Here is a 43312-nt window from a genome sequence, read left to right as displayed (position 1 = left end):
GGCAAATCAAGATAGCGGATTGTACGCTCAGCAGGAAGGTTACTATAATGAGGAGTTCCTTGCTATTGTTCTGGATGAAGTATTTCAGAATTTAAGTCTATCCTATTTTCTCGCCTCTAGATACTTAGAAAAATCGAAAACTGATACAGATCTTGACTATATTCGTAGCCTTAAGCGTTATAGTAACTTAAGGCAGAACTTGTCAGAACCTAAATTCTGGACTCTTTACGGATATCATCATGCAGATAACCTTGAACGGGCTGATGAACTTCCTGGCCTAGCAGAATTGTCACTTACACTAGATGGTGGTTTTTATTCAGCAATAGGAATAGTTAATATAGCACGCGGTAGTAGTTCAATAAATAATGGATGGGAATTCGGTATTCATGAACTAATTAGTAGAAATCAAGTATCACTGACTAAGGTTGATTTTAGTGATCTTCCAGCGCTTGGTTACAGGATAAATTACGATTATATTAATGATCCAACAAGTGAATTAAGACAGCCATACGTGATAGCAGATCAGGATAACTTCACCATCAAAGGTTCATTATATTTTGATGATCATTGGAAGATAAATAGCACCCCTACTGTCTATAGTTATGATCTGGAATATCCCCTAAAGCAATCAGACGGTACATTGAAGTTTCCATTATATGAAGATTGGAAAACTACTAACAAAACACAGTTTTTTAATACAATTAAAAAGATTTACGATTCTAATTATAAGAGAAAAAAAAGATTAATTAATGAAAAATTAAACAAATAAGGAACAAAGATGCCAGCATATGATGAATACTGTGATATCAATATTATACAACCACTAATTGATCATTATTTTGATGATTGACTTTTTCTTAAGCAAGAACAAATCTTTGATATAAATTTGCCTAGTAGTAAAATGCGTAAGTTAAAACATCTGGAGGAATACCCTATAGATACTGAGGCATATGATCAACTGGGTAGTAAATTATCAATTGAAAAGCAATTCAAAAAAGAAGAAATGTATCTAGGCAAAGTAGATAAATCAGAAAAGACTGCTATATGCCTTCACTTCACTGCTGGTAATTATGGTGGAGCTGATTCAACCACATGTAAGACAAGTCCCAATAGAGCCATAGATGATCATAATGCCGTTAACTATTGGGTTTATAGAGATGGAACAATTGTTGAATACATGGAACCTGAATACTGGGCACATCATTCGAGTGCAGGTAGACATAATCCTAATATAATTGCTATTGAAATTGTTAATTATGGCAGGCTAGAATTAAAAAATAATAATCTATATGACTATCAAGGCGAAATATACTGTTCTTACGACGATGCACTTAAAGGACCAGACAAAGCTTTTATTGATCTAGCTGATAATGATTATGATAAACTAGGTAGATATCCTAACAGTGATTATAGGGGCTACCGTTATTATGCCGCATTTACAACAAAGCAAACTCAAAGTGTCGCAAAATTACTAAAGGCATCATGTAAAGAATATGATATCCCATATCGTTTTCTTCCTTACCCTATGCGATTTGATAGATATGAATTAGGAAAAATGGACGAAGTTACAAAATCGTAACTAGTTACTGATTGGAGTAGCTTTATGAATGATGGCATAAATAAAGCAGGGATATTTGCCCCTTTTTATGTCCGAAAAAGCGGAACTTTTTCGCCGCTGGATGTAGGAACTTTAACAGCGTTGGTCACAATAATGAAGTAAGTAGAGCTCATGGGATAGGAGCTCACTTGCATTTACAGTTATTTCTAAGCGACGATGAAAAATATTATTTTTTGAAATTAATTAAAAGAAAAGATGGACGACTAGAAAGAAAAGGAGTTGGAATAGTAAATCCGTTTGATTATAAAAATTTATACTTTGAGGAAATAAAATAATGAAAACAATATTCCTAATTATTACTATTACATTGACTATCAACTTAATATACTCAGAAGATGTAAATTATATCATTACAAAGAATTGTGTTGTACGCGATGGCTCTGTTGAAAAATATCAAGTAAATAAAGGAAATAAAGTTATATATAGTCATGGAAATTATTTCTATAATGATGACAACGACTATTTTGGAATATATGTTTCACTCGTTAATAAAGAATCTAAAAACGAAAAGAAATTGTTTGTAGATTCAAATTATATTGAAATACAAACATTAAATAATGTGATTCCCCTTTAATCAAAAAAGGTTATTGGATAGTGGATTACAATATTGATTTGTTAGCAATAGGAAATAAAAGAGATCAAGAGAAACTGATATTTCAAGAAGCTTCATTATGGAAAACTTGGATAAAAGATCAAGAAAATGAAACAGGTGAAACACCACAACCTTGGTTTAATTATTATACACCACTTGCATTGAATATAGAGAAAAATTATATTCTTTTTGATAATTTTGGACCAACTGTTGAGTTAAGTACATTAATTAAAAAAACAACTTTGGATAAACACTATCTATATTTAAAGATAACAGAAGTCTCTGACTTAAATAAATACTATAGGCAACCTGGCTATGAAGCTCTCTACAACCACCCTACCCCCTACAACCTAATATTCGTACAAGACGGAGACTATCTAGACATGTACATAGACTCCGTCTCTGAGGAAAACCACATATTCACCTATGTCAGAGGAACCAAAAAAATGGCTCAAGAAATAGAGCACTTCGTAAGAAGAGAATCCTACGATCCAAGCAAAATCTTATGGCCTCGTCATGCTGATGGTTCCAGTGATTACGATGATCAAATAGAATTAATACATACCACAGATAATTCTTACCTAGCCCTCACAAAAATGTCCGGTTACGACAAGAAGCTAAAGTCGATTCGGACATCATAACAACTATCGATAAAGACTCTGTCCTAACGATCCTAGAACAAGGCAAAGAAGAAGTCCTAGAGGGGATTCATGCAAATTGGTTAAAAGTGAAAACCGATAATGGTCAAACCGGATGGGTCTATGGAGGATATATATCCCTTAACGATGCTGTATCTAAAGAGGAACAGGAACAATACAACAAAGAACATGCCGAACTTGTACAACTGGCAGAATAAATGGAACAAGAGCAAAAAGCAAAACAATATGCTGAAGTACATCAAGACGATAAAGGAATACCAGATGATGAATATTTTTCATCCAAAAATGTTGATTACACCATACCCTTTTTGATTGTTGTAGGTTTATTAATCCTTTCTATTTTTAGCTTAGTGATATTCTTAAAGAAACGTAAGAAAAGGCTATAACTTTTATACCTCTACTTAATTCAGAGTTGTTCACATTTTATAACTCATCACAATCATATTCAAACAAGTATCTTCCCACTTAGTCCCAGCATAAACATCTGTAATACTAAGCCTCAAAGTATGCCCTTCATGACCCTTTAGATCATAATATTGAGGATTTGGAGTATCGATAAGATTAATTGTCCACATCTCATCCGTATCAAGATCCTCCACACGAAACTGCTTCACCCGAGCATTGTATTTATACAAATGGGGTTTATCAAAAGATACAAAGCCATTAAAGAGATACATCCCATTAGCAGCAGCCCGAGGGTTATCGTTCCTATCCATTACCGCTTCAAAAGTAATGGACTCCCCTATTCCTTTACCGGGAGCTCCTTCAATCCATGGTTGCCTTAAAACACTATTCTTAAGAAATTTCTCATCATAGATAATGCTACCTTCTGTCAGATAGCTAGAAACTTTGATAGAACCAGTAGGAAAAGACAATTGAATCTTACCACTCTTACTTTCTTCAATTCCAGCAAAGATTTCCCATTTAACATCATGAGCCACAGCATCAGCAGAATAGACATAGACTATTTCCCTATTCTTGAGGATAAGAAGAGGATTACTTTCGTTGTATTTAACAAAGGGAATACCATAGATATTAACCAACTGATAATCCCATAAATCTATATCTCTAAACACATAACGTCGGGATCCCAGACCAGCATTATTCTCATAGTTAATATGATTCTTATCCATAAGAAAACTACGTTTCCCAGGAAGAATATCCTCATAGTTATCAGCACTTATTCCAGAATTTATAAGAAGAGAGAGTAATAAGATTGTCCACAATTTCATAGTTCTTTTAACCTAACATCCTACATTCTATACTATTAATAATCATTAACATCACCAGCTCATAATAGACCAAATTATCTATCATTCACTCGTCTTTGTTCGTTTTCTAATAAACAAAATAACACATCTTAAGCACTTTTTCTTAATTTAACACGGATAAATAGCTAGGTTTCGATGAATAATAAAGGCTGACTAGTAAGTAAAAATCTAATCAGTCTTTAATCCACAATGGGGTTCTCTTAAGTAGCAAACTATTATTTTGATTTATTCAATATATCAACGCTAAGAGGTTCTCCATCCACAAGATAAGTTAGGGTAATTGTGCCATCTTTATTCATGTCATATTTTGCTATGACAGACTCACCACCAAAAAAAGTTTGCAAGTCCCCTGTAAAATCAAAGTATACAGAATAAGAAAGTGCCGTACTTGAATCACCCTTCAAAAAGGGTCTCACTCTCTCAGAATTATAGGGATCAAACAGTGGATCTATAATTTCTGAATTCGTTACAATCAATTTTTCAGTAATAACAGGATATTCCCAAGAACCTTGAAGCCATCTTGGTGGACTTATTAATGAATCTGAAGAGGATGTTCCTCCACAGCCTGTAAACAAAACTGTTACAAAGAGAAGTAAGTAAATAATTTCTTTTTTCATTTTAATCACCAATTATAAATACTGTTTCATTTGAATAACATTAATTTCGCAAAAAAAGGCTAACCCCGTTGGTTAGCCTTTCTTATATGTTGAGGGGATATATTTATTACTAATTACCAAGCATCTACCATATCATCTTCATCACGATTTTGCTCTGCAAACAAATCGGTAACAACCCGAAGGTCATCTAAATAAAGATAATAGGTACCATAGGCATCATCGATATCACAGTCCACTCTGAACCCCGTTATCTTAATACCCATTTGGTTATTATAGTGATAATCACGTTGTTTGATATTAGGAGGAACAGCAACAGTTAACTTCTTCCAACCACTAAAGTTAAGCTTACCTAATGGTAGGGAGGCCTTGTTACCAAAATGATCTTCAAACTCCACATACAAAACATGATTAATATTACGTCCCACAACCCATAAGGATATGGTCTTTGTGATACCAGGAACAGGAATCGGTCGAAGAGGTCTTAGTTCATAACTGAACTTACTTCTGCGTACAAACACTGTCTTAGCACCTAAAACATACTTATCTTCTTCCTGAATACCAACACTTTGCTCAGAAGCCAGGGGTTCTTTATCGATAGCCCCCCCCTCAAAACGTCTTAAAGAGACTCGTCCTGCCTCTAAGTCCATAGTCGCATACCAGAAGGCGGCGTCTTCAAACTTATGAACAGATATCTCTTGAAGGTTCTGTTGCGCTGTATCTACACCAATATTATCAGCTTGAGGTTCTCCAGCCTGAGCAAAAGCACCCCAGGATATAAAGGATATTGCTATAATAAAAGCTATCTTTCTCATTACTGGTTACCTCCTTGTCCCCAGATTTCTTCAATCTTAGCCTGATTGGTTAGATCACGACCATCATAGGGTGATTCAAAGGTATCTGTCATGACTTTCAATTGATCTAAATAGATATAAAAGTTTTTAACAACTTCCGTTGGATGAGTTCTGATAACCAACTTGGTCAAACGTAATCCTTGAAACTTTGGTAGATGTTGTTGTGACTGTCGAATAGACGACGGAATATTCACAGACAAGTTCTTCCAACCTTCGAAGCTCAAGTTGCCTAATTTAAGCACATGAGGTATTTCCTGATAATCTAAAAAGTGAACTTCCAAATCGAAGTTGTAATTAGATCCCCATACCCAAACATCTAGTCTTTTTGCACGTCCGGGAATACTGATAGTTCTTGGTACAGTATTGCCCTCTGCATCTTGTTCTACAGGAACTATCTCAATATAGTTGTATCCTTGTCTTAAAAAACTTCCATTGATACCTAATACTCTGAGAGTCTTACCCTCTGCTTCTGTTAAGTCATACAGGGCACTAGGATAAGCTTCAGGAAAAGCTTTCTTTGGAAAGCCTTCAGCTGAAAACTTGCTCCCATATAATCCCCATTGACTGTTATCAGGATCATCCCAGGTTTCAAGTATTCGTGACTCAAGCTGTTGAGTATCAGTATCAGCAAAGGCAGTGAATGGTATTAGACTCACTAGCAAAAGACAGATCGTAAGCAGTCCGCCTCGTTTCATTATTCTACTCCTTCCCACTAAAAGTAGCTCGTTAGGCCAAGGCAATTTGAATTATATTTCCTCGGTTTTTCTTTGTCAAATCATTTTAATAATGACCGGTTTTTCCTAGGATCGCCCAGTTTGGCCATAAAATTCACTTTTTTTATTCAGAAACTTGAATTTTTGACCGAACCTTATGACTAGAGTATTCTTTTGACTCCAAAGCTTCTAATCCAGTACGTATCATCTGACCCAAATCATCTTCTATAGACCATAATACTTTTCCCCCACCTATGCCAGATTTTTTCCTATTTTCTGTAAAAATATAAGAAGCCTGAGAATCCACCAAATCCCATAGATATCCATCGAGTTGACCGGCAAACAATACATACGCTTCAATACCCAGATTTTGCTCTTTTAGGATATTTTCTTTTATCTTATTTCGATTGTTCAAATAAGTATAGGTTTGAGGCATCCCCTGCCAATAACGCCCTTCGCCCAAACCATGGACAAAAGCGTCCCATTCTTTTTGGGCTTCTGGTGTTCCTGTGTAGAAAACGCCCCCCAATGTCCTCACATTATTATCCTCCGCCCAGGTTCTTATTAACTGACCTAGCTCTCTAAACGCAGGACCTCTGTCACTAAGGACAGAAACCTGGCCTTCCTTTAGATTCTTTACATCCCTGAGGAATACAGATTGACCTGGCCACTTTTCAAATTTTTCATACTGATCAAGACTAAGGGGGGTGAAGATTCTTATCTCTGGTAAATCAGATAAATCACTCATCCCGTCTATGGTTTCTGAATCAAGGATGCGGATTCGATAGTCTTTGATTGCTTTTAATTCTTTATTCAGTTCTTTTACACCGCCATACAAGGTGGTGAAGTATGGATCACTGATAAATAAGACTTGTTGGGAACAGGATGAAAAAAATATGACTATTAGGATAAAAAAAGCTTTTTTCATTATCTAAAACAATCTATCATCAACATAATTAACTTGCAATGGACCTGTTATCCGTTATTCTATATAACCATAGGAAGAGGTCCTAATATAACTAGTTAGAGGGGAAAATATATGAACAAATTTATTCTACTACTCATTTCAATAAGTTTGGCTGTTTTTTCTTGTGCAACACAAGCGCCACAAGAAGAAGTAGTCAGTAATGTGGAAACACCAGAAGGAGAAGCAAAAGAACCTGTTTTGGTACCTAAACAAATACAGGAAACTATCTATGTGATAACAAAGGAATCCTCCTTCTATTCTGATGGAATATTGGATACTAAATTCGAAGGTTCCTACGACGAAGAAGGAACGCCTAAGACTCTTACTACTTTTACTAACATGGGGGATGTGAAGGAAAAGCTAGTCTATAAGAAATCAGGTTCTACATTAACTGTTACAAACTATAACGGCTCCAATGAAGTTCAGGACATTACCGTATCAGATATGAACGAATATGGTTGGCTTGTTAAGGAAGTACTGAAGACAGGGGATGAAGAAATCCTATCCCAATCTACTTATGAAAACAATAACAATGGTGACCCCACTGTTTGGAAAGCCTATGATGGTGATAATGCCCTTTTAGCTGTTACTGAATATACCTATGATGAGGAAGGAAATAAAACAAAAACAACCTTCAGTGATCAATCGGGATCTTTAACTGGCACAATTGAGTATAAATACAACAAAGGAAACTTGGTTGATGAAGTATACCAGAACGCTGATGGATCTATCGATAAACGCATCAAAAGAGAATACAAGGGTGATGTACTCGTAAAAACCCTTTATTATTCCGGCGAAAAGGCCCTTAGACGTCAAGAAACATATGAAAACGATGCTGATGGCAATGCAATCAAGGTAAATTACCTTGATAAGAGAGGCAATCTCCTGGAATATAAGGAGAGAACTTTTGAACCAAGAACAGCCATAAAGACTATCCTGGTTTGGGAATAAGGGGACTAAGAATGAAAAGGAAAGTAGTAAGCCTACTATTTTTGCTTATAATCATACCTGCCACAGTAATGGCAGGGGACAGAGCAGAAGTATGGACGAATTTATTTAAGCGATCAAAGTCATTAGAACAGCAAAAAGCCATTTTAACCAATATATTGAAGCTGGATGATAGAGATATGGCCCCCCTTCTTATGGATGCTTTATCTGAATATGTTAACGGCAGTAAATCAGATACCACTTATGATCAGAAAAGCTTACGTAATGATGTAACTTTAATGGTCGTTCAGGAACTAGGGGATTTAAAAGCCAGTGAAGCAGCAGAAACAGTGATGGATGTATACCGTAACTTTGAAGATCCTATAGTGCGAAGTGCGGCGCTCATAGCTGTCGGTCAGATGCGGGCTCTCCAATACGGTGAAGAGATTTCCTTGATACTAAGGAACTTAAACTTTGGCCCCAATGGTAAGGAAAGGGAAAATGAAATCATGGCTTATGGAGCTATCTTGGGTTTAGAAAGGATGAAAAGTCCCTTTGGATATGAACCTGTTTTCTATGCCAGCCGTGGATGGTACCCAAGCCGAACACGAAAACTGGCAGAACAAGCCCTTGATACCATCACTGATGATCCTACAGAGTTCCTTAAAAGCGTTATTGAAAACACAGATAACTATAAGAACAAAACTTATGCCATTGAGAAGGAAGCTTCCAGCAAAGCTCCTGCTTCCAGTAAAGCAGATGTGGCTTTCTTGGGATTGAAGGAAGGATTAGAATTTCAACCTGATGACTTATCCCAACAACTTGACCTAAGCAAATTACGACTGACATCCATACAGGTATTAAACCAATACGGTAAAGGAAAAGAAGAAGTAGTACCCTATTTAAAGGAATCGGCTGAACGAAAATGGGATCAACAGGAACGACTGAATGCTATTGTCGCTTTGGGAGTTAATGCAACGGATCCTGCGGTAGAGGTATTAGCTGAGTTTTTAACAAACTTCAATTACCGTCAAACAGAAGGCTTGAATTCAAACGAAGATCTTCAAGCCATTCGATCCACAATTGGAGCTATGGTTATCGCCAATAATTCTATTGCCGTACCTTCTTTGATTGAAGTTGAGTTTTCTAATTTTCCTGGAAACATTAGTCGTTTGGCTAAGGATGCTTTAACAAAAATAGAAGACTAAGAAGTCTTTATTATAAAAGAGGAAGGGCTGTTTTACAGCCCTTTTTTTATAAGAACTTACTGTCTATAGAGGTAGTAATGCGTTCCACCTAGACACAATACACCAACCAATAGGGAGGGAATAAAGAGATTAAAAAACCAGGTAGTACCACATAGAGCTCCCAAGAGAGCCCCTCCAATCAGAGCAGGGATTACGATTAGTCTAAGACCATCAGGTTCTGATTTTGTTAAAGCAACCATTAAAGTAACCAGGGATATTTTGGTTATTGGTTCTAAGAACAGATCAAAACTATTCACGAAGGATCGCATACTAACCATATCCATCAGGATTTCCAAGAAGAAAATACCTAAAGTCCAAGGCACGAGACGGTCAATGTTTTCCTGGTTCGTTAAATCTTTCTTCCATAGAGTAAACCACAGAATGACAACCCCCAAAAGAGGAAAGAAATAATCATCAAGAAAAACCCCTAACCACAATCCCAAAAAATGAGACGATAGTTCGAATCTTCGAAGAAACAACCATTCCACACTTAGAACAGCTACTCCTGTCAGAATTCCCCAAAAGAAATTCAAAACATAAGGTAAAAACTTTGACTTGTTATCAGAATAACTCAATGCTAATAATAACAATCCGTAAAATGGAAATATAAATAGGGAAAATATTCTCATAATGGACAAGATACCCCTTAAGCTTTAGCGTGGCAATAGTGGCTGACATATTATTGACAGGGCAGAAACATCCTTCTAACATGGAGCAGAAATGAAACAAGACAAATGGCTCATTACGACTCAATACTATCACTTTGACTCCCCTCTTAAGCTGGAAAGTGGTAAGGAAATTTTTCCGGTCCAATTAGCTTATGAAACCTATGGGCAACTCAATGAAGAGAAGTCCAATGGGATACTCATTCTTCATGCCTTCTCTGGGGATGCCCATGTGGCTGGCTATCATAAGAATGATGATCGCTATGCCGGTTGGTGGAATGATATGGTGGGCCCCGGAAAAGCCTTTGATACGAATAAATACTTCATTATTTGTTCCAATGTCATTGGAGGTTGTCAGGGCTCAACAGGACCTGGTTCTATTAATCCAGAGACAGGCAAGCCCTATGGCATGTCCTTTCCTATGATTACTATTGGAGATATGGTGACAGCCCAGGAGAGGCTCATCACTCATCTGGGAATTGACAAACTATTAGCTGTCACCGGAGGATCTATGGGAGGGATGCAAGCCCTGCAATGGTCCATTCAGTATCCTGACAGGATCAAAACAGCTATTGTTATCGCGTCCACTACCCGCTTAACAGCTCAGGGAATAGCCTTTCATGCGGTAGGCCGTAATGCGATCATGTCTGATCCCCATTGGGACAAAGGGGATTACTATACAGGAGAAGGACCAAGACAAGGACTATCTATTGCCCGTATGATAGGACATATCACCTACCTTAGTGATGAGTCCATGCGTATCAAATTTGGACGTAAGTTTCAGAATCGTGAAGATAATGGTGTGGAGCACAATGATCAATTTGCCGTTGAAAGTTATCTGGAATACCAGGGAAACAAATTCGTTGACCGTTTTGATGCCAATACTTATATATACATTAGTAAAGCATTAGACTATTTTGATTTGGAAATGGTCGGAGGATCCCTGGATAAGACCTTTGAAAATAGCCATTGCAAGTATTTGATAATATCCTATTCAACAGACTGGCTATTTCCTACTTACCAATCAAAAGAGTTAGTAAATGCCCTTATGAAGACCCATAAAGAGGTTAGCTTCATTGAATTAGACAGCCCCTATGGTCATGATTCCTTTCTATTAGAGATCGAGAGACAGGAAAAGATTATCAAATCCTACCTGGAGACTAATTATGCTCAATAGACGCTTCAAAGTCATTAGACAATGGATAGAACCTGGATCGAGAGTTCTTGACTTAGGCTGTGGAGATGGAAAACTTCTCGAACTCCTTATTAGAGACAAACAAGTAAAAGGCCATGGTGTGGAAAGAGAAGAAGAATTGGTTATCTCCTGTATTAGCAGGGGGATATCAGTATTCCGCGGCAACATGATGAATGTTCTACAGGATTATATAGAAGATTCCTTTGATTATGTTATTCTGTCCCAAACCATTCAACAGGTGCGGGATCCTAAATTTGTTCTTGATGAAATGCTAAGGGTAGGAAAGAGAGCTGTTCTCTCTGTCCCCAATTTTGGATATATCACGAACAGACTTCAGTTAATGTTTTGGGGGCAAATGCCTGTTCACAAAGCGATTCCTTATCAATGGTATGACACACCAAACATTCACTTTTGTACAAGAAAAGACTTTCATTCCTTTACAAAAGATCTTGGGTATACCATCCTAAAAGAAGAGGCGATTAACAGTAAGGATAAACCTGTCAAAATTATGCCTGCTCTTTTTGGTTTGGAAGGTCTTTATCTATTAGAGGGAAAAGCAAAATAACACCTAGACACAAGCTATTGTATTAGGTATTATCCCATACCCGCGACCCAAGGTTGCCCTTTGACCTTTTTAAGCCTATTTGTTATAGTTACGAGAATTGTGCCCGGCTTAAAGTTAAGGCTTAAATCACAGGGGCCGGGCTTGTCATTTTCTGGAGGTATATGGCTGGTAAAGAATTAAGGATCAATGAACAGATCCGAGTTAAAGAAGTTCGATTGGTTGATGCTGAGGGAGGACAAGAAGTTGTCACTACCACTCGAGCACTGGAATTAGCTAAAGAGAGAGGACTAGACCTGGTTGAGATGGCAGCAAATGCTAAACCACCGGTTTGTAAGATCTTGGACTACGGTAAATACCGTTTTGAGCAAGAAAAGAAGCTTCGAGAATCGAAAAAGAAGCAAAAATTAATCAAACTGAAAGAAGTTCGCATGCAGCCCAAGATTGAAAAGCACGATCTTGAGTTTAAAACCAAGCATATTTCTGATTTCCTAGAAGATGGTAATAAAGTCAAAGTGACGATCAGGTTCAGAGGACGAGAGCTAGCCCATACCGATCGTGGTAAAGACGTTTTAGCAAAGGTTATGGAACTTTTGGGTGATGAAAACTTCAACCTGGACAAGAATCCTTCTATGGAAGGCCGGTTCATGTCGATGATCATCAGTCCAAAAGGAAAAAAATAAAAGAGGTAGCATTATGCCTAAGATGAAGACACGTAAGAGTGCCGCAAAACGGTATAAGATTACCGGCACAGGAAAGGTTAAGTACAAAAAACAAAACCTTAGACATATCCTGACTAAGAAAAGTTCCAAGAGAAAAAGGAACTTAAGAAAAGCCGGTGTTCTGGCAGACTCTGAAGTAAAAAGAGTCAAAAAGTTATTACCTTACGGTTAATAAAGGAGTAAGTGGATGCCACGAGCAGTTGACGGTACCAAACGTAAGGACCGCAGAAAGAAAGTCCTCAAGCAGGCAAAGGGATATTGGGGTCGAAGAAAAACCAATATCCGAACAGCGAAAGATGCTGTAAAAAAAGCTCTAACCTATGCTTACAGAGACAGAAAGGTTAAAAAGCGAGAATTCAGACAATTATGGATCGCTCGTATTTCTGCCGCTGCCAGAGCTGAAGGTATCAGCTATTCTCAGTTCATTAATGGACTAAACAAAGCAGAAGTGCAAATCAATCGAAAAGCCTTATCTAATTTGGCAATCGAAGATCCAAAGGCATTCAGTTCTTTGGTAGAAACAGCAAAAAAAGCTTTAGGAGCATAGTAATATGATCAGCCTTGAACAAGTCCGTCTATTAGAAACAAAGGTAAAGCAGGCGGTTGATAAAATTCAAACCCTCAGCCTTGAAAAAGAGGAGCTTACACAAAAACTTCTTGGAAATGAAGAAAGGATTCTGGAACTTGAAAACCTTGTCAAAGAATTCAAAAGTAGCCAGGATGAGATTGAAGAAGGATTCCTTAAAGCCTTGAATCAACTAGATGAACTTAACGAGACGGAAACACCCGAGGCCGTGACTAGTTCTAACTCCCTAGATGAAGAAGTTCAGCCAGAGGTCCAAGTAGAACCTTCTGCCCCTGCCCAAGAGATGACTCCAGTAGAATCTGAACAAGAGACTATAGAAGTATCCGCAGGCCAAGAGGAATCAGTAGAGGACACTTACTCTGAAGAAGAGTCTTCCTATGAAGAACAGGCTGCTGAAGAAGAATCACAGATAGAAGAGGACTCACGTGAAGTTCACAGAAGTGAACCTCAAAATCTGGAGATTTTCTAAGGTTTTATGAAAAACCTTCTCGATGTAGAGGTCCTTGGGACATCTTTTACGATTAAAGCGGATGAAGACCCTGAGTACCTAAGACAGGTTGTTGAATATCTGTCTAAAAAAGTAGACGAGACAAAAGAAGCGGTCTCTATTAAAGACCCTCTTAAAATCGCCGTGCTCACCGGCATTGTTGTTGTGGATGAGCTGATGAGAGAAAAGCATAAAACCGGCGCGCCCATGTCTGCAGAAACGGCTCTAGCCATGGAAAAGATTACCAATGGTATGATTGACAGGCTAGAGCAAATATTAGAAAGCTAATCATTCCCTGAGGTGTGCGGGATGGGATACATTCTCTTGGGTCAATTATAATCCGCGGGATTCCAACATTACGGAGTTGAATTGCTAATCCGATACACTGGATGAAACAGGATGCTCCCCTGAGGAAACCCACTTGATCCATTAGGTTCAAGAGGATTTGAGCCCTGATCGGCACTTTGGGGTTTTATTTTTTATTTCAAAAACCATTGATTATATTGTCGTCAGAAACTAATATTCAAGGCAGAAATATGGCGATTACCACAGTTCAGCAATTAAATAGATACCTAGAGATCTACAAAGACAATGAGGTCACTTTTAACAAAGAGATCATTAAAACCACAGGATTAATATCCAAAAAAGTCTACCTTAAGGTAGCTGGGTACCAACTTCCTTGTGTGATATACAGTTTAAGCTTATCTAAAGCAAAGATCATTATGTCCCTGGAAGGAGATCTTTTACAGAAAATCCGTGAAAGTAGTTCAGGTGTTTCTTTGCGCTTATGTTTTAGTGAAGATGATAACAAAGAACCTGTTCCTTTTTTTATAGCCTGCCGATTAGCAGGATCAACACCTTACAACCAGGGTAAAAGCAGGAATCTTTTCTTTTTAACAATGGACTTTACCCAAAGACCTCCTGATATCTTTATTGAGACAATGGGTCTCATTTTAGATGCCCGTAGTTCAAGTAAAAATAGAACAAATGAACGTATAGTCGTTAATGAAAGCCTCCTGAACAAAGTTGGTTTTTCTGGGGTCAACGCTCAAATAATTATAGATCGTATGCCTCGAAAGGTTATCGTAAGAGATATCAGTTTTGGTGGTGTCAAAGTCTTTATTATGGGAATAGGTAAATTTCTGATGGAAAAGGACGCTATTTTTAGGCTATGGCATCTGGAATCCAAGAATTATCTAAACATTCCTGGGAAGACAGTACGTATGGAAGAAGTAGAGGGCCGAAAAGATATAATTGCTATAGCAGTACAATTTGAAGATCCAAAAGTACCGATTCAATATAAAGTAAGCCTTCATAATTTCTTTCAACTTCTCCAAAAGACCAAGAAAAAGACAGGCAGTTCTGAACAATGAGTTATGACAATCCCTTAGGGAATATATATTTTGTCTCTATACCGGAATCTTGGTCTACCAAGTATCCTGAGCTTCCCATAGAAAGTGATACCCTACTCCCTGTTGAAATCAGCGGGGATATTAAAAACTGGAATATGACTGATATGTCATGGGAGATGATCCTTTCTGGAATGCTGAAGGTACTGGCATATCACCGTCATCACAAAAGTATCAAAGCTTATAGGGATTTGGTATTTTATTTAAAGCCTGATATTGAGACTGAGCTAACATCAGTGGCCCTTTTAAAGGCAGAACAAAAAGAATATTCACTGGCAGAAGAAATTTTTTTATCATTACAAGGCTTATATCCCAAGAAGTCTGTCTACCTCTTAAATTTAGCCCTTCTCTATGAAAACATGTCCATCCATTATGCGTCTATCGGCCAGAAGGATGTTTCTCTGGAACATGAAGAAAAAGCTCGTGCTTTATTTGATAGTACAGTAGATGAAACTATGCCCTGGGAATTTTATTATCATGGGGGTCTATTCTATTTGCGGCACAATTCCCTAATCAAAGGTATTGAATATCTTAAGACCTATCTGGACAAGGGACAGGATAAGGATAAACGACAGATTGCTCAGAATTGGATAGGACAGCTTGCAACAGAAGAAGATGAACGTTATCAGATAGCCTATGAGGCTATGCTTAGCGAAGATATCGATGCGGCCATAGAATTGGTAGGAGACTTCCTCAAAGATAATCCCCGATCATGGAATGGTTTATTCCTGTTAGGATGGGCTTTGCGAGCCAAGACTCACTATGAAGAAGCATGCTTTGTCTTTAATAAAGCCCTGGAAGTCAGAGAATCAGCAGATGTCTACAATGAATTAGCTATATGTTTCATGGAATTAAACAAAATTAGTGATGCGGGTGAATATCTTGAGAAAGCCATGGCTTTAGCTCCAAAAGATATAAAAATTCTTAGTAATAAAGCTATCTGGCACCTAAAGATAGAGGAAAACAACAAGGCTATTGAATATTTTAACAAAGTCCTTGAGATCGTCCCGGATGACCCTATGGCCTTAGACTTCCTAAAAAAAATAAATAACTAAATAAACTATTTTATTAATGCTTATGATAGCTTCCTCCGAACATTAGTATAGGAGAGTCAAGGATGACTTCCCTTTAAAATCATTTATTCACGGAGGAATAAATAATGATTATCAATCATAACATGAGCGCTATTAACGCTCAACGTAACCTCAAAAACACCCAGTTAATGACTAGCAAAAACATGGAGAAGTTATCCAGCGGTATGAGAATTAACCGTGCTGGAGACGATGCTTCAGGTCTGGCTGTCTCTGAGAAAATGCGGTCACAAATCCGCGGTTTACAACAGGCGTCTAAAAATGCCTCTAACGGTATTTCCTTCATTCAAACAACTGAAGGTTATCTACAGGAAACTCAAGACATTCTTCAACGACTTAGAGAATTGGCTGTTCAGTCTTCTCATGGTATCTACACTTCTGAAGACAGAATGCAGATCCAGGTTGAAGTTTCTCAGTTAGTAGATGAAATAGACCGAATTGCTTCTCATGCTCAGTTCAATGGTATGAACATGCTTACTGGACGATTTGCAAGAGAAACAGGATCTAATGTTGTTACCGCTTCAATGCACTTTCACATTGGTGCCAATATGGACCAGAGAGAAAGAATCTACATTGGAACTATGACTGCTGAAGCTTTAGACGTACGCCAGGTTGGTAGTGGTGAGATCATGAGTTTTTCTTCTTCTGATCAAGCGAACCGATCCATTGGAGTTCTTGATTCTGCCTTAAAGCAGGTATCAAAACAAAGAGCAGACTTGGGTGCTTATCAAAACAGACTTGAGCATGCTATCAAGGGAATCGATGTTGGAGCTGAAAACTTACAAGCCGCTGAAAGTACTATCAGAGATGTTGATATGGCTTCAGAAATGGTTGATTTCACCAAAAACCAGATTCTTAACCAAGCTGGTAATGCAATGTTAGCTCAAGCAAACCAGAAAAATCAAAGCGTAATGCAGCTACTCCAATAGTTGTTGCAATCTAGCGGGATAGATATTAATATATTAATCATCTATTCCGTATTGTTCTTTGACAACACTACCTCCTTGTGTGTGTCGCTCAAAAAGGAGATTTCCCTTATCAGTTTCGTAATGCGATTTGGGAATATCTCCTTGTTGTGTATGGGTTAAACGGAGCAGAGGCGACGCGAATCCCTCTGACCCCATGCGGCATACAAGGCGATGGCACGGAAGCCAAAGCAAACTCAAGGAGGAATATATGATAATAAATCATAACATGAGCGCCATGAATGCCAATAGGCAGCTAGGTGTTCGACAGACAGATTTGACTAAGAGCATGGAAAAACTGGCATCAGGTATGCGGATTAACCGTGCAGGTGATGATGCTTCTGGACTTGCAGTATCTGAAAAGATGCGAGGACAAATCCGAGGATTAAATCAGGCTGAGAAGAACATCCAAAATGGAGTTAACTTCATTCAGACTACTGAAGGTTATTTACAGGAAACTCAAGATATCCTTCACCGTATTCGAGAATTGAGTGTTCAATCTGCCAACGGTATTTATTCTCAGGAAGACCGAATGCAGATCCAGGTTGAAGTATCACAACTTGTCGATGAAGTAAACCGAATCGCCTCACATGCTCAGTTTAACGGGATGAACATGTTGACAGGACAGTTCGCAAGGGACGGAGTTTCTGGTGTAACTATGCAGTTCCAGGTTGGAGCAAACATGGACCAGAATGAACAAGTCTACATTGGGACTATGACTGCAGCATCTCTTGACTTAGTCGACCAGCAGGGTACTGGAGAGATGATCTCCATATCTACAGCTGACGCTGCGAATAGAGCTATTGGTGTGGTCGATTCTGCTTTGCAAAAGGTAAGTAAACAACGTGCTGACCTTGGAGCTTATCAGAACCGATTTGAAATGGCCTCAAAAGGTGTAGCAATTGCTGCAGAGAATTTACAAGCCTCTGAATCTCAGATTCGAGATTCTGACATGGCTTCAGAAATGGTTGAGTATACAAAGAACCAGATTCTTTCTCAATCAAGTACAGCTATGTTAGCTCAGGCAAACACTAGGACTCAGTCCGTAATGCAGCTTTTAGGCTAAAAGGAATAGCTCCGTAATTATTAAAAAGTGATGAGATAGCTGGACGTCATCTTATCACGAACATTTATTGGGAATGGGGAGTTCGCGTCCTCCCCTTCCTATTTGATTCTGACATGGAGGTCAGTTATGACTGTGGATATAGGAAATGTAAATCCCACTGTCTCTAAGATTACTCCAAGTGAAATCATCAACAAAGAAAGAGCAGTAGCACAAAAAGTAAAAGCCAATAGTGAATTACATCAGAAGACGATTACCAAACTACAACAAGTAACAGAGGCTTCGCAAAAAAAACGTACAGAAATAAGAGAGATTCTTAAAGAACTTATGAATACAACCGAATTTTATAATAAGAAGTTGGATTTTGAGTTCAAAGAAGCACTAGATCAGGTAGTGGTAAAGGTGATAGACAAGGGATCCGGAGAGGTTCTAAAACAATACCCTCCTGAGGAAATGCAAAAACTTCACTTAAGAATTAGAGAAGCGGTAGGTCTATTGTTTGACGAGAAGATCTAGAGGCCGCTCTTTGGGGGCTTAATTGTCAGATCTTTCTATACCTGGCGTTACTAGTAAATACAATACCTCAAAAATGATTGAAGATCTTATGAAGGTGGAGAAGATCCCTCTCACTAGGATGGAGAAACGTGTTGACACCTATGAAGAAGAGAAAAAAGTTTGGCAAGGTGTTAGTAGGTACATAGGGACGTTTAAGGACAATGCCCGCGTTCTCTATGGTTTTGAAAATCCCTTTGGTGAGAGAAAAGCCGAATCTAGTGATGAAAAGATACTCACTGCCACAGCGAATAGAGAGGCTAACGAAAGTGAATATAAGATCAAGGTCATTCAAACAGCTAAGGCAGATCGTTTTTTATCCGCTCCTGTAAACAATGAGTTTGAAGTTCCAGAGGGTGAATATAGCTTTACCCTTGGAGAAGATGAAGAGAGCTTTAGCTTTTCAGGGGGAAGTTTAAGCAAATTCGCCGATAGAATTAATCAAAAAAGTAAAGGAAAAGTCATTGCCTCTGTCATAAAGAATTCCTCTCAAACTCAAGTATTGGTAGTTGAAAGTCAAAAAGAAGGGAGTGACAATCCCTTAATTCTAGGTTCTGATTTTGAAAAAATAGGTGTAGAACTAGGACTTCTAAAACGAAACAATACATCCCAAGTGGATGTAACTTTTGATTCTTCTCTAGTTGATTCTGCAGATAAAGGACAGATGATATCCGATAGTGCTATTAAGTTATCCCCTACTAATAGCATCACGATACCTTTGAAAGGACTATCCAATTTAGAGGATATGGTTCTGGAAATGGATGCCTATGTATTAACATTACCCGAATCAGAACAGGAGCTACCTAAACCACCACAGAAACCTTCCCTGCAAATGGGAGAAGCTGGATTTCAGGGTATCACCATTCAAAACGAAGCTTTTGATCTTCCCCTACCCGAACCAAAAGCCCCAGAACCTCCTCCCAAGGTAACAGATATGCAAGTCATCAGTGGAGTCAATGGTTCACAGAAAGTCCCCTTCCCTGCTTTAAAGGATCAAGAAGGACAACAAAAGGTCACCATTGCCCTCAAGGACTATATGAACAGCATTAGTGCTCTTGAATTAAACAACAAAAATACAAGCAAAGAGATTACCTTTGAGAATATACGTATCTATAACCCTAATGCACGGGGGGACTATAGCCCTGCCAATCCTATAGCACGGGCACAGGATGCAAAACTAGAGCTTAATGGCGTAGAAGTCGTTCGCAGCACAAACGCCATCGATGATCTTATAGCTGGTGTCGATTTGAACCTGGAAAAAGCTTCTGATGAAGAAATTGATCTTAAAATTGAACCAGATCGAGAACAAATTAAAGAAAAGGTGATCAATTTTATAGGATCTTACAATAGGCTCTTGGCAGAACTTCAAATCCTTACAAAATCAGAACCTTCTATTGTCCAGGAATTAGGCTATTTAAGTGATGAAGAAAGGGATTCTGCCAATGAACGTTTAGGAATGTTCCAAGGTGACATCACCCTAAATCAAATGAAGAATAGACTTCAAACCATGCTCATGAGTCCTTATACCACAGAAGCGGGAAGGGATTTCAGTCTACTGGCTCAAGTAGGGATATCTACCAACGCCACAGGTCAAAGCGGGAACGGAATTGACTCTACCAAATTAAGAGGTTATCTTGAGATGGATGAAGACAAATTCGATGCAGCCCTCAAGTCAGATCTGGAAAGTGTAAAAGACTTATTCGGTAATGATACGGATAATGATTTAGTCGTAGATTCAGGTGCAGCTTATACCACAGATACCTATTTAAAACCTTTTACCCAAATAGGTGGAATCATACCTTTAAAACTCGATAGTATAGATAGACAAGTAGATGATACAAATGATCAGATTGCTGATTACAAAGTTCATTTGGACGATTACGAAGCCAAACTGAAAAGACAATATGGAACAATGGAAGGAACATTAGGTTCAATGGAAAAAACATTCAATGCCATTGATAACCTAAATAAGCAGAATTCCTCTAACTAATTAAGGAGAAAGTGTTTTGGAAATTTTACTAAACAAACAACCTATGGATATACAACTAGAAGGTGAAAATGTTCTGGGAGACATTATCTCTGAATTGGAAATATGGTTAGCCAAGGAAAACTATGTAATCCAAACATTGAAGCAGGATAATGAGAACATAGACCTATCAGATAATAGCAGCTGGAAAGACACAGATATCAAAGGAATTACCAAACTGGAAGTAGAAGCAGTAATGGCTGAAGAAGCCCGTTATAATAACCTGGAAACAATTGCTATCTATTTGACAAATCTAAAAGAGGCCATGCTTCAGGGGAATAAAGAATTAGCATCCGATCTATTAACAGATTTTGAAGGAGTTACCTACTCTTTTAATTCCATGATGGATTCCTCCTTTGTGAAATCAGCACCTTTAAATGTTCTCATCAGTGAGATACATAATTGGGAAACAAACACATCAAAAGAAAATCTACCTCCTAGCCAAGGGCTTGTACAGGCTTTAGAAATATGTGTATCAATGGTAGTGATTCAGATTAAAGAAATCAGTAACCCTATTGAAGAATGTGATAAAGCCTTCACCGTTCTAGAGGGGATGCTACCTGGATTAAGAGATCTCAGCTTAATGCTCCAAACAGGGAAAGACAAGGAAGCTTTGAACCTGGTTATCACTTTAACAGAAGTGCTCAACAAGATTATGCGACTTTTTGGCAAGTACTGCACTCTCAAAAACAAGAACCTTGAAGATTTAAGCATTCAAGAATTACCTGCTCAAGAATTCTTTACTGCTTTGAACAATATTTTCAATGAGCTAGGGGAAGCTTTCGAGTCTAATGACTCCATCCTTATAGGAGATCTGTCAGAATATGAGATTGTCCCCAAACTGGAAAGTCTTATTGAAATACGGAATAGTATCTAGATGCCTATGATTTATTATTTGATACAGTCATCAGGTAATTATCAATTTGTACAACAGGCTGATAGTAAGCAGGTTCTTGTATTTTTAGGATTACTAGCTGCTTTTATATTGCTACTCGTTATTGGTGGAAAAAACAGTACCAGTTCCAGAAGAAAATCAAGTTCTGGAGGACGAAAGTACAATAAAGGGAATTTTAGGAAAGTAGCCCAATCAATGGGCCTGTCCAAGAATCAGGTCAATATACTGGAAAATATCATCAAAAAATTATCCGTATCTAACCCTTTTAGATTATTGGAATCCAGTTCTTATTTTGATACGGTACTCAAAAAAGCCATTAACGCTATTGATGATTCTAGTTTATCCTCAAACGACAAAGAAACTCAAAAGAACACCATATATGGGATACGACAGATAATCGAAGCCCATACAATGAACAGACAAAAGTCTGTTAAAAATAGCTATATCCTAAGATTTGGTATGAATCTAACCTTATCTGATAGACCGGGCTATTCATTAGACAGTCATGTGACAGGTAATGTAGATAGATATTTTACTGCTGAGGCTCCTATTAATCATAAAGGCCAGAGAGTTAAGTGGCACAAAGGAACTAAGGTAAAAGTATCCTTTTGGTTAAATGAAACCAATGGCTATCACTTTTTCACCCGTGTAATGGGCTATAAAAATAGCGGAGGGGTGAACTCCGTTCAACTAGAACATTCTAAAAAGATTCTACCGACTCAACAAAGACGTTTCAGACGAAAAGAACTATCTAAACCTGCTTATCTCTACCCTATATCCATCCTTACCAGTGGCAAAGGGAAAAGGCAAACAAAGAAGGCCATTGTCCATGAGAATCAAGCTTTTATGGGAACAATGTTAGATATATCTGCCGGAGGTTGTTCTGTACGGACCACAACTCCTAAAAATGAAGGAACTTTAATTCGTGTAAACTTTGAAACAGAGCGTGGTAATCCTTTAGTCATTTATGGTAAAGTGGTAAGAACACGCAGTGACACTTACAGAGGCGCTGTTATGCATATTAAAATGACAACTATTTCCCAGAAAAACCTTAACAAAATAAGGGCTTTTGTATATGAGATAGATTAAAATTGCAATTAAGGAGATATTTTAATAATATAAAGCTATGAAGGTTATTCATTTACAGAACTTAGACAAAAAAGACATCCCACTCCACTACCGTAATGAATTTAGTGGAGAAGCTATCCTTTCTGCTATGGGCAAGGAAGTTGAGAAAAAAATTGAATTTGTTATTGAACGAATGCCAACAGGACAGAAAGAAATTACTGTCAAAATACTTGAAGGCCTTGATTATCCAATCGCACCGGTCATTAAGAACCTAAAAGAACATATCGATCAACTAGATAGGGATGGTAAACTGCCCTGATAACTTACATTGCCCCTACTGAAAAGGAGACTATCCAATGGGCGGCTAATCTAGTACCTCATTTAAAACCAGGAACAATCATTACCATGACTGGTGGTTTGGGCGCCGGCAAAACTACCTTCGTTAAGGGTATTGCTCTTGGTCTTCATATTCAGGAACCTATCACAAGTCCAACGTATAGCATCGTGTGTGAATACGAAGGAGATATGCCCTTATATCACATGGATTTATATCGTTTATCCAGTTCTGAGGAATTTGCCTATATGGGACTTGAAGATATCCTTTACGGACAAGGACTGTGTTTCATTGAATGGGGTGAGAGAGCAGAAGGGATTTTACCACCAGACTGTCCTTCCCTGGATATTCAAGTTAACAGGGATGGCTCCCGTAACATCACATTGAAAGGAATAGAATTTTGAATATATTGAGTATAGACACATCAGGAACATCCATGTACCTAGCCTTACAAACACAAAAAGGTTTATATCAATATGCCCAACTAGCCGGCTTATCCCATTCGGAAGAGTTATTGCCCCGAATTGAGACTTTAGTAAGTCATGGCAAAATCGCACTCAAAGATCTTGATTTGATAGTGGTAGCAGAAGGGCCTGGATCTTTTACTGGATTAAGAATTGCAATGGCCACAGCCAAAGGAATCGCCATAGGAGCCGGAGCGGATATAGTAACGGTGTCGACTCTGGACATTTACGGACAGATTTATGGGGAACTTCCCTACACAGTTTTACCTGTCATTGATGCCAAGAAGAATCAATTCTTTGGTGCTTTTTATCAAAAAGGTAAACGAATCAGCGAATATTATGATGCCAAGGCAGATGATATATTAGCCATCCATAATGAAAATATTCTCCTTACAGGTATAGATGGACTACTGTTTCAGAACTCAAGTAGTAAGGAATATTCCTTTTTGCACTTGACTCCAGAGAATACAGCAGTAACTTTGCTAGAGATGGGTTATAATAAATGGAAGATATCAGGGGCAGCTCCTGATGATGCGGCTCCTGTATACCTAAGAAAAAGCGAAGCTGAATTACATAGAGACAAAAAAAAGAATGATCAGTCATGATAACAACGAAGACATAGAAGTTATAGAATCTCTTGAACCTATAGAAGAGGAAACGGAAGGACAAAAATATCATTTTCTGGATTCCATATCCTCATACCCTATCATACAGGAGTTGTTGAACAAGTATACCCGTTCCCTATTACCCATTGTATTGATGGATGAAAATATGATGATTCATTGGGCAAGTATGGGCTTCTTAGGGTCTTATGAAGTTAAAGAAATACCAGTACGACTGCAAAATATGTTTAAGATTGATAAAGAACTACCCTGGAATCAAAACTTTCCACAACATCTAAACATGCAGAGTACAAATGGGTATTTCAAAGCCCAGTTGACCCGATATCGTAAGAAATCCAATAGTATACAATCATTAATCACAGTCTTTCCGCTCTATGATAAGAAGGACAGAGCAATTTTTGCCTATATGGGCATATTGAATGATACGACGGATGAACATCAGTATTATATTAAGAAGACCTTTATCGGTCTCCTGGAAGCTTCAAAGCTCAAGGATGATGACACAGGACATCATATAGAAAGGGTAAACCGCTATAGTCTTTTACTAGCCCAACGCCTTTTTGGCCGTGAAGGCTATGAGGAAATCACCCCGGACTTTCTTAATGAAATAGGATTTCTTGCGGCCATGCATGATGTAGGGAAAATAGGGACTCCTGACAATATCCTGAATAAAAGAGGGTCTCTGGACGATAAAGAATGGGAGATAATGCGGGAACATACCATCAATGGAGCCATCATCTTAAGCTCCTACCCTGGCACAATGGCTAAAGAAATAGCCCGTTCCCACCATGAAAAATGGGATGGTTCCGGATATCCCTATGGCCTAATGGGAACGGATATCCCTCTGGCAGCCCGGATAGTAACCATAGCCGATGTCTATGACGCCCTCCGGTCCAAACGAAGTTACAAAGACGCCTATGATCATAAAAGAGCCATTAATATTATGATTGAGAACTCAGGAACACATTTTGATCCTGATCTATTAAAAGTTTTCCTGGAAATACATAAAGAGTTTGAAAAAACCTACACAGAATTAGTAGGCTAATCCTCAGAGAATAGATCCGGTAAAACAGGTAAGTCTTTCTTGGCCATTAGGGCTGCTTTATTTTCTTCCTGTATAGCAAAGTACACTTCTTGACGGTAAACCTTTACGTCCTTCGGAGCATCAATTCCCAGCTTAACCTGGTCCCCTTTAATATCAACTATGGATATGACGATATTATCACCGATAACAATACTTTCATCTTGCTTGCGAGTTAATATTAACATGATGAGGTCCTTTGTTTCTTTAACTCACTCAATATCCTGTGCCTCACCTTCCAACGGGGATCAGAGCTTATTCCCTGAATACCAATTCGTTTCTTTTTATTAATTAAAACAGGCCCCTGTAAGTTGGCCGTCATTTGATTAGAATCCTCAGGAATCGTTACAATCGCAAAAAGCAATAAATCCTCAGGGCTATCTAGTTCGATAACATTCTTAGTGATCTCATCAATAGCCGGTTCGTACTGAGGATTAAAAATAAGGGGATTAATAAGGACAAAGGCTATTTCCTTTACATCCTTACACTGTAACCAAAAAAAAGGCTGTTGACTCGCATCAAGTAAAACAAACTCCTTCAGGTATTCAAAGCCCAATAACCCGTGAGGGAACTCAATTACCTGTTTTTCACTTACTTCAATCTGTCCATAGGCCTTTGTATTAACTATCATAATTACCTCAAGAAGTCCAATAATGTAGGTTGTAAGATTCGCCCTGCAGCTCCTAAAGCTGCTTTATGGGTGTATTCAAGCATTTTCAAGTCTGTAATAGCCTTAGTAACATCCAAATCAACGGTCTGGGAATCACGAGCTTTCATTTGGGGGATATTGGCATCCAGACGGGCATTCGTCATAGTCACCCGTTCGTCCAAAGCGCCCAATTCACTCAAGTTGGTCAAAATATTATTAATGGAAGAATCAATACTGGCTAAAGCATTTGTTCCAATAGATTCTTGATCACCAGAATACATCAAATCCCTTAATCGAATAACAGAATCAAAGACAGAACCACCATAGACACGGGCGGAATCGGCAACGTTATAAGGAGGTTTATGTCCAATATCACTAACTAGCCCCAAATCCTGCCATACCTGGCTGTCCTCTCCTTCATCCATCCATATCTGATGAGGAACAGTGGTTTCCAGCACAAGACTATCCTTAACCGGGTCAAGACTGGCCTTAACAGTGGCATCAGAATCATTGATCTTATGAATGATACTATGAATATTGTCACCGGCTTTAAGGTTAATGGCCTCCCCATCCAGATAAATAGTTGAATCTTGCAATACCTGATAATCAGTGGCCTTTGCATTACTATATATAGATTGATTATCCGACCAAAAAACAGAATTACCAGGAAAGTTAGAATCAACATAAGCCCCATCACTGATTTCTGTTTGCTGTCTTTGTATGGTTCCGATGTAATCAACATTGGTGATGACTTTCTGAGCAGAACCAGGGACATGTCCTTCAGAAGACCTAAAAGCATCGCCAATACTCTTATCACCACTAAAAATAGCATTCCCTTCAGCACCCTTGGCGTTACCAATAGCGACTAATTCATTAAGCAACTCATTTACTTCCGTACCCATATATTTGAGTTGATCTTTATCATAAGTCCCATGGGCCGCTTGTACATTGAGCTCTCTAATACGCTGCATGATGGATAAAGACTCATCCACATATCCCTCAGCAATACGGTAATCACTCTGAACAGTGGCGATATTTTTCTGGAAGCGATCCATTCGGAAAACATTGGACTTATACCGGGTAGAATGGGCGGCAGCAACAGGATCATCCCGTAAATTCTCAATACGGCTCTGGGTACCCATTTGGTTCTGAACTTTCGCCATTTCCACCTCCCTGCGTCTGAGATGGTATTGCATATCATTATTGGGCATATTAGTACTGATTCTTTTCATCTATCTATCCTTACACACCTAGTCGATTGATTATCGTATCAAGCATTTCATTCACATTGCTGACGAATCTGGCCGCAGCATTATAGCCATGTTGAAACTTGATCATTTCTGCTAGCTCTTCATCCATGTTGACACCGCTAATGCTAGCCTTCAGGTCATTCATATCTTTCATAATGGCTTCTTGAGTAGCTAGAGAGGTTTCTGCCACCTCTCCCTTTAGACCTATCTCAGCGACAGAATCGGCAAAGTAATCATCAAAACTTTTCTCTCGACCAATCATAATAGGATGATTACGTAAAGCCGCTACTTCAATAGCAGCACTACCATCCCCTGCTTCAGCCGCGCGGCCATTGACCCCGAGACCTGCGGCAATAATGCCAGGATCCTTAGCAATATCATGGTTGACCTCTATCCAGCCGGAGGGATGAGATAAAGGAGCTACAGCAAAGTCCGTGTCGCCCCCTCGTAAAGCTAATACTGCATCAGCCTGGTTGAAGTCATAAGCCCCTTCCGGCCCTGAATTCTGCAGTAATCCAGAATATCCCACCAGGAATTGGCCAGAGTCTTCCACATGACGAATAACAAAATCAGGATTCTCTGCTTGTTCTGCCGGTAAGGATTTGATCTCAAGACGTCCTTCCCTGTCTAATCGAGCCACAACTTCCCCGCCGGAATTGTTGATCCTATGAATCAAGTCACCGACAGTATCCGCCGCATAATAGGGGATCTGAATATCTTCTCCAGGACTGTTAATAGTAATGTTACCTTCCAAACCAATATGATCATTAGCATCGAGACGATTGCTTCCGGTCATTCTAAAAACATAGGTAGAGTCGTATTCCCCATCCCCATTGGCATCATAATTACCTGCTATATTATTGACAAAGGGATACTCCTTAAAGAAGTCCATACCAGTCTGCCCACCAAGGCCATAACCCTTATTATGAACCTCATTAACCAGATCCATAAAGTTGACAGTCATTTGGTCTAGTTTTTGGATTTCTCCCTTCACATCTTTATCTCTCAGTTCAAGGAGAGCTCCTAACTTGCCACCTGTAATATGAACCTCTTCCCTATTATCAGCCCGGACAACCTTATGAAGACTGTCATTGAGAGGATCCGGCTCTAGAGCATAAGGACTAACAATACGTCCCTGAATAAGGTGAACTCCTCCAGTATGAATCTGAAACTCATCAGGATCTCTAATGTTTTCTACGGTAATAGGAATCAATTCTGATAATTTGCTTACCATCAAGTCCCGTCTATCATACAAATCATTAGGATTATCCCCCATGGCTTCAACCTTAATGATTTGTTGATTCAAACCTGATATATCATGAAGATAATTATTGATTTCACCTACTGTCACTTTGACATCATCATCGATCATCTGTTGAACGGAGCTCAAACTGTTAAATCGGGTGTGGATACCATCCATTAAGGTTTCTGACCGTTTAAGGACGGCTTGTCTGGCACTTAACTGTTCCGGATTAATACTGAGTTCCTGCCAACTATCCCAGAACTTATCCATCATAGAACGAACAGACACATCAGCGGGCTCGTTATAGACCTGTTCTACCATCAACAAATACTTATCACGGGCGGTCCAATAACCTTGTTCATTAGATTGAGCCACGATACGCCGTTCTAAAAGATCATCATGGACACGGGTAATAGAAGACACCTCTACTCCCTGCCCCACCTGACCGGGACGGTTTTCTCTATTCAAACCAGGTTCATAAAGAGGATCAAAAGCCTTTAACTGAATCTTTTGCCGGCTATATCCTTCTGTAGACGCATTAGATAAGTTATGTCCTACAGTCTGCATGGCAGTAGTATTTGCTATAAGAGATCGTTTTCCTAACTCAATTCCTGAAAAAGTGGATGCCATTCTTTACTCCTATAATTGCTTATTTAAGAAGAGGGCTTGATGATTCGCTTCGAGCTTTTTACCAGCCGTATTGTAGAGATTGCCCTTTTTATGGGGAAAAATCTCCTGAAGAGCGAACTTTATCGTATTGGTGGTTACATCCAGATAATCCTGCATGCCCTTGGATTGACCTTTTATTTGAATCGTCACAACCTTGATCTGACGATAGATTCTGATTAATTCTTCCCTGTGGGCCGTATCAACATCTGCTACAGTTCGATAAAAGGGAGTGTCACTGGATAGATTGAGACTGGTACACAATTGTCTGTACAGCTCAAATCTTTGTGATTCAGCTTGTTCCATCTTCATAGACAATTTTTCAAGAGTTACAAGAGACTCCTGGAGACCATTCCAGTCCTTATCATTTATATATTTTTTCAAAATCTCTTCCTCTTTTTGAAAAGAAAGCAAAAGATTATGTTGTTCTTCCATGGTATTAATCAGGGATTCACAATGTTCAGGTACCATTTTGTACACTCCTATACTTGCCTTTCGGCAAATAAAGAGGGCTGGTTTAGAATCTTTTCACACATAATTCCTTAGATAAAATGAGACAAAGTGAGCCGGGGATTTTGTTTTCGGTAGAAGATCAAAATGTTACTATATATATCAAAGGAGCTTAATGTGTTTAAACTTAACAATCCTCTATTGGTTCTCGATCTGGAAGCAACAGCCGGAAAGGATGATAAAGGATACCAAACGAATAATTATATTATTGACATAGGATCCGTTCTGTTAGACACAGACCTTAAGGTAATAGGTGAATACGATCATCTGGTCAAACCCGGGGAATCTATATCGGACTTTATACACAAACTAACGGGTATATCTAATGAACTGGTACAAGAGGAACCTTACTTTGATGAGATAAGCAAAGATTGGCACAGGTGGATAGAATCCTTTGATATAAACCTTAAAAAATTACGACTTGCCGCCTGGGGTAACTATTTTGACATCCCCTTGCTTCGGCGCAATTATCAACAGTATGACCTTAAATATCCTTTTAGCGGTACCGCATTGGATATCAAATCTATTGCCTTCCTATGGCTCTCCCTTAGTGGAAGACGGACAGATAGGTACGATGTGCAATCAATGGCTCAGATGCTCAACATTCAAGTTGATGGCACATTTCATAGAGCCATCACTGATGCCCGCGCAGAAACAGCCTTACTACAACGATTCTGGTCAGACCTGGAAGGTTTCTACCTACCACAGGGGGATGGCCCCTTTACTCATTACAACATTACAAGGAATGACTAATGCTTTTAAATTATAAAACCTATGGAGAAGGATTACCCTTATTAGCCATGCATGGACTAATGGGGGATAAGGATAACCTGGCCTTCTTAAAGAATGCCTTTGACGGGCAATATCAAAAGATCCTCATTGATCAACGTAATCATGGCGATTCCTTCCATACCTATAATATGAATTATTCTATCATGGCAGAGGATCTATTCAATATAGCAGACCACCTGGAACATGATAGTGTGTATCTCATTGGACATTCGATGGGAGGTAAGGCGGTTATGGAAGCGGCCTTACAGCATCCAGATAGGGTAGAAAAACTTATTGTACTAGATATGGTCCCCTTTGCTTTTCCTTATCGCTATGTGGATTACATGGAAGCTATGCTAAAAGCCCATGAAAAGTCCTTCATGACCAAAGAAGAACTAAAAGATTTTTTACTTAACGAATTACATGAAAAAGCCCCCTTTCCCTTTCTGGCCAAAAATTTCTCCCGAAAGCCGCCCTACCGTTGCCGTATGGGATTAAAAGAACTCCTGGCCAATGTGGACCACATCTTTGAAGAGTTGCCCAAAGGACGTACCTATTCTGGGGAAACTATATTCATTTATGGCCGTAATTCCTTTATGATGCAGTATTTAGATGAAGAAAAAATTAAGGAATATTTCCCCATGGCCAGTTTTCACTATGTGGATTCCGGGCATCTTGTCCATCTGGATAAGAAGGAAGAAGTACTGTCCCTCCTCGGTGATTTTCTCCTCTAAAAGGGTATGAGGTAAAAATTTTACCTAAAGAAAACAACTAAACAACCGTAAAGTAGTTATATCAGGAGGTTGTTATGTTAGTTTCTACAGTTTTTGCCAGTTTTGGTATATTAAGCTGGTTGCCCATATTCATCAAATGGGGCAAGCCAGCTCCTCATAAATACATTCACTCAGGTTACTTTATTGTAGGTGCCTTAGCTGGTTTGATAGCCACTTTGTTGCCATGGCCTTTGATGGAAGTAAGCATCATTCACTATGGTGTGGGCAAGATCCTTATTTGGCCGACGGCTATCTATGTCATCTACAAATTGTTCGCGCCCTATTCCTCTAAGGAACTAATCCTATCTGAGACAGGAATCTTCTACTTAGCCTACTTCAGCATCGTTAACACTTTAGAATGGGGTTATTCTTCACCAGATCTCCTCTTCTGGTCCTTCTTTGTCGATTTACCTCTGCCCCTCTTCTTATTCCTGACCACCTCTGGATTATCCCAGATGCTGATGTATTCAAAACACAAGGAAAGTCTCTTCCTTCTCCTCCCTGTTATGATAGGTATTGAAGCGGTCTATGCCATGATTCTCCAACCCTTGGCCCAGCTCAATATGGGAGAAAGAGTACTGATCAACTTCATTCTGGCTGGGGTTGTATTTACAGCCTACTCTCTCTTGCGCTACTACCTGCATCCCAAGCACAACTCCTATGTCAGACAAGAAATGTCACAAAAGTCCTCATGGGAGGAGAATCTTCAATTTGGACAGCAATGTCTCCAACATAATCACTACAACCTAGCCTATGGACACCTCAAAGCCGCTGCCAAAAAGGCACCTAAAAACAAAAATATAGATCTCTTTCTGGGGATTGGAGCCTTACTCAATCAACGAACAACAGTGGGTTATACCCATATCAATAAGTTCATGATCCAGTCGGGAACTCAGGGATTAAAGATTGCTAAGCAATACATTGCCAGCTTACCCTTATCGGATTTTGAACGAATCTACCTTACCCGAGTGATTACAAAGCAAAATGCCTTCTCTAATGCTCAATATTACAAAAGAGCACGGTAAAGATCTTATCCCATATGGGAAAGATATGGGAAAGACCTGGGCTTACCCCTTAATAAACCAAGGGGTAAGGAAGATTCGTACTTAGGGTGCATTTTCAGTGGCCCACTGAAAACCTTTTACTACACTACTAAATTATCTCGAAAGGCCTTGTAAAACTTTTTGAAAGGCCCTTTAAAAAATCTCGAAAGGGCTTTTCAATTTTTTTGATCAAGCTTTACAAATTAATATCTGTGTCATTAGGGACAAGAAAAAAAAGCCCATTAGGCACTTAAGCTAATGGGCTATAAATATCAATTTAGTAAATATGGACTCTTAAACCATTCCAGAGAATCCCATAAAAGCTAAGGCTAACAATCCTGCGGTAACCAAAGCAAGGGGAGCACCTTCCATACCTTTAGGGGTATCCATGAACTCCAGACGTTCTCTTAAACCGGCAAAGATCAAGATAGCCAGAGCAAAACCCACACTGGATCCGAAGGCATAAACCAGACCTTGAGCTAGAGAAAAATCTTTTTGAAAGACTAATAAAGCGACACCTAAGATAGCACAGTTAGTAGTTATCAAGGGTAAAAATACCCCTAAAGCCTGGTATAAAGGGGGACTAACTTTTTTCAAAACGATCTCAACAAGCTGTACCAAAGAGGCAATGACCAATATATAAACAACAGTCTGCATAAAATTAATATCTAAGGGTGTCAATATCAGATTTTGAATTAAGTAGGTCGCTAGAGTGGAAAGGACCATAACGAAAGATACGGCCAGGCCCATACCAACGGCTGTTTCAACCTTAGTACTTACCCCTAAGAAGGGACATATACCCAAGAACTGATTTAAGACAATGTTATTAACAAAAACAGCACCAATTAAGATTAATACATATTCCATTATAGTAGACTCCTCTTAATGCGGTTCACACCGGCAATGATAAAGCCTAGGGCAATAAAAGCACCAGGAGGCATAACAAATAAAAGCATTGTGGGTACAGTCTCTGGTAGGAATTGCCAACCAAAGATACTACCGGAACCTAGAATCTCTCTCACACTTCCTAATATGGTCAAAGCTAAAGCAAAGCCTAATCCCATACTAAGACCGTCTATTAAAGACTCGACAACACCATTCTTGGCAGCAAACGCTTCAGCTCTTCCCAGGATAATACAGTTAACAACAATCAAAGGTATGAACAAACCTAACTGTTTATGTAACGCAGGAAGATAAGCGGCCATTAGCATTTCGATAATGGTTACAAAGCTGGCTATAACCACAATAAAAGCGGGGATACGAACCTTGTCTGGAATAAGATCCTTGATCAAGGCAATAGCCACGTTACTCAATATTAAAACACTGGTCGTGGCCAATCCCATTCCTAATCCATTAATGGCACTAGTGGTTACCCCTAGGGTAGGACACATACCAAGTAGCAATACAAATACAGGATTTTCTTTCAAAAATCCTTTTGTGAAATTCTGCATTGACATCAAAAACTCCCCTTCTGATAAGCTTCCCAGGCACGGGATAGAGCATCAGAGAATGCTCTTGAACTAATAGTTGCTGCTGTTAAAGCATCAACATCTCCTCCATCCTTCTTTACTTTTAATGTAAAGGAAGTAGGTTTCTTGCCAATAAACTGGTTAAGAAATTTGGGCTTGGTCATGTTAGAACCTAGACCGGGAGTCTCAGCATGACTGAGCACTTGTACACCAAGGATTTTTCCATGGGGATCGAATCCTGCCATGATGGAGACATCACCACCATATCCAATGGGACTGACCGCTTGCACAGCAACACCGATCAACTGTCCATTATTCTTACCGGGATAGAGAATAGCATCACCGATAACCACTTTTTCACTATCCGGATTATTGTCAAACTCAGGAAGAACTTGGGTAATTAGATCCATTTTAAGCTGCTGTTGAATAGCAGCGATCTGATCCTTAGTTCCCCCATAAGTCACAGCAAGAGCTAAGCTGCTAATAGCACAGATGAGTGTTAAAACAATGACCATGTTGGGATAAGTAGACTTTAATTTCATGCAGCTACCTTTCCTTTCCCATAAGGAGTGGGTTTAAATTTCTTATCAATCAAAGGAACCAGTGCATTCATGATGAGAATGGCATAACTGGTACCTTCTGGGTAAGACCCCCATATTCTAATGGCACCACAGAGCAATCCTCCCCCCAGGGCGAAGACAATCTTACCTGAAGTGGACATGGGACTCGTCACCATATCTGTAGCCATGAACCAGGCACCAAGCATAGCGCCCCCGGCGAGAACATGATAAAGAGGATCAGCATAATTCACAGGATCGATTACATAAAAGATTCCTGTAAAAGCAGCTAGGCCTCCAAGGAAAAATACAGGGATATGCCATTTGATAATCCTGGTCGCAATCATGAAGATACCACCAATTAAGATCGCTAAAGCACTGACTTCTCCGATAGAACCACCGACATGACCTAATAAAAGATCTAAGTGAGAAGGAAGAACTCCCCCTCCTTCTTTTAAGGTTCCCAAGGCCGTTGCCGCGGTCACCCCATCGGTACCCCAACCTGGTATAGGCCAGGTTGTTGTCTGTGAGGGAAAGCTGGCTAAAAGAAAAGCCCGTCCTACTAAAGCAGGGTTAAAGGGGTTTTTCCCTAAACCACCAAAGGCCATTTTACCAACAGCTACGGCAAATAAAGATCCAATAGCTACGATAGGTAAAGGCATGCCAGCTGGTAAGTTGAAAGCCAATAATAATCCTGTTATTACAACAGAACCATCAGCAGTTGTATTCTCGTATCCTAACATCCTGTCAGCAATATATTCGGTTACAAGGGCTACTAGTATGGAAACCCCGATCACAAGTAAAGCACGTGGACCAAAAGTTACTACAGACATGATCAGAGCAGGAACCAGGGCGATAACAACACCCCACATCACACCAGATACGGCGAAGGGGCCTTTTTCATGAGGTGAAAGTGATACAGTAAATTTATTATCCATTATTTCCTGCCTCTTCTAATACGTAAGATATTCTGTTTCCCATAACGAATGTAATCCAATAAAGGTCGTGCAGAGGGACAGATAAACTGACAAGATCCACACTCAATACAATCCAGGGCATGATTGGATTCGGCATTATCAAAGGAATCCTTTCGGCTGTACATTTCCAGCAGATACGGTTGTAATCCCATAGGACAGACACCAACACATTTACCACATCGGATACAGGTATAGGTTTTCTTTCTATGGGAATCCTCTTTGTTTAGAACCAATATGCCACTAGTTCCTTTGGTCACGGGAATATCAATAGAGGTGACAGCCTTACCCATCATGGGACCACCGGCGATTACTTTGCCGCTGTTCTCAGGAAGACCTCCTGCTTTGTTGATTAGTTCTGTAAAACTGGTTCCTACACGAACTTTGAAGTTCCCCGGACTAGTTAAACCTTTACCAGTGGTTGTTACCACGCGATCAATAAAGGGTTTGTTCTTTTGAACAGCTTCGTATATGGCAAGAGCCGTACCTACATTGTTAACAACACAACCTGCATCGAGAGGAAGTTTTCCACTGGGGACTTCCCTATCCAATACAGCCTGGATCAATTGCTTTTCTGCCCCTTGAGGATATTGTACCTTTAGAGGAGTAATATGGATATTTTCATATTCCGAGCTGGCTTTATTTAAGACTTCAACAGCGTCCATTTTATTAGCTTCTATACCAACAAAAGCTCGTTCTACGTTCAGGGCTTTCATCATAATACGAATACCAACGATGATCTCTTCTGCTCGTTCGACCATGACCCGGTGATCCGCTGTGAGATAAGGCTCACACTCAACACCATTAATAATAAGGGCATCGACTGTTTGTCCTGTCTTGGGAATAGTATATTTTACTTGAGTAGGGAAAGCGGCGCCCCCCTTCCCAACAATACCGGCTTTATTGATACGTTCCACAATTTCCTGTGGTTCAAGCTTGATATCCCTAAGGATATCAGGGCGTCTATCAATGGATTCTTCCCATTCATCACCTTCAACCTGGATGATTACTGCTGTTCTCTTATATCCTGTTACATCAGAAATATCATCGATTTTGACAACAGTTCCTGATACAGAACTATGAATATTGGCACTAATAAAGCTAGAGCCTGCCCCAATAAGGGTACCTACTTTAACCTTGTCTCCTTTCTTGACAACAGGAGTGGCTGGGGCACCAATGTGCTGGGATAGGAGAATACGTACTTCTTTGGGAAGTTCTAATTCTTGAATAGCCTCAGTTTTGGTGATCTTGTTTTCAGGAGGATGAATTCCACCAAGTTTAAATGTTCTTAATTTCATCAGGCATTCTTCCTTTGGGGTGGTTCAAAAGTCGCTGATATCGCACCTGTAGGACAAACATTAATACACAAACCACAGGCTATGCATTTTGCAGGATCGATATAGGCTAGATTATTCTCTAAAGTGATAGCAGAGATCTTTTCAGGACATGTTTTAACACACTTACCACAGCCAATACAGCTTACAGTACAACTTTTGCGGCTGGCTGCACCTTTTTCAACATTCTGACAGTTAACCCAAACTCTTCGACCTTTTCTGCCGGTTGGTCGTAATTCAAAGAGTTTACGTGGACAGTCAGTAACACAGGCACCACAGGCCGTACATTTCTCTTCGTTAACTTCAGGTAGCCCAGTTTCACTATTAATAGAAAGGGCTCCAAATGTACACGCAGATACACAATCTCCTAATCCTAAACATCCTGAAGGACATCCCGATTCTCCAGCAAACAAGCTATGGGCAACAGCACAGCTGGAAGGGCCTTCATATTTAGTTTTTGCAGGAGCATTTCCACAGCTTCCACCACATCGCAATACAGCAACCTTTGGTTCGGGAGCTTTAGTTTCAATACCGAAATACTCGCCAACTTTGGCCATAGTATCAGCGCCCCCCGGAGGACAAGCCAAAGTCCCTAGATCTCCTGATTCAGAAGCACCTACTAAGGCCTCAGCAAACCCGCGACAACCTGGAAATCCACATCCACCACAGTTAGCCCCGGGGAGAAGTTCAGTCACTTCATCAATTCGGGGATCCTCTTCTACTGCAAATTTCTTTGCAGCTCCATATAAAATGGAGGCGAATAAAATAGCCAGTATACCGAGGGTAATTACAGAAAATAGAATTGTTAAACTCACATATACCTCGATTTAAAAGAATTACAGCTTATAAGCTTGAAAGAGAAAGGTTTTTTCAAACTTCCCTTTCAGAATACGTAGAAGGCCATAGTAGGGAAGAAGAATGAATAAACATCCTGCTGCCGCCACTATTTCAGTGGTCACTTCCAGTAATCCAAAAAATGTTCCAAATATCAAAATCAAGGGGATAGCAAAGCTGTAAAGAAGAGCCATCCAGCTTAATTTTTGTGCCATTTCAACACGAACTCTGTCACCTACATTCGCCTCTGACATCAAGATTGTCTCTAAAACCCTCTGTGATGTAGAACTTGAAGAACAGGAGCCGCTTACTTTACAATGGGCACAGGCGCTTGATACGGGAACTTCAACGGTAGCCTTTTTATGATTATCTTCACTTTTTATATCTTTAATTATTCCTGTATGAGACAGAACTTCCTCAGACATTGATACCTCCACACCTGATTTGAACGGTCAGATTATATCACTGGTTAATAATTTTCATAAAGAAAAAACAATAAAATGATACCAGGTCTCAACAGGATAAAACCTTATATTATATAATTTTATATCTATAAAAAAACAGCCATTCTTATTGCCCATAATGGGCATTTTTGCTATATTCTAGACATGAAACAATGGGATTGGATTATCGTTGGTGCTGGTATGCATGGAAGCTATCTAGGAGGTCTATTAAGGAAATACCGTCCTCATGACAGCCTGCTTATTATTGATCCTCATGACAGCTTATTGTCTGTATGGAATGATTTTACGTCTCGTACAGGAATGAAGTTTCTAAGAAGTCCCGGTAGTCATAGTCTATCAGAATCTTATACAGATTTATCCTGCTATGCCAAGAAAAAGGGACGTTCTGACGAGTTTATCGAACCTTACAACCGCCCTAGTCTTTCCTTATTCAATGACCATTGTGAACATATTATTAGTGAATATCAATTACAGGATCATTTTTTGCAAGATGAGATTACCTTTTTAGATCATGACGGAGAATTTTTTTATCTTCATAGTCTGAATAATAATTCTTATTATTCTAAAAATGTCATCCTCGCAATGGGAATATCCCATACGCCCTCCATTCCTCATTGGGCTGAAAAACTGGACAATATTACTCACCTGTTCGGATCTTCCTTTTCCCTTGCCGATAAAAATAAAGTGGCCATTATAGGTGGAGGGATCAGCGGCTGTCAGCTGGCTATAAAATTAGCCCCCCATAAACAAGTGACCCTTTATAATCCGACCCCTTTAAAGGAGAGGAAGTTTGACGGTGATCCTGCTCTTGTTGGTCCCAAATTGATGGAAGATTATCAAAAATTGGATAGTTATACGGAACGTAGACAGTGGCTTAAGAAATATCGTTATCCAGGGACTCTCCCCTGGGATATATTTCAAGAAGTAAATCAATGTATCCAGGATGGACAAGTTCAATTAGAACTATGTGAAATCAATGGGTCTAACTATAAAGAACTCCAATCCTTTGATCAGGTTATTCTTTCTACAGGATTCGAAAAAAAGGTTCCAGGACAATCCTGGTTACAGCCCTTTGCAGAGAAACATAAGCTTCCTACAGCTCCTGATGGATATCCTATTCCTGACAAGTATGCCCGTTGGATGACTGGCTTATACTTAACAGGGCCCTTATCTGAGCTTGAGATTGGAACAAGTGCTCTCAATATACAAGGAGCCCATAGGACAGGAATCAGGATTCTTAATTATCTCTATAATCAGAATGATATTTATAAGTTCAGGAAGCCCTCTTGATCAGCTGGTTAATAAAAGCCTTAAATCCTTCAACATGAAATCCAACAACAAGAGCCTTTGCCTCCCCCTTGAAAGTTTCGAACTCTTTATCTAATTGATCCAATTGGGTTCCTAATGCTTTCCAGTCTCCCGAATAGGCGACTTCCTTTAGTTGTAGTAAGGTCTCCTTATCAGGAATGGAATAGTGTAGTTTGCCACTGTTGGCTGTGTTTTTTGTCGTTTGATTAAGGATTTGCTGTTCCCGATGAGAGCTAAGACCTTCTATTCTGTTTTTTGGTTTATTACGTTTTACCGAATCAACACTATCCCCTCTTGTTATGGCCAGTATATTATCAATCATACTCAGGAGGCTTTGTCCGCTCTTATCGATAAGGTTTAAACAATTAATGGTAAATTCGTCGACTCCCCCCTTTCGGAGCAATACCTGGGTATAACCTAGTATTCCATTGAGAGGAGTCTTAAGATCATGAGTCAACTGGCTGAAGAACATATCAATGTTAGACTCAATATCATTATGTCCTCCTGTTAACTGACTATGGACATCAAGTTCACCCAAGCGGGAAGAGATGATTCCACTAAAGGACCAGAGAAAATCATAATCCTCAGAAGTTAATTCTTCCCTTTCTTCATGGTTAATGAGAAGAAGGGCGCCCCATAAGAGATTGCCCCTGACGATAGGAAGAACAACAATACTTCTCAGCTGTCTAGATTGAACCCAGGGGGAATCTTTACTTCTGTAGCTTTCATAACTTTTGAGAGCATCCACTAACTCTGAAGGAACTTTATTGAGAGCAAAATCATCTACTAAGGAACTGGTCTTTTGAGAAAGGTCCATCCCCTCTCTTACCCAATGTTCACGTTCCTGAAGGGTTAGTTCTTCTTGATTAGGTATAGAACGGGCGATAATCACTTCATCCCAGTTCATTATTCTGCCTATTGTACTGATTCCATAGGCAATTACTTTTTTCCAATCCTGCTGCTTTAGTAGCTTTTCCGATATATTTCTTAAAAAAGGAAGATATTCTGACCGCATTACTTATTCTGATTGTCCTTTTATACTATTTCTCTTTATTGGTTTTATTAATAATTACTATAACACATAAATATAAACTTACAGAGCGTATTTTATTCCCGGCAAAAGATGAACTCGATTGTATAGCTCTTCAAATTTATCTTTTGTAGGAACCAAAAGGCTTACAGAATAACTGACATAGGAACCTTTAGAAGACACTTTTGTTGAAAATTCCTGATAAGACAGGCCTGTTTGTGATAAGGCCGCCTCTATGTTACGCTTATTCTCATCTTCTGTACGCTTAGTATCGAGTACGACCTTAAGATCATATATAACAGGAAACTGTATTTCCTTACCTTCAAATATATTATTACTCATGTGCTTGATGTTAGCCATAAATGGCGATGAAATCAAGTATTAACTGACCAGGAAAAACTCCTTATCAAAGTTCCATCTATCTAAAGGATTGAAGGTTGGTAATTCATGACCTGAGAAATCTTCCAGAAACTTATTAACCAGAGCAACGGCATTCTCTGTGTCATTCTTGAATTTAAAGGGAATAGAATTATCAAGAGGTTCCCTGGGGAACTGTTCTATATTATTTAAGAACCTATCGACATCCCATTGAACCGTTTCCATATGACCGTACATTCCTCTACCGGATTTTTCTAAATATTCCGCATTAAGTCTTTGCTCGTATTGTCCTTTCTCTGGAAAGGTTAGAATTGGTTTATCCAAATGGAGAGCTTCGCAGATCATCTGATGGCCAGCGGGAGCGATGACTCCTTTGGCACCAGCAAGGGCTTCTTCAAAGTTTTCTTCCTTATTAGGAAAGAATTTGAACTTCTTATCCTTGTGCTTTTCCAAAGCTTTAGTAATAGAGTCTTTAAAGGTCTTCTTTGTATAGACTATGTAATAATCACCTACTTTCGGTTCCAGATCCAATATGGTTTTACGGATGATGGGACCAATATCACCATGGAAAAAGCTACAAGTAAGAAATCGATCGGCTCTGGGCATTAATCGCTCTGATATAAATCTTGCAACAACAGCATCCCAATTGTGATCATTTAATCCGGCACGGAACAGAACTCCCTGATGATTAAGAAGTAAGACAGGTATGTTCAAACCATTAGCAGCATAGACAAGATATGGTTCAAAGTCACAAAGAACGGCATCTATCTTAAGATTTTCTAATTGGGTTTCCATGGTTTTGATGACAGAAGGTAGTGATGTTATATTTTCCAGATTTGAGAAGACTGTTTTATGATAGTTGATTTGATGGTTTTCTTTAACAAAATGGATATAAGGAATGGAACGAATCTCTGCATCAGGGAAGTTCTCTCTTAAGACAGGCTCTACAGAGGGAGGACACCAATAGAATAATTCATGTTCTTCCCGAAGAAAATAGCTTAATGCGATAACCCGTGACACATGTCCACGACCTTCACCACTCATTGATATTCCAACTCGCATACTACACCTCACTTTACAATATTAAAACTATGATTCATACGTTAGATTACTATTAAGAAATTCTTTTTTTTTGATTAGCCCGCCAATTCATGACTCCTAATCCCCCTATAATACATCCTACTCCCAACAGAGAAAGTCCAGAAAAAAAGAAGCCCGGAAGCCAAAAAATCTGTAAAAGTAAGGGAGTAAAAATGAAAAAAGCATTATGTACAGGAATAACAAGAGAGGCAGGTATTCTTTTCTTAAAAGAGTACTGGGTCATCAAGAAGGAACCTGTACCAAAGAAAAAACTGGTCCCGAAGATAACCCAACCCCATTTATGTTGAGGCAGATAGGTCATACCATGGACAGATATCTGACCAAGGGCTTTCATAAGAGGGTCTAATCCATTAAGAAAACCACTAAAGGCTCCAAAGAATAAAGATTTGACCAATAGATGATGACTGGATTTTGTTAATAAAACAAAAAACAATAGTAAAAGCGTTCCCCCATAGGCACTAACAAGAAAACCTCTCTTTTGAAGAAGATGGAAGGAAGGGGCCTCTCTTAAAACATTATCAACACCAAGAATTAAAGTCCCCATAATCAATATCAAAACACCCAATACTTCTATTTTGGATACTTTTTCCTTCAGCAAGAAATGACTATAGAACATCAAGCCCAGTAAACCAACGGCAAACATTGAGGAAAAATAAGAAGGGGGGGCAAATTTAGTGGCAGGGATCATAAAGAAACCAAAGGCATTATTAAAAATAAAACTAATAGAATATAGAAAGGTTAGTAGTTTTTTTGATTTGCCTTGGCGATGCAGAATAAACACATGTTTCTGCATTCCCTTAGCCAAATGCACAGCTAGGGACCCAAGGATCCCTAAGCCCATGGCAATAAGCTCACCCTTCAAGAACTATTCCTTTGATATTTTACTGAAACCGTAAGCTACAGCTATTCCTAATATAAAAGTAATAAGAGATGTTAGAATTACATAAACATTAGCATTGAACTGATGAGCGACTTCTACTCCGAGAGCATAAAAAGAAGCTATGACCAAACCAATGATAAAGTACATTGTTCCAGAAAAGGCTTTCTTTAAAGCAATATCGATTATTCGCGCAACAATAAGGATGCCTCCAATGGCGCCTACACCAACAAGGGCCACAGGGACAAGCATTCGCTCATCAACGAACATTAGAATATTATTGTATTCACCTAGACTGACAAGAAGAGCGGAACCGGAAAAGCCTGGAATGATCATAGATCCAGCAGCAAGGAATCCACAGAAAATGAGCCAGAGACCATAAAGAGGAGTTATCACAATAGGTCCTGCAGTCATATCCACACTATTAGATTTAAGAACTGTCGTGAGAATGACTAAAAATGCAGCCAATAGAAATAAAAGTATCCTTTTAATATTGGGCTTTTTATCTTCCATACTTGTAATTAAAAAGGGTAAGGATCCGCCAATCAAACCAGCAAAAAAGAGATACGTAGGCTGACTGAGGACATCAGAACCTAAGAGGATTCTGAAAATTCTGGCAAAGACCAATATACCAATAATAGCTCCACAACCTAAAACAAAGAGAAAGATCGTATAGGATAGTCTTTTTTCTTTGTCTGTTGCCCAATTACCTAAAGCTTCTGTTAATTGATCAAAGAGACCAAAGATAAAAGCCATTGTTCCACCGGATACTCCAGGAATGATATTGGCAATACCAATGACCATCCCTTTCCAAAAGATATTGAAATATTT

54 protein-coding genes, 1 other RNA gene and 1 pseudogene (1 of these 56 only partly in view) are annotated in these 43312 nt (G+C 39.1%); 33 read left to right on the top strand and 23 right to left on the bottom strand.

What is annotated here, in order from left to right:
* The 7 genes and pseudogenes from K345_RS23380 to K345_RS0118005 form a co-directional block, all read left to right on the top strand.
* Nucleotides 1-769: hypothetical protein (locus K345_RS23380; RefSeq protein WP_028975356.1), on the top strand; the 769-nt coding region annotated here is incomplete at its 5' end.
* A 132-nt stretch (nucleotides 770-901) separates the two neighbouring features.
* On the top strand, nucleotides 902-1579 hold the full coding sequence (locus K345_RS0118035; protein ID WP_028975355.1) for a peptidoglycan recognition protein family protein: 678 nt from the start codon (nucleotides 902-904) through the stop codon (nucleotides 1577-1579).
* Nucleotides 1580-1892: 313 nt separating this feature from the next.
* Entirely contained in the window at nucleotides 1893-2192 is a 300-nt protein-coding gene (locus K345_RS0118020; protein ID WP_028975354.1) for a hypothetical protein, read from the top strand.
* 20 nt (nucleotides 2193-2212) lie between these two features.
* Nucleotides 2213-2851 carry a hypothetical protein gene (locus K345_RS0118015; protein ID WP_028975353.1) on the top strand — a complete coding sequence of 213 codons (639 nt, stop codon included), beginning with the start codon at nucleotides 2213-2215 and terminating at the stop codon, nucleotides 2849-2851.
* A pseudogene (locus tag K345_RS23935) lies at nucleotides 2845-2928 on the top strand (hypothetical protein); the annotation flags it as partial. The gene K345_RS0118015 and the pseudogene K345_RS23935, both read left to right, overlap by 7 nt.
* Before the next feature lie 9 nt (nucleotides 2929-2937).
* Nucleotides 2938-3066, top strand: coding sequence for a hypothetical protein (locus tag K345_RS23710; protein WP_281169346.1), 129 nt, complete (start codon nucleotides 2938-2940; stop codon nucleotides 3064-3066).
* Nucleotides 3067-3255, top strand: a complete 189-nt coding sequence (locus K345_RS0118005; RefSeq protein WP_028975352.1) for an LPXTG cell wall anchor domain-containing protein — start codon at nucleotides 3067-3069, stop codon at nucleotides 3253-3255.
* A gap of 30 nt (nucleotides 3256-3285) precedes the next feature.
* On the opposite strand, the gene K345_RS0118000 is transcribed toward K345_RS0118005, so the two are convergent.
* The 5 genes from K345_RS0118000 to K345_RS0117980 form a co-directional block, all read right to left on the bottom strand.
* On the bottom strand, nucleotides 3286-4101 hold the full coding sequence (locus K345_RS0118000) for an NADase-type glycan-binding domain-containing protein (RefSeq protein WP_028975351.1): 816 nt from the start codon (nucleotides 4099-4101) through the stop codon (nucleotides 3286-3288).
* Nucleotides 4102-4355: 254 nt separating this feature from the next.
* Nucleotides 4356-4757, bottom strand: coding sequence for a hypothetical protein (locus K345_RS0117995; RefSeq protein ID WP_028975350.1), 402 nt, complete (start codon nucleotides 4755-4757; stop codon nucleotides 4356-4358).
* 113 nt (nucleotides 4758-4870) lie between these two features.
* Nucleotides 4871-5569 carry a flagellar filament outer layer protein FlaA gene (locus K345_RS0117990; RefSeq protein WP_028975349.1) on the bottom strand — a complete coding sequence of 233 codons (699 nt, stop codon included), beginning with the start codon at nucleotides 5567-5569 and terminating at the stop codon, nucleotides 4871-4873.
* Entirely contained in the window at nucleotides 5569-6303 is a 735-nt protein-coding gene (locus K345_RS0117985; protein WP_028975348.1) for a flagellar filament outer layer protein FlaA, read from the bottom strand. Before K345_RS0117985 ends, K345_RS0117990 begins: the two co-directional genes overlap by 1 nt.
* A gap of 142 nt (nucleotides 6304-6445) precedes the next feature.
* A complete protein-coding gene (locus K345_RS0117980) occupies nucleotides 6446-7249 on the bottom strand; it encodes a hypothetical protein (RefSeq protein WP_028975347.1) in 804 nt (267 codons plus the stop codon).
* A 111-nt stretch (nucleotides 7250-7360) separates the two neighbouring features.
* On the opposite strand from K345_RS0117980, the gene K345_RS0117975 reads away from it, so the two are divergent.
* The gene (locus K345_RS0117975) at nucleotides 7361-8239 is read left to right on the top strand and encodes a hypothetical protein (protein WP_028975346.1); all 879 of its coding nucleotides are present in this window, start codon (nucleotides 7361-7363) and stop codon (nucleotides 8237-8239) included.
* A gap of 11 nt (nucleotides 8240-8250) precedes the next feature.
* A complete protein-coding gene (locus K345_RS0117970) occupies nucleotides 8251-9423 on the top strand; it encodes a hypothetical protein (RefSeq protein WP_028975345.1) in 1173 nt (390 codons plus the stop codon).
* A 56-nt stretch (nucleotides 9424-9479) separates the two neighbouring features.
* Here the strand turns inward: K345_RS0117970 and K345_RS0117965 are convergent, their stop codons facing one another.
* A complete protein-coding gene (locus tag K345_RS0117965) occupies nucleotides 9480-10091 on the bottom strand; it encodes a hypothetical protein (protein WP_028975344.1) in 612 nt (203 codons plus the stop codon).
* Between the two features lie 91 nt (nucleotides 10092-10182).
* Between K345_RS0117965 and metX the strand changes: the two genes are divergently transcribed.
* The 20 genes from metX (at nucleotide 10183) to K345_RS0117870 (ending at nucleotide 25214) form a co-directional block, all read left to right on the top strand.
* A complete protein-coding gene (metX, locus tag K345_RS0117960; protein ID WP_028975343.1) occupies nucleotides 10183-11304 on the top strand; it encodes a homoserine O-acetyltransferase MetX in 1122 nt (373 codons plus the stop codon).
* Entirely contained in the window at nucleotides 11294-11887 is a 594-nt protein-coding gene (gene metW / locus K345_RS21775; RefSeq protein WP_037573081.1) for a methionine biosynthesis protein MetW, read from the top strand. Before metX ends, metW begins: the two co-directional genes overlap by 11 nt.
* 161 nt (nucleotides 11888-12048) lie before the next feature.
* Entirely contained in the window at nucleotides 12049-12567 is a 519-nt protein-coding gene (gene infC / locus K345_RS0117950) for a translation initiation factor IF-3 (RefSeq protein ID WP_028975342.1), read from the top strand.
* 10 nt (nucleotides 12568-12577) lie between these two features.
* Complete coding sequence (gene rpmI, locus K345_RS0117945; RefSeq protein WP_211227922.1) at nucleotides 12578-12778, top strand: 50S ribosomal protein L35; 201 nt, start codon at nucleotides 12578-12580, stop codon at nucleotides 12776-12778.
* Nucleotides 12779-12793: 15 nt separating this feature from the next.
* Nucleotides 12794-13153: a 50S ribosomal protein L20 gene (gene rplT / locus K345_RS0117940; RefSeq protein WP_028975340.1), complete on the top strand. Its 360-nt coding sequence runs from the start codon at nucleotides 12794-12796 to the stop codon at nucleotides 13151-13153.
* A gap of 4 nt (nucleotides 13154-13157) precedes the next feature.
* Nucleotides 13158-13661: a hypothetical protein gene (locus K345_RS22650; protein ID WP_053228450.1), complete on the top strand. Its 504-nt coding sequence runs from the start codon at nucleotides 13158-13160 to the stop codon at nucleotides 13659-13661.
* A gap of 6 nt (nucleotides 13662-13667) precedes the next feature.
* Complete coding sequence (locus K345_RS21765) at nucleotides 13668-13967, top strand: cell division protein ZapA (RefSeq protein WP_053228449.1); 300 nt, start codon at nucleotides 13668-13670, stop codon at nucleotides 13965-13967.
* Nucleotide 13968: 1 nt separating this feature from the next.
* A non-coding RNA gene (ssrS, locus tag K345_RS22975) (6S RNA) lies at nucleotides 13969-14154 on the top strand.
* Nucleotides 14155-14215: 61 nt separating this feature from the next.
* Nucleotides 14216-15052, top strand: coding sequence for a PilZN3 domain-containing protein (locus K345_RS23250; protein WP_053228448.1), 837 nt, complete (start codon nucleotides 14216-14218; stop codon nucleotides 15050-15052).
* The gene (locus tag K345_RS0117920) at nucleotides 15049-16143 is read left to right on the top strand and encodes a tetratricopeptide repeat protein (protein ID WP_028975339.1); all 1095 of its coding nucleotides are present in this window, start codon (nucleotides 15049-15051) and stop codon (nucleotides 16141-16143) included. Before K345_RS23250 ends, K345_RS0117920 begins: the two co-directional genes overlap by 4 nt.
* A 104-nt stretch (nucleotides 16144-16247) precedes the next feature.
* Nucleotides 16248-17108, top strand: a complete 861-nt coding sequence (locus tag K345_RS0117915) for a flagellin N-terminal helical domain-containing protein (RefSeq protein WP_028975338.1) — start codon at nucleotides 16248-16250, stop codon at nucleotides 17106-17108.
* A gap of 247 nt (nucleotides 17109-17355) precedes the next feature.
* Nucleotides 17356-18210, top strand: a complete 855-nt coding sequence (locus K345_RS0117910) for a flagellin N-terminal helical domain-containing protein (protein WP_028975337.1) — start codon at nucleotides 17356-17358, stop codon at nucleotides 18208-18210.
* A gap of 126 nt (nucleotides 18211-18336) precedes the next feature.
* A complete protein-coding gene (locus tag K345_RS22645) occupies nucleotides 18337-18723 on the top strand; it encodes a flagellar protein FlaG (protein ID WP_053228447.1) in 387 nt (128 codons plus the stop codon).
* A 22-nt stretch (nucleotides 18724-18745) separates the two neighbouring features.
* A complete protein-coding gene (gene fliD, locus K345_RS0117900) occupies nucleotides 18746-20749 on the top strand; it encodes a flagellar filament capping protein FliD (protein WP_028975336.1) in 2004 nt (667 codons plus the stop codon).
* 16 nt (nucleotides 20750-20765) lie between these two features.
* Nucleotides 20766-21662, top strand: coding sequence for a hypothetical protein (locus K345_RS0117895; RefSeq protein WP_028975335.1), 897 nt, complete (start codon nucleotides 20766-20768; stop codon nucleotides 21660-21662).
* Nucleotides 21663-21668: 6 nt separating this feature from the next.
* On the top strand, nucleotides 21669-22769 hold the full coding sequence (locus K345_RS0117890; protein WP_211227921.1) for a flagellar brake protein: 1101 nt from the start codon (nucleotides 21669-21671) through the stop codon (nucleotides 22767-22769).
* 37 nt (nucleotides 22770-22806) lie between these two features.
* Nucleotides 22807-23067, top strand: a complete 261-nt coding sequence (locus K345_RS0117885) for a hypothetical protein (RefSeq protein ID WP_028975333.1) — start codon at nucleotides 22807-22809, stop codon at nucleotides 23065-23067.
* Nucleotides 23064-23486: a tRNA (adenosine(37)-N6)-threonylcarbamoyltransferase complex ATPase subunit type 1 TsaE gene (tsaE, locus tag K345_RS0117880; protein WP_342664879.1), complete on the top strand. Its 423-nt coding sequence runs from the start codon at nucleotides 23064-23066 to the stop codon at nucleotides 23484-23486. The genes K345_RS0117885 and tsaE overlap by 4 nt, the downstream gene beginning before the upstream one ends.
* On the top strand, nucleotides 23483-24151 hold the full coding sequence (tsaB, locus tag K345_RS0117875; RefSeq protein ID WP_028975331.1) for a tRNA (adenosine(37)-N6)-threonylcarbamoyltransferase complex dimerization subunit type 1 TsaB: 669 nt from the start codon (nucleotides 23483-23485) through the stop codon (nucleotides 24149-24151). The genes tsaE and tsaB overlap by 4 nt, the downstream gene beginning before the upstream one ends.
* A complete protein-coding gene (locus tag K345_RS0117870) occupies nucleotides 24138-25214 on the top strand; it encodes an HD-GYP domain-containing protein (RefSeq protein ID WP_028975330.1) in 1077 nt (358 codons plus the stop codon). Before tsaB ends, K345_RS0117870 begins: the two co-directional genes overlap by 14 nt.
* On the opposite strand, the gene csrA is transcribed toward K345_RS0117870, so the two are convergent.
* Genes csrA through flgN form a run of 5 tightly spaced genes read right to left on the bottom strand, consistent with a single transcriptional unit; the run spans nucleotide 25211 to nucleotide 29529 of the window.
* Entirely contained in the window at nucleotides 25211-25438 is a 228-nt protein-coding gene (csrA, locus tag K345_RS0117865) for a carbon storage regulator CsrA (protein WP_028975329.1), read from the bottom strand. The genes K345_RS0117870 and csrA overlap by 4 nt on opposite strands.
* Entirely contained in the window at nucleotides 25432-25881 is a 450-nt protein-coding gene (gene fliW, locus K345_RS0117860) for a flagellar assembly protein FliW (RefSeq protein WP_028975328.1), read from the bottom strand. The genes csrA and fliW overlap by 7 nt, the downstream gene beginning before the upstream one ends.
* 2 nt (nucleotides 25882-25883) lie before the next feature.
* On the bottom strand, nucleotides 25884-27131 hold the full coding sequence (locus K345_RS0117855; protein WP_028975327.1) for a flagellar hook-associated protein 3: 1248 nt from the start codon (nucleotides 27129-27131) through the stop codon (nucleotides 25884-25886).
* 10 nt (nucleotides 27132-27141) lie between these two features.
* Nucleotides 27142-29022, bottom strand: coding sequence for a flagellar hook-associated protein FlgK (gene flgK / locus K345_RS0117850; protein WP_028975326.1), 1881 nt, complete (start codon nucleotides 29020-29022; stop codon nucleotides 27142-27144).
* Nucleotides 29023-29031: 9 nt separating this feature from the next.
* Complete coding sequence (gene flgN, locus K345_RS0117845) at nucleotides 29032-29529, bottom strand: flagellar export chaperone FlgN (protein WP_028975325.1); 498 nt, start codon at nucleotides 29527-29529, stop codon at nucleotides 29032-29034.
* Between the two features lie 156 nt (nucleotides 29530-29685).
* Between flgN and K345_RS0117840 the strand changes: the two genes are divergently transcribed.
* The 3 genes from K345_RS0117840 (at nucleotide 29686) to K345_RS0117830 (ending at nucleotide 32137) form a co-directional block, all read left to right on the top strand.
* Nucleotides 29686-30321, top strand: a complete 636-nt coding sequence (locus tag K345_RS0117840) for a 3'-5' exonuclease (protein ID WP_028975324.1) — start codon at nucleotides 29686-29688, stop codon at nucleotides 30319-30321.
* The gene (locus K345_RS0117835; protein ID WP_028975323.1) at nucleotides 30321-31073 is read left to right on the top strand and encodes an alpha/beta fold hydrolase; all 753 of its coding nucleotides are present in this window, start codon (nucleotides 30321-30323) and stop codon (nucleotides 31071-31073) included. The genes K345_RS0117840 and K345_RS0117835 overlap by 1 nt, the downstream gene beginning before the upstream one ends.
* Before the next feature lie 74 nt (nucleotides 31074-31147).
* Nucleotides 31148-32137, top strand: coding sequence for a hypothetical protein (locus K345_RS0117830; protein WP_028975322.1), 990 nt, complete (start codon nucleotides 31148-31150; stop codon nucleotides 32135-32137).
* Between the two features lie 312 nt (nucleotides 32138-32449).
* On the opposite strand, the gene rsxA is transcribed toward K345_RS0117830, so the two are convergent.
* Genes rsxA through K345_RS0117795 form a run of 7 tightly spaced genes read right to left on the bottom strand, consistent with a single transcriptional unit; the run spans nucleotide 32450 to nucleotide 37748 of the window.
* On the bottom strand, nucleotides 32450-33022 hold the full coding sequence (rsxA, locus tag K345_RS0117825; RefSeq protein WP_028975321.1) for an electron transport complex subunit RsxA: 573 nt from the start codon (nucleotides 33020-33022) through the stop codon (nucleotides 32450-32452).
* Nucleotides 33022-33612, bottom strand: coding sequence for an RnfABCDGE type electron transport complex subunit E (locus K345_RS0117820; RefSeq protein ID WP_037573076.1), 591 nt, complete (start codon nucleotides 33610-33612; stop codon nucleotides 33022-33024). The genes rsxA and K345_RS0117820 overlap by 1 nt, the downstream gene beginning before the upstream one ends.
* Nucleotides 33612-34166, bottom strand: coding sequence for an RnfABCDGE type electron transport complex subunit G (locus tag K345_RS0117815; protein WP_028975319.1), 555 nt, complete (start codon nucleotides 34164-34166; stop codon nucleotides 33612-33614). The genes K345_RS0117820 and K345_RS0117815 overlap by 1 nt, the downstream gene beginning before the upstream one ends.
* Nucleotides 34163-35119, bottom strand: a complete 957-nt coding sequence (locus K345_RS0117810) for an RnfABCDGE type electron transport complex subunit D (RefSeq protein ID WP_028975318.1) — start codon at nucleotides 35117-35119, stop codon at nucleotides 34163-34165. Before K345_RS0117810 ends, K345_RS0117815 begins: the two co-directional genes overlap by 4 nt.
* Nucleotides 35119-36453 (bottom strand): electron transport complex subunit RsxC, encoded by a 1335-nt coding sequence (gene rsxC, locus K345_RS0117805; RefSeq protein ID WP_028975317.1) that lies wholly within the window; start codon nucleotides 36451-36453, stop codon nucleotides 35119-35121. Before rsxC ends, K345_RS0117810 begins: the two co-directional genes overlap by 1 nt.
* Nucleotides 36453-37304, bottom strand: a complete 852-nt coding sequence (locus tag K345_RS0117800; protein WP_028975316.1) for an RnfABCDGE type electron transport complex subunit B — start codon at nucleotides 37302-37304, stop codon at nucleotides 36453-36455. Before K345_RS0117800 ends, rsxC begins: the two co-directional genes overlap by 1 nt.
* Nucleotides 37305-37325: 21 nt before the next feature.
* The gene (locus K345_RS0117795) at nucleotides 37326-37748 is read right to left on the bottom strand and encodes a SoxR reducing system RseC family protein (RefSeq protein ID WP_028975315.1); all 423 of its coding nucleotides are present in this window, start codon (nucleotides 37746-37748) and stop codon (nucleotides 37326-37328) included.
* Between the two features lie 183 nt (nucleotides 37749-37931).
* Between K345_RS0117795 and K345_RS0117790 the strand changes: the two genes are divergently transcribed.
* Entirely contained in the window at nucleotides 37932-39077 is a 1146-nt protein-coding gene (locus tag K345_RS0117790; RefSeq protein ID WP_028975314.1) for an NAD(P)-binding domain-containing protein, read from the top strand.
* Here K345_RS0117790 and K345_RS0117785 read toward each other — a convergent pair.
* The 5 genes from K345_RS0117785 to K345_RS21750 all read right to left on the bottom strand — a co-directional run.
* On the bottom strand, nucleotides 39061-40110 hold the full coding sequence (locus tag K345_RS0117785; protein ID WP_028975313.1) for an ATP-binding protein: 1050 nt from the start codon (nucleotides 40108-40110) through the stop codon (nucleotides 39061-39063). The genes K345_RS0117790 and K345_RS0117785 overlap by 17 nt on opposite strands.
* Nucleotides 40111-40188: 78 nt before the next feature.
* Complete coding sequence (locus K345_RS0117780; RefSeq protein WP_169714838.1) at nucleotides 40189-40467, bottom strand: DUF493 family protein; 279 nt, start codon at nucleotides 40465-40467, stop codon at nucleotides 40189-40191.
* A 39-nt stretch (nucleotides 40468-40506) separates the two neighbouring features.
* Entirely contained in the window at nucleotides 40507-41565 is a 1059-nt protein-coding gene (locus K345_RS0117775) for a glycosyltransferase family protein (RefSeq protein ID WP_037573073.1), read from the bottom strand.
* A gap of 52 nt (nucleotides 41566-41617) precedes the next feature.
* Nucleotides 41618-42466 (bottom strand): hypothetical protein, encoded by an 849-nt coding sequence (locus tag K345_RS0117770; RefSeq protein ID WP_028975310.1) that lies wholly within the window; start codon nucleotides 42464-42466, stop codon nucleotides 41618-41620.
* Between the two features lie 3 nt (nucleotides 42467-42469).
* On the bottom strand, nucleotides 42470-43312 hold the 3' portion of the coding sequence (locus K345_RS21750) for a DUF368 domain-containing protein (protein WP_083963852.1). The gene runs 3 nt beyond the window's last position; the window shows 843 of its 846 coding nt (coding positions 4-846); the start codon falls outside the window, past its right edge; it ends in the stop codon at nucleotides 42470-42472.

Source organism: Spirochaeta cellobiosiphila DSM 17781, from assembly GCF_000426705.1.
In the GTDB taxonomy this organism is placed as follows: domain Bacteria; phylum Spirochaetota; class Spirochaetia; order DSM-17781; family DSM-17781; genus Spirochaeta_E; species Spirochaeta_E cellobiosiphila.
This window is presented reverse-complemented; position numbering and strand designations above follow the sequence as displayed.

Bases quoted from the DNA above. Each gene is read 5' to 3' on its own strand.
- csrA (WP_028975329.1), bottom strand. From the start codon at position 25,438: ATGTTAATATTAACTCGCAAGCAAGATGAAAGTATTGTTATCGGTGAT.
- K345_RS0117790 (WP_028975314.1), top strand. From the start codon at position 37,932: ATGAAACAATGGGATTGGATTATCGTTGGTGCTGGTATGCATGGAAGC.
- K345_RS0117820 (WP_037573076.1), bottom strand. From the start codon at position 33,612: ATGTCAATGCAGAATTTCACAAAAGGATTTTTGAAAGAAAATCCTGTA.
- K345_RS0117835 (WP_028975323.1), top strand. From the start codon at position 30,321: ATGCTTTTAAATTATAAAACCTATGGAGAAGGATTACCCTTATTAGCC.
- infC (WP_028975342.1), top strand. From the start codon at position 12,049: ATGGCTGGTAAAGAATTAAGGATCAATGAACAGATCCGAGTTAAAGAA.
- K345_RS0117985 (WP_028975348.1), bottom strand. From the start codon at position 6,303: ATGAAACGAGGCGGACTGCTTACGATCTGTCTTTTGCTAGTGAGTCTA.
- K345_RS0117785 (WP_028975313.1), bottom strand. From the start codon at position 40,110: ATGCGGTCAGAATATCTTCCTTTTTTAAGAAATATATCGGAAAAGCTA.
- rsxC (WP_028975317.1), bottom strand. From the start codon at position 36,453: ATGAAATTAAGAACATTTAAACTTGGTGGAATTCATCCTCCTGAAAAC.
- metX (WP_028975343.1), top strand. From the start codon at position 10,183: ATGAAACAAGACAAATGGCTCATTACGACTCAATACTATCACTTTGAC.
- K345_RS0117975 (WP_028975346.1), top strand. From the start codon at position 7,361: ATGAACAAATTTATTCTACTACTCATTTCAATAAGTTTGGCTGTTTTT.
- fliW (WP_028975328.1), bottom strand. From the start codon at position 25,881: ATGATAGTTAATACAAAGGCCTATGGACAGATTGAAGTAAGTGAAAAA.
- flgK (WP_028975326.1), bottom strand. From the start codon at position 29,022: ATGGCATCCACTTTTTCAGGAATTGAGTTAGGAAAACGATCTCTTATA.
- K345_RS0117775 (WP_037573073.1), bottom strand. From the start codon at position 41,565: ATGCGAGTTGGAATATCAATGAGTGGTGAAGGTCGTGGACATGTGTCA.
- K345_RS0117885 (WP_028975333.1), top strand. From the start codon at position 22,807: ATGAAGGTTATTCATTTACAGAACTTAGACAAAAAAGACATCCCACTC.
- K345_RS0117965 (WP_028975344.1), bottom strand. From the start codon at position 10,091: ATGAGAATATTTTCCCTATTTATATTTCCATTTTACGGATTGTTATTA.
- K345_RS0118005 (WP_028975352.1), top strand. From the start codon at position 3,067: ATGGAACAAGAGCAAAAAGCAAAACAATATGCTGAAGTACATCAAGAC.
- K345_RS0117815 (WP_028975319.1), bottom strand. From the start codon at position 34,166: ATGAAATTAAAGTCTACTTATCCCAACATGGTCATTGTTTTAACACTC.
- K345_RS0117830 (WP_028975322.1), top strand. From the start codon at position 31,148: ATGTTAGTTTCTACAGTTTTTGCCAGTTTTGGTATATTAAGCTGGTTG.
- rsxA (WP_028975321.1), bottom strand. From the start codon at position 33,022: ATGGAATATGTATTAATCTTAATTGGTGCTGTTTTTGTTAATAACATT.
- rplT (WP_028975340.1), top strand. From the start codon at position 12,794: ATGCCACGAGCAGTTGACGGTACCAAACGTAAGGACCGCAGAAAGAAA.
- K345_RS22650 (WP_053228450.1), top strand. From the start codon at position 13,158: ATGATCAGCCTTGAACAAGTCCGTCTATTAGAAACAAAGGTAAAGCAG.
- K345_RS0117990 (WP_028975349.1), bottom strand. From the start codon at position 5,569: ATGAGAAAGATAGCTTTTATTATAGCAATATCCTTTATATCCTGGGGT.
- K345_RS23250 (WP_053228448.1), top strand. From the start codon at position 14,216: ATGGCGATTACCACAGTTCAGCAATTAAATAGATACCTAGAGATCTAC.
- K345_RS0117910 (WP_028975337.1), top strand. From the start codon at position 17,356: ATGATAATAAATCATAACATGAGCGCCATGAATGCCAATAGGCAGCTA.
- K345_RS22645 (WP_053228447.1), top strand. From the start codon at position 18,337: ATGACTGTGGATATAGGAAATGTAAATCCCACTGTCTCTAAGATTACT.
- K345_RS0118000 (WP_028975351.1), bottom strand. From the start codon at position 4,101: ATGAAATTGTGGACAATCTTATTACTCTCTCTTCTTATAAATTCTGGA.
- K345_RS0118020 (WP_028975354.1), top strand. From the start codon at position 1,893: ATGAAAACAATATTCCTAATTATTACTATTACATTGACTATCAACTTA.
- K345_RS0118035 (WP_028975355.1), top strand. From the start codon at position 902: ATGCGTAAGTTAAAACATCTGGAGGAATACCCTATAGATACTGAGGCA.
- K345_RS21765 (WP_053228449.1), top strand. From the start codon at position 13,668: ATGAAAAACCTTCTCGATGTAGAGGTCCTTGGGACATCTTTTACGATT.
- K345_RS0117920 (WP_028975339.1), top strand. From the start codon at position 15,049: ATGAGTTATGACAATCCCTTAGGGAATATATATTTTGTCTCTATACCG.
- flgN (WP_028975325.1), bottom strand. From the start codon at position 29,529: ATGGTACCTGAACATTGTGAATCCCTGATTAATACCATGGAAGAACAA.
- K345_RS0117780 (WP_169714838.1), bottom strand. From the start codon at position 40,467: ATGAGTAATAATATATTTGAAGGTAAGGAAATACAGTTTCCTGTTATA.
- K345_RS0117995 (WP_028975350.1), bottom strand. From the start codon at position 4,757: ATGAAAAAAGAAATTATTTACTTACTTCTCTTTGTAACAGTTTTGTTT.
- K345_RS0117870 (WP_028975330.1), top strand. From the start codon at position 24,138: ATGATCAGTCATGATAACAACGAAGACATAGAAGTTATAGAATCTCTT.
- K345_RS0117980 (WP_028975347.1), bottom strand. From the start codon at position 7,249: ATGAAAAAAGCTTTTTTTATCCTAATAGTCATATTTTTTTCATCCTGT.
- K345_RS0117810 (WP_028975318.1), bottom strand. From the start codon at position 35,119: ATGGATAATAAATTTACTGTATCACTTTCACCTCATGAAAAAGGCCCC.
- K345_RS0117890 (WP_211227921.1), top strand. From the start codon at position 21,669: ATGATTTATTATTTGATACAGTCATCAGGTAATTATCAATTTGTACAA.
- K345_RS0117855 (WP_028975327.1), bottom strand. From the start codon at position 27,131: ATGAAAAGAATCAGTACTAATATGCCCAATAATGATATGCAATACCAT.
- metW (WP_037573081.1), top strand. From the start codon at position 11,294: ATGCTCAATAGACGCTTCAAAGTCATTAGACAATGGATAGAACCTGGA.
- K345_RS0117795 (WP_028975315.1), bottom strand. From the start codon at position 37,748: ATGTCTGAGGAAGTTCTGTCTCATACAGGAATAATTAAAGATATAAAA.
- K345_RS0117970 (WP_028975345.1), top strand. From the start codon at position 8,251: ATGAAAAGGAAAGTAGTAAGCCTACTATTTTTGCTTATAATCATACCT.
- K345_RS0117915 (WP_028975338.1), top strand. From the start codon at position 16,248: ATGATTATCAATCATAACATGAGCGCTATTAACGCTCAACGTAACCTC.